This is a genomic window from Natronotalea proteinilytica, from assembly GCF_055379935.1.
On record NZ_AP043947.1, the window covers coordinates 288,357 to 346,027 of the forward strand.

43 protein-coding genes (2 of these 43 cut by a window edge) are annotated in these 57,671 nt (G+C 57.2%); 23 read left to right on the forward strand and 20 right to left on the reverse strand.

Translation table 11 applies throughout. The annotated features are described in order from the left end of the window. Both ACZ5AL_RS01430 and ACZ5AL_RS01435 read left to right on the forward strand, forming a co-directional pair. Positions 1-974: the 3' portion of a TonB-dependent receptor gene (locus ACZ5AL_RS01430; RefSeq protein ID WP_464511687.1), read on the forward strand. It extends 1,363 nt beyond the left edge of the window; only the last 974 of its 2,337 coding nucleotides appear in the window; its start codon lies off the left edge, out of view; it ends in the stop codon at positions 972-974. A 36-nt stretch (positions 975-1,010) separates the two neighbouring features. Continuing rightward, positions 1,011-1,991: a DUF4249 family protein gene (locus tag ACZ5AL_RS01435; protein ID WP_464511689.1), complete on the forward strand. Its 981-nt coding sequence runs from the start codon at positions 1,011-1,013 to the stop codon at positions 1,989-1,991. Here the strand turns inward: ACZ5AL_RS01435 and dtd are convergent. After that, positions 1,939-2,394, reverse strand: a complete 456-nt coding sequence (dtd, locus tag ACZ5AL_RS01440) for a D-aminoacyl-tRNA deacylase (protein WP_464511690.1) — start codon at positions 2,392-2,394, stop codon at positions 1,939-1,941. The two genes, ACZ5AL_RS01435 and dtd, sit on opposite strands and share 53 nt — an antisense overlap. Before the next feature lie 47 nt (positions 2,395-2,441). Beyond that, positions 2,442-3,062 (reverse strand): RdgB/HAM1 family non-canonical purine NTP pyrophosphatase, encoded by a 621-nt coding sequence (gene rdgB, locus ACZ5AL_RS01445; RefSeq protein WP_464511691.1) that lies wholly within the window; start codon positions 3,060-3,062, stop codon positions 2,442-2,444. 146 nt (positions 3,063-3,208) lie between these two features. Here rdgB and rpsU point away from each other — a divergent pair, with 146 nt between their 5' ends. Together rpsU and ACZ5AL_RS01455 are read left to right on the forward strand one after the other, a co-directional pair. Then, complete coding sequence (rpsU, locus tag ACZ5AL_RS01450; protein WP_464511693.1) at positions 3,209-3,415, forward strand: 30S ribosomal protein S21; 207 nt, start codon at positions 3,209-3,211, stop codon at positions 3,413-3,415. Positions 3,416-3,897: 482 nt separating this feature from the next. Next, positions 3,898-4,467, forward strand: coding sequence for an RNA polymerase sigma factor (locus tag ACZ5AL_RS01455; RefSeq protein WP_464511694.1), 570 nt, complete (start codon positions 3,898-3,900; stop codon positions 4,465-4,467). A gap of 4 nt (positions 4,468-4,471) precedes the next feature. Here the strand turns inward: ACZ5AL_RS01455 and ACZ5AL_RS01460 are convergent, their stop codons facing one another. After that, on the reverse strand, positions 4,472-5,893 hold the full coding sequence (locus tag ACZ5AL_RS01460) for a Na+/H+ antiporter NhaC family protein (RefSeq protein ID WP_464511695.1): 1,422 nt from the start codon (positions 5,891-5,893) through the stop codon (positions 4,472-4,474). Positions 5,894-6,220: 327 nt separating this feature from the next. Between ACZ5AL_RS01460 and ACZ5AL_RS01465 the strand changes: the two genes are divergently transcribed. From ACZ5AL_RS01465 to ACZ5AL_RS01480, 4 genes are all read left to right on the forward strand, one after another. Next, positions 6,221-8,935 (forward strand): cation-transporting P-type ATPase, encoded by a 2,715-nt coding sequence (locus ACZ5AL_RS01465; protein ID WP_464511697.1) that lies wholly within the window; start codon positions 6,221-6,223, stop codon positions 8,933-8,935. A gap of 650 nt (positions 8,936-9,585) precedes the next feature. Next, positions 9,586-10,644 carry a FecR family protein gene (locus ACZ5AL_RS01470; protein WP_464511698.1) on the forward strand — a complete coding sequence of 353 codons (1,059 nt, stop codon included), beginning with the start codon at positions 9,586-9,588 and terminating at the stop codon, positions 10,642-10,644. Positions 10,645-10,704: 60 nt separating this feature from the next. Continuing rightward, positions 10,705-13,710 (forward strand): TonB-dependent receptor, encoded by a 3,006-nt coding sequence (locus ACZ5AL_RS01475; RefSeq protein ID WP_464511699.1) that lies wholly within the window; start codon positions 10,705-10,707, stop codon positions 13,708-13,710. 253 nt (positions 13,711-13,963) lie between these two features. Beyond that, complete coding sequence (locus tag ACZ5AL_RS01480; RefSeq protein WP_464511700.1) at positions 13,964-15,544, forward strand: sodium:solute symporter; 1,581 nt, start codon at positions 13,964-13,966, stop codon at positions 15,542-15,544. A gap of 530 nt (positions 15,545-16,074) precedes the next feature. Here ACZ5AL_RS01480 and ACZ5AL_RS01485 read toward each other — a convergent pair. The 4 genes from ACZ5AL_RS01485 to ACZ5AL_RS01500 all read right to left on the reverse strand — a co-directional run bounded on the left by ACZ5AL_RS01485 (position 16,075) and on the right by ACZ5AL_RS01500 (position 19,983). Then, positions 16,075-16,368, reverse strand: coding sequence for a hypothetical protein (locus tag ACZ5AL_RS01485; protein WP_464511702.1), 294 nt, complete (start codon positions 16,366-16,368; stop codon positions 16,075-16,077). Positions 16,369-16,555: 187 nt separating this feature from the next. Continuing rightward, the gene (locus tag ACZ5AL_RS01490; RefSeq protein WP_464511703.1) at positions 16,556-17,542 is read right to left on the reverse strand and encodes a Gfo/Idh/MocA family protein; all 987 of its coding nucleotides are present in this window, start codon (positions 17,540-17,542) and stop codon (positions 16,556-16,558) included. Between the two features lie 115 nt (positions 17,543-17,657). After that, on the reverse strand, positions 17,658-18,515 hold the full coding sequence (locus tag ACZ5AL_RS01495) for a formate/nitrite transporter family protein (RefSeq protein WP_464511705.1): 858 nt from the start codon (positions 18,513-18,515) through the stop codon (positions 17,658-17,660). 88 nt (positions 18,516-18,603) lie between these two features. Continuing rightward, complete coding sequence (locus ACZ5AL_RS01500; RefSeq protein ID WP_464511706.1) at positions 18,604-19,983, reverse strand: nicotinate phosphoribosyltransferase; 1,380 nt, start codon at positions 19,981-19,983, stop codon at positions 18,604-18,606. Positions 19,984-20,258: 275 nt separating this feature from the next. Here ACZ5AL_RS01500 and der point away from each other — a divergent pair, with 275 nt between their 5' ends. Next, complete coding sequence (der, locus tag ACZ5AL_RS01505) at positions 20,259-21,557, forward strand: ribosome biogenesis GTPase Der (RefSeq protein WP_464511707.1); 1,299 nt, start codon at positions 20,259-20,261, stop codon at positions 21,555-21,557. A gap of 14 nt (positions 21,558-21,571) precedes the next feature. Beyond that, a complete protein-coding gene (locus ACZ5AL_RS01510; protein WP_464511709.1) occupies positions 21,572-22,315 on the forward strand; it encodes a CDP-alcohol phosphatidyltransferase family protein in 744 nt (247 codons plus the stop codon). 8 nt (positions 22,316-22,323) lie between these two features. Here the strand turns inward: ACZ5AL_RS01510 and ACZ5AL_RS01515 are convergent, their stop codons facing one another. Next, positions 22,324-23,433 (reverse strand): 6-bladed beta-propeller, encoded by a 1,110-nt coding sequence (locus ACZ5AL_RS01515; protein ID WP_464511710.1) that lies wholly within the window; start codon positions 23,431-23,433, stop codon positions 22,324-22,326. 109 nt (positions 23,434-23,542) lie between these two features. Next, positions 23,543-23,881, reverse strand: a complete 339-nt coding sequence (locus ACZ5AL_RS01520) for a hypothetical protein (protein ID WP_464511711.1) — start codon at positions 23,879-23,881, stop codon at positions 23,543-23,545. Between the two features lie 333 nt (positions 23,882-24,214). Here ACZ5AL_RS01520 and ACZ5AL_RS01525 point away from each other — a divergent pair, with 333 nt between their 5' ends. The 4 genes from ACZ5AL_RS01525 (at position 24,215) to ACZ5AL_RS01540 (ending at position 31,431) form a co-directional block, all read left to right on the forward strand. Continuing rightward, the gene (locus tag ACZ5AL_RS01525; protein ID WP_464511713.1) at positions 24,215-25,513 is read left to right on the forward strand and encodes a TolC family protein; all 1,299 of its coding nucleotides are present in this window, start codon (positions 24,215-24,217) and stop codon (positions 25,511-25,513) included. A 40-nt stretch (positions 25,514-25,553) separates the two neighbouring features. Beyond that, positions 25,554-26,765 carry an efflux RND transporter periplasmic adaptor subunit gene (locus ACZ5AL_RS01530; protein WP_464511714.1) on the forward strand — a complete coding sequence of 404 codons (1,212 nt, stop codon included), beginning with the start codon at positions 25,554-25,556 and terminating at the stop codon, positions 26,763-26,765. Between the two features lie 66 nt (positions 26,766-26,831). After that, positions 26,832-29,915 carry an efflux RND transporter permease subunit gene (locus ACZ5AL_RS01535; RefSeq protein ID WP_464511715.1) on the forward strand — a complete coding sequence of 1,028 codons (3,084 nt, stop codon included), beginning with the start codon at positions 26,832-26,834 and terminating at the stop codon, positions 29,913-29,915. A 196-nt stretch (positions 29,916-30,111) separates the two neighbouring features. Then, positions 30,112-31,431: a serine hydrolase domain-containing protein gene (locus tag ACZ5AL_RS01540; protein ID WP_464511716.1), complete on the forward strand. Its 1,320-nt coding sequence runs from the start codon at positions 30,112-30,114 to the stop codon at positions 31,429-31,431. 87 nt (positions 31,432-31,518) lie between these two features. Here the strand turns inward: ACZ5AL_RS01540 and ACZ5AL_RS01545 are convergent, their stop codons facing one another. Both ACZ5AL_RS01545 and ACZ5AL_RS01550 read right to left on the reverse strand, forming a co-directional pair. Next, the gene (locus tag ACZ5AL_RS01545) at positions 31,519-32,055 is read right to left on the reverse strand and encodes a hypothetical protein (protein ID WP_464511718.1); all 537 of its coding nucleotides are present in this window, start codon (positions 32,053-32,055) and stop codon (positions 31,519-31,521) included. 191 nt (positions 32,056-32,246) lie between these two features. Beyond that, entirely contained in the window at positions 32,247-33,050 is an 804-nt protein-coding gene (locus tag ACZ5AL_RS01550; protein ID WP_464511719.1) for a T9SS type A sorting domain-containing protein, read from the reverse strand. A gap of 419 nt (positions 33,051-33,469) precedes the next feature. On the opposite strand from ACZ5AL_RS01550, the gene ACZ5AL_RS01555 reads away from it, so the two are divergent. From ACZ5AL_RS01555 to ACZ5AL_RS01575, 5 genes are all read left to right on the forward strand, one after another. Then, complete coding sequence (locus ACZ5AL_RS01555; protein ID WP_464513307.1) at positions 33,470-34,087, forward strand: YeeE/YedE family protein; 618 nt, start codon at positions 33,470-33,472, stop codon at positions 34,085-34,087. Positions 34,088-34,137: 50 nt separating this feature from the next. After that, entirely contained in the window at positions 34,138-34,602 is a 465-nt protein-coding gene (locus ACZ5AL_RS01560; protein ID WP_464511720.1) for a DUF6691 family protein, read from the forward strand. Positions 34,603-34,701: 99 nt separating this feature from the next. After that, positions 34,702-36,156 (forward strand): MBL fold metallo-hydrolase, encoded by a 1,455-nt coding sequence (locus ACZ5AL_RS01565; RefSeq protein WP_464511722.1) that lies wholly within the window; start codon positions 34,702-34,704, stop codon positions 36,154-36,156. 105 nt (positions 36,157-36,261) lie between these two features. Beyond that, on the forward strand, positions 36,262-38,028 hold the full coding sequence (locus ACZ5AL_RS01570; RefSeq protein ID WP_464511723.1) for a SulP family inorganic anion transporter: 1,767 nt from the start codon (positions 36,262-36,264) through the stop codon (positions 38,026-38,028). A 100-nt stretch (positions 38,029-38,128) separates the two neighbouring features. Beyond that, complete coding sequence (locus ACZ5AL_RS01575; RefSeq protein ID WP_464511724.1) at positions 38,129-39,028, forward strand: hypothetical protein; 900 nt, start codon at positions 38,129-38,131, stop codon at positions 39,026-39,028. Positions 39,029-39,655: 627 nt separating this feature from the next. On the opposite strand, the gene ACZ5AL_RS01580 is transcribed toward ACZ5AL_RS01575, so the two are convergent. Beyond that, positions 39,656-40,846 (reverse strand): PQQ-dependent sugar dehydrogenase, encoded by a 1,191-nt coding sequence (locus ACZ5AL_RS01580; RefSeq protein ID WP_464511725.1) that lies wholly within the window; start codon positions 40,844-40,846, stop codon positions 39,656-39,658. Positions 40,847-41,013: 167 nt separating this feature from the next. On the opposite strand from ACZ5AL_RS01580, the gene ACZ5AL_RS01585 reads away from it, so the two are divergent. Then, positions 41,014-42,162: a glycosyltransferase gene (locus tag ACZ5AL_RS01585; protein ID WP_464511727.1), complete on the forward strand. Its 1,149-nt coding sequence runs from the start codon at positions 41,014-41,016 to the stop codon at positions 42,160-42,162. A gap of 181 nt (positions 42,163-42,343) precedes the next feature. After that, entirely contained in the window at positions 42,344-43,213 is an 870-nt protein-coding gene (locus ACZ5AL_RS01590) for an MBL fold metallo-hydrolase (RefSeq protein WP_464511728.1), read from the forward strand. A gap of 822 nt (positions 43,214-44,035) precedes the next feature. On the opposite strand, the gene ACZ5AL_RS01595 is transcribed toward ACZ5AL_RS01590, so the two are convergent. Next, positions 44,036-45,535 carry an L-serine ammonia-lyase gene (locus ACZ5AL_RS01595; RefSeq protein ID WP_464511729.1) on the reverse strand — a complete coding sequence of 500 codons (1,500 nt, stop codon included), beginning with the start codon at positions 45,533-45,535 and terminating at the stop codon, positions 44,036-44,038. A gap of 193 nt (positions 45,536-45,728) precedes the next feature. Further along, on the reverse strand, positions 45,729-47,492 hold the full coding sequence (locus ACZ5AL_RS01600) for a hypothetical protein (RefSeq protein ID WP_464511731.1): 1,764 nt from the start codon (positions 47,490-47,492) through the stop codon (positions 45,729-45,731). 174 nt (positions 47,493-47,666) lie between these two features. Between ACZ5AL_RS01600 and ACZ5AL_RS01605 the strand changes: the two genes are divergently transcribed. Then, positions 47,667-49,109 (forward strand): HAD-IG family 5'-nucleotidase, encoded by a 1,443-nt coding sequence (locus ACZ5AL_RS01605; RefSeq protein ID WP_464511732.1) that lies wholly within the window; start codon positions 47,667-47,669, stop codon positions 49,107-49,109. 22 nt (positions 49,110-49,131) lie between these two features. On the opposite strand, the gene ACZ5AL_RS01610 is transcribed toward ACZ5AL_RS01605, so the two are convergent. From ACZ5AL_RS01610 to ACZ5AL_RS01635, 6 genes are all read right to left on the reverse strand, one after another. After that, positions 49,132-50,475, reverse strand: a complete 1,344-nt coding sequence (locus ACZ5AL_RS01610) for an MFS transporter (RefSeq protein WP_464511733.1) — start codon at positions 50,473-50,475, stop codon at positions 49,132-49,134. A 372-nt stretch (positions 50,476-50,847) separates the two neighbouring features. Further along, positions 50,848-52,278: an NAD(P)(+) transhydrogenase (Re/Si-specific) subunit beta gene (locus tag ACZ5AL_RS01615; protein ID WP_464513308.1), complete on the reverse strand. Its 1,431-nt coding sequence runs from the start codon at positions 52,276-52,278 to the stop codon at positions 50,848-50,850. 9 nt (positions 52,279-52,287) lie between these two features. Continuing rightward, positions 52,288-52,596, reverse strand: a complete 309-nt coding sequence (locus tag ACZ5AL_RS01620) for an NAD(P) transhydrogenase subunit alpha part 2 (protein ID WP_353562705.1) — start codon at positions 52,594-52,596, stop codon at positions 52,288-52,290. 15 nt (positions 52,597-52,611) lie between these two features. Next, on the reverse strand, positions 52,612-53,763 hold the full coding sequence (locus tag ACZ5AL_RS01625; protein WP_464511735.1) for a Re/Si-specific NAD(P)(+) transhydrogenase subunit alpha: 1,152 nt from the start codon (positions 53,761-53,763) through the stop codon (positions 52,612-52,614). Positions 53,764-54,001: 238 nt separating this feature from the next. After that, positions 54,002-55,255 carry an IS256 family transposase gene (locus ACZ5AL_RS01630; protein WP_464511736.1) on the reverse strand — a complete coding sequence of 418 codons (1,254 nt, stop codon included), beginning with the start codon at positions 55,253-55,255 and terminating at the stop codon, positions 54,002-54,004. 188 nt (positions 55,256-55,443) lie between these two features. Beyond that, on the reverse strand, positions 55,444-56,667 hold the full coding sequence (locus ACZ5AL_RS01635; RefSeq protein WP_464511738.1) for a hypothetical protein: 1,224 nt from the start codon (positions 56,665-56,667) through the stop codon (positions 55,444-55,446). A gap of 159 nt (positions 56,668-56,826) precedes the next feature. On the opposite strand from ACZ5AL_RS01635, the gene aspS reads away from it, so the two are divergent. Then, on the forward strand, positions 56,827-57,671 hold the 5' end (the start) of the coding sequence (gene aspS / locus ACZ5AL_RS01640) for an aspartate--tRNA ligase (RefSeq protein ID WP_464511739.1). The gene runs 1,009 nt beyond the window's last position; only the first 845 of its 1,854 coding nucleotides appear in the window; it begins with the start codon at positions 56,827-56,829; the stop codon falls past the right edge of the window.

Genomic DNA, 57,671 nt, shown 5'->3' on the forward strand with positions numbered 1-57,671 from the left:
CAGCGTTTGTGCAAGACACCTATCGTCCGACCGATGACTGGCGCATCCGTGGCGGACTGCGAGGCACGTACTTTGAACAGGGCAACTTCTGGCGCCTCGAACCCCGCATCTCCGTCGCATACGACCTTACGCCCAGCCTTCGCCTGCAGTCGGCGTATGGGCGGTACTACCAGTTCCTCACGCTCGAATCCAGTGAGCTCTTTACCGGATTCGACTCGTGGCTCATGACCGACACGGGGGTGCCTCCTGCGTTTGGTGACCAATGGGCCGCCGGTGCACAGTTCCAGCTCGACGGCGGATGGGAAATCGAATCAGAGGTCTATGTGCGTACGATGCGCGACCTGTTCGAGCAAGATCCGTTTCTGCCTGACCTGTCGGGGCTCGATTACAGCGATACGTTTCGGTTTGGACGGGGCTATGCTTATGGAAATGAATGGATTGTGCGTCGTAACGAGGGGCGACTTAACGGATTTGCCTCCTACACCCTGAGCCGCACCGAGCGTCAGTTCCCCGACGTGAATGTGGATGCCAGCGGGCAGCCCGGCTTTTACGTGCCCAGCTTCGACCGCACCCACGACCTCGATCTGGTGCTCAATTACGAGTTGTCAAGCCGGTGGCGAGCTACGGCGGCGTTTAACTTTAGCACCGGACAGCCCTACACCAATCCGCAGTTCCGATACAGCCTGCAAGATGATCCACTGGGGGCAGAGGGCACAACGCGTGATGTGCTGGTGAGTCCGTTCAACAACGATCGGCTCCCGGCCTATCATCGACTGGATCTCGGGTTTACTCGTGCAGGTCGCTTCTTCGGCATCGCCGATCTGGAATTGCAGTTGCAAGTTATCAACGCCTATGCCCGCGAAAACGTCTGGTTTTACTTTTTCGAGTTTGAGGACGACGGCACCGTAACGCGCAACACTATTCCGCAAATTCCCGTGCCGCTCCCCAATATTTCGCTGACCTTCTCGTTCTAATTTATCTGTCTACGCACTATGTTTTGTTGTGTGCGCATGCGTTATTCTCGTTGGATATGGAGCGTAGGGGGCTGGCTGGCACTGCTACTCATTGCGGTCGGGTGCAACGTTGAAAGTACCGATTCCGAATCGGAGGTGGTGGTCGAGTCGTATCTAATTGCCAATGACACCCTGCCGCAGGTGCGGCTGATGCAGTCGGTTGCAGCCACCGATCGGTTTGATCCCGAAGACGCCGCCGTACGCAACGCGGACGTGGTGGTGCGGAAGCTGGATGGCGAGGAGAATGCCGCCATGGCGTATCCGTATGAAGAAGATACACCCGGTGTCTATCGCCCAGTTGATAACGACGTCGTGGTGCAGCCCGGCGCACGCTATGCGCTGGAGGTAGACACCGAAACCGGCGAACGAGTCGAAGCCGAAACCCTAGTACCTGACCTCATTAATGTGCAGGAAGTCGAAAACACAGAAGTCCCCTATCAGGGGCCTGACCAACCCTCGTTCGTTATCAGCGAGAGCCAAGAAACGGAGCGTCCAAGGGCATATGCATTTGCCGTTACCTCGCAGCTTGACTTCGACGCGCTTAGCGATGAGGAACTCATCGCCGAGTTGACACCCTTCTACGCCGACTCCTTCGATGAGGACGACGATCGGATTGGGGATTTGCAGCGCGTGGCTTCGCCGTTGGTCAATGAGCAATCGTTTCAGTTCCAGGATGACGGGTCTATTCTGATCGAAGTGCCATGGATCGGGTTCGCATTTTATGGCGACAACAATGTAGCTATTGTTGCCCCTGACGAAAGCTACTACGACCTGATTCGCACCCAGGATGTGCAGCAAGGCGGTCTATCGCCTGGCGAAATCCCAAATGTTATCGACCGTGTGGAAGGAGGAACCGGCATTTTTGGTAGCCTCTCGCGAGCCAGCGCTATTGTGACGATAGAGCGCCCTGAGGGTATCCCGTCGTCTACTCCGGTGAGCCAGGCTGCTCCAACCAAAACGTCACTGGACCATCGTTAACGAGGTGCACATCCATCATCGCACCAAACACTCCGGTGGGAACGGGTCGTCCGAGATGCCCAGCCAAAAGATCCACAAACTGCTCGTACAGCGCTTCGGCACGATCTGGGGGAGCGGCTTCGGTAAAAGACGGACGATGGCCTTGCGAGGTGTCGCCGCAGAGCGTGAACTGCGGCACGACAAGCGCCTCGCCGCTGGTATCCAAAAGCGAGTGGTTCATGCGTCCATCTTCATCCGAAAAGATGCGCAGGTGAGCACATTGATGCGCTAGCGCTTTGGCCTGCTCGGCTGTGTCGTCCTGATGCACGCCCAGCAAAATCAGAAGCCCCGCGTCAATGGAGCCAGTGCGCGTACCATCGACGGTGACAGCGGCTTCAGACACGCGTTGTACAAGAGCAATCATAAGCGAAAAAGTAGTGGGGAGATCATGTAGTGGACGGTCAAAGCAAGTTACGAACTGGCGTCAAAAAGCACATCAAAATCATTCTTTAACACCGTAAGGAGGGCGTCAAGAGCGCGGCGTCGGTGACTGATGCGGTTCTTGGTGGCAGCGTCCATTTCGGCAAAGGTTTGCGTATGCTCTCTGGGGATAAACACCGGGTCGTACCCAAACCCGCTGTGGCCGCGTGGCTCCATCGCAATGGTGCCCGGGCAAACGCCTTCGACGTATCTTGTTTCGGTAGGCGTTACAATCGCGATTACGGTGCGAAACTGGGCACGCCGCGTATCAGCGCCGGAGAGGGCCTCAAGTAAGTGGGCTATATTCTCTTCATCGGTTGCTTTCGGACCAGCAAAGCGGGCTGTGTGTACACCGGGTTTGCCTCCAAGGGCTTCTACCTCCAGCCCAGTATCATCTGAAAGGGTGGGGAGGTTGGTGTGGGCGTGCAAGGCGTTTGCTTTTTTTAGTGCGTTGCCTTGCAGAGAGTCGGCGTCTTCAACAACATCGGGTGCGTTAGACCAGTCAGCCAGCGATCGTAGCGTAAGCGGAAGGCCGTCGAGCAACGCCCTGAGTTCGGCAACTTTGCCCGGGTTGTGCGTGCCTAAAACCAGAGAAGGGGCCATCGAAGCCATAGTGAATGCGGTCGATAAAGGAAGAAAGCCGTTCAGTGCATAGAAACACCCGTTTCCTACGCTCGTTACGAATGGATGCATGGACCACATGGGTCCGTGCATCAACTGCATAATAGAATAGATTGTAACAAAAGGAGGGATCCGTCTTGGCTGTAGGTGTAAAAGTTCGCAACAACGAATCCATTGACCGTGCATTGAAGCGGTTTCGTCGTCAGGTAAACCGGAGCCGCGTGCTGCGCGAGTACCGGCAGAATATGTCATACCTGAAACCGTCTGAGGAGAAGCGGTTGAAGGCAAAGAAAGCCCGTCGGCGTCGCCATCGAAATCGCGGCAATCGGCGGAAACGGTTGTAAAAATAGCAGATCGGTTTGTGGACAGTCTGCCTGGCTGCTCCGCATGGCTATAGAAAGCAGCATACGTCACACGGTGGCGTGTGCTGCTTTTTTGGTGGAGGCGAACGCCGTCGAATTATTTGGCTACCGCTTATCTGCTTGAAGCAAATAAAAAGGCCCGGTCCCCCACCAGAGACCGGGCCTTTTTGAGATGTTTTACTTCCGGGGAAAAGCATGAACTGTTCTGATTGATGTGCACGTGTACGACCCGAGCCTCCGTAAATCATAACGTGACCGCTGGAATCGTTACATTGTCTTATTTCAGAGCCCATACGGGAAGTTGGTCTTGCAGCAACCACATGACACGTAAAGAGACCAGGGGTTGCAGAAAAAGAACAGGCATGTTATACTGAACACGTATGTTAAGTGCGTGTTAATGGGTTTCGGTAGGGGCAGCGTCCTCCCATGCGTGTTCTGACCTACGGTTAACCTCCCCCCGGTTTGTGGTCGATTTTTCCTCTGAACATACTCATTCTGATGACTCTGCTTCGAAGCCGGACGGTGCCTTCGAGCGGTTATTTCGAACGCACTATGTGCACTTGCGCAACTACGGACGGCGGTTTGCATCGCAGGCTGCACTGGTTGAAGATGCCATTCAGGATGTATTCCTTGCCCTGTGGCGTAGCGACACATCGGTAGAGGACCTTGACCATCCACGCAGCTACTTGCTTACGGCTCTTCGACGACGGTTATTGCAATACGTAGCTAAGGAGCGTACGCGACGGGATCATCATGCATCATTTGCAGAAGAGGCCGTCCGATTTGCGATGTCACAGGAAGATCTATTGGCGGCCTATGAGAGCACCGAAGCCCGCCGCGGTCAGCTAAAGTCAGCTGTTGAAACGTTGTCAGAGCGCCGTCGTGAGGCGCTGTATCTCCGCTTCTATCATGGGCTGGCCCACGACGAGATAGCACATGTCATGGACATTGCCAATCAGACGGCCCGCAACTACGTGTCGGAAGCGCTGCAGCACCTGCGTGCCCATATCCGTCCGGTTGATGCGTCCTCTTGAGCGCTTACGAGGCAGGGGCTTCTGTTGTGGAGGCGGTGTTGTATGGATTTACCGATGCCGTCTTTGTGGTTACACCAGGTCCCCGTCCAATTTGAAAGGCAATGCTGATAATGGCCACGACCAGGAGGGCCCAGCAGTAGTGAATGGCGCCAACGAGTGCCATCGGAGAGAGGCCCGCCAACGACGCCGCGAGCAAAATCTGTCCGCCATACGGCAGCACGCCCTGCACGATGCACGCAAAAATATCGAGCAGACTTGCGCTGCGGGGGGCGTCGATGTCGTACTGCTTGGCCAGATCGCGGGCTACGGTTCCCGAGAGCAGAATCGCCACCGTATTGTTGGCGATGAGCACATCACTAAGCGCAGCCATAGCGGCAATGCCCGTTTCGCCAGCACGGCGGCCTTTCAGGCGTAAGAACGCAGTGGAGCGGCGTATGGCTTGCGCAAGCCATGCGAGCCCGCCCTGCCGCCGAATCAGTTCGCCCAATCCGCCAATGAACATGGCGAGGAGCATGATGCCAAACATGCTTTCGAAGCCGTCATAGATATCGCCGGCAAACGGGGCCATTCCGTAATCCCCTGCTATGATGCCGGTGGCGCCAGCCAGTACAATACCAGCTCCCAAGACCACGAACACATCGAGTCCGGCCACAGCTAAGCCCAGGACAATCAGGTAGGGCAAGACCAGCCAAACGTTGACCGTTCCCTCGGCAGCATCGGAGGCTCCTGTGCTAGCCAGGAACAGTCCGATGGTGGTAACCACTGCCGCGGGAACGGCAATCCACAAGTTGGCGCGGAACTTATCCGTCATGCTGCAGCCTTGCGTGCGGGTAGCGGCAATCGTCGTATCCGAAATGATAGACAGATTGTCGCCAAACATAGCGCCGCCCACCACGGCTCCCAGCGTAATCGTCACCGACAACTCGGTGGACCCGCTCACGCCCACGGCAATGGGAGCTACGGCAGCCAGCGTGCCCATGGACGTTCCCATGGAGAGAGAAATGAACGCCGAAATCAAAAACAACCCCGGCAAGATGAACTGATCGGGCAAGAGGGCAAGGCCCAGATCCACCGTGGCCTCTACGCCGCCAATGGCCTCCATGACGCCCGCAAAGGCCCCGGCAAGCAAGAAGACAATGCACATCGTCATGATGGTTTCATCCCCAATACCCCGCAGCAGCGTGCGCAGGTTTTTCTTGACCGATGCTGCGCCGAGTACGATAGCCAGCACGAGTGCGGGCAGCGTGGCCACCGAGGGATGAATCTGGTAGAAGGGGCGTTCTATGCCCAGAACGCTGTAGTAGAGCCCTACGCCAAAAAAGAGCGCAAGGAACAGAAAAAGCGGCGTAAGAGCAATGAACGAGGGAGAGGGCGACGAACCGGAAGCATCCGATTCGCGCACTGGCGATGCGTTAGAAGTAGGCATATAACAGATAAGGCAGTCGAGTCAGGCGGATACGTACAGCATACAACTACAACGTGGTATCCGTCAACATCGACCGCTACAGGCATGCCACCACCAGTGCAGAGAACCGAGTTGCATAGCGCTTTAGCGCGGAATGAAAGAACAGACTATGGAATGCACGCTCGGATTGCGTGTTGCACAAGCGAAGGGCGACTGTGTTGAAGAGAAGCAAAAAGCCGGTCTTTTGAACGATACAGAGTAGTGAAAGGTGGATGCAGCCGTTTGATCAAAGTGCGTTGTTCTCTATACTAACGGTATACACTTTATCCATTAAGCCCGCCCTGGTATATGGAATCCCCTGTTGTTGCGTCTCAAAAAGCTGCCGATGTAGCATGGCATGGGCAGTCTGCATCTAATGTCACCGCACATCTTGAAGCGGATCTAGATGCGGGGCTCACCGCGACCGAGGCTGCTGTTCGATTGGAGCGCCACGGTCCGAATGTACTCGACGTGGAAGAGCGCGAGTCGATCCTAATGCGGTTCCTGCGTCAGTTTCACGACGTGCTTATCTATATTCTTATCCTGGCATCGGCGGTTACGGCGTTGCTGGGCGAGTGGATTGACTCGGGCGTGATCATGGCGGTGGTGCTCATTAACGCTATCATCGGGTTTGTGCAGGAGGGAAAGGCTGAGGAGGCGCTCGAATCGCTCCGCGACATGCTTTCGCCTCAGGCCACGGTGCTGCGCGATGGAGAGCGGACCACGATCAAAGCCAGCGATGTCGTGCCAGGCGATATCGTACTCGTAGAATCGGGCGATCAGATCCCTGCGGATGTGCGGTGGCTCGATGCAAACAACTTGAGTGTCGAAGAGGCGATTCTTACAGGCGAGTCGATGCCTGTTGACAAGCATACCGATGCGGTTTCTGACGAGGCATCCATCGGCGATCGGGCTAGCATGGGCTTTTCGGGGACTATTGTGCGGCGCGGACGTGGGCGCGGTGTGGTCGTGGCCACGGGCATGGATACGGAGGTCGGGCGCATTGGTACGATGATGGCCGAGGTGGAGCAGCTCACCACGCCACTCATTCAGCAAACCAATGCATTCGGACGCATCCTATCGGTGCTGATTTTAGGGCTGTGTGCCGCCACGTTTGCGTTCGGATATGTGTTTCGTCCATACGGACTCGAAGAGCTGTTCATGATCGCGGTGGGCATTGCCGTAGCTGCTATTCCCGAAGGGCTCCCCGCCATTCTTACCATTACACTGGCGCTGGGCGTGCAGCGAATGGCCCAGCGCAACGCCATTCTTCGCAAACTGCCCGCTGTAGAGACGCTCGGCTCCGTCTCCGTTATCTGCTCCGATAAGACCGGCACGCTTACGCGCAACGAAATGACGGTTCGTGGGCTGGCCGTTGCCGAAGAGCAATACAACGTCACGGGATCCGGCTACATTCCAGAAGGAACCGTTGTGCAAGACGATACCGAGGTGTCGTTGGATGCGCATGCGGGCGTTGTGCAAGCGGCCCAGGCAGGGCTCCTGTGCAGCGATGCTACCGTGCAACAAACCAACGGTCAGTGGACCATTGAAGGCGATCCGACCGAAGGGGGAATTGTCGTGCTCGCTCAAAAAGTAGGATGCGACCGCCGTGCGTTGCTCGACAGCCATCCGCGCACCGACACCGTGCCGTTTGAGTCGGAGCGCCAGTGGATGGCTACGCGGCACGACACCCCCCAGGGCGGACGTATCTATCTGAAGGGAGCGCCTGAGCGGGTGCTGAAGCTGTGCACGGCCCAGCGTATGCACGACGGATCTGACCAACCGCTTGACGCCGATTTCTGGCAGGCGGCCATGGACGATATGGCCAGCACCGGACATCGCCTGTTGGCGGTAGCCGAGCGTGCAGACGAGAATCCGTCTTTGGAAGAGGCCGATGTGCATGAGGGCGGCTTCGTGTTGTTGGGGGTGCTTGGGCTCATGGATCCGCCGCGTGATGAAGCCAAGCGTGCCGTGCGCGAATGCCAGGAGGCCGGCATCCACGTCAAAATGATTACAGGCGATCACGCGCAAACCGCGCAAAGCATTGGCGAGCAACTGGGCATCACATCGGGCCACGAAGCAGTCACTGGTGCTGAACTCGAACAGATGGATGCAGCGACCCTCGCCGAATTGGTGCCCGAGCGGTCTGTGTTTGCGCGCACAAGCCCCGAGCATAAGCTGCGCATCATGGAAGCCCTGCAGTCGCATGGACGCATTGTAGCGATGACCGGCGACGGCGTCAACGATGCTCCAGCCCTCAAACGCGCTGATGTAGGCGTAGCGATGGGTGTGAAGGGATCTGAAGCAACGAAGCAAGCCGCGGATATGGTGCTGGCCGATGACAACTTTGCCACGATTGCTGCTGCCGTGCGCGAAGGGCGCACCATCTACGACAATCTCAGGAAAGCGATTCTCTTCATTCTGCCCACGAATGGCGCCGAGTCGCTCATGCTCATTTCGACGGTGCTATTCACGTTTCAGCACCTGCCCATCACACCGTTGCAAATCCTATGGGTGAACATGGTAACGGCGGTAACGCTTGCGTTGGCATTGGCCTTTGAGCCTGGCGAATCGCAGATCATGAAGCGCCCGCCACGCGATCCCGATGCGCCCATTCTATCGGGCTATCTGTTGTGGCGCATCGGCTACGTATCGGTGCTGATTGCCGTTGCGGCATTGGGGCTGTTCTTTTATGAGATGGAGCATGGCGTGTCGCTGGAGTCGGCACAAACCATTGCTGTTAATGCACTTGTGGCCGGGCAGATTGCCTATCTCTTCAATACTCGATTCATCTGGCAGTCGGCTCTGTCTGTGCGGCGCTTGCTGGCCAATCCGGTTGCCTGGGCTGTGGTGGGTGTGCTTATTCTGCTGCAGTTGGGTTTCACGTACTTGCCGTTTATGCAGATCGCATTTGGCACTGGTCCACTGACGCTGCTTGACTGGGCCTGGGTGGCGGGCGTTGGTGTGCTCGTGTTCGTTGTGGTGGAAGCAGAAAAAGCCATCGCCCGGCGCATGCAAGCGTAGTGCTGTGTCACACCTGAATGGTATAGTTCGGAATTGTCATTGCGAGGAGAGAGCGCCCATTGAACACTCGTCGCGATGCACAACAGGCATGACCTTACGGCCTCTCTGCGTCGCGACGAGAGCGAGATCATATCTCTTGCAGTCATCCTGACGCCGCCAGGCGGAAGGATCTCAACGCCATGCCTACGGGAAAGCCACATCCGGTGCGCACAGGGGTGCACCTCGTGGACACTGAGCAGCAGGCCTTCCCGGCCACATAGCGCTGAGATGCTTCACTGCGTTCAGCATGACATGTATGGGATGGCCCGGGCCGCCCGGGATATCCGCTCCGCTCCTGATCCTAGGCTATAGAACGGCGCAATGTAAGCAAACCCATAGCCGGGGACCGCTTGCGTCCCCGGCGATCTGTGGCATGTCGCTAAACACGTACGTGCTGTGACGCCTTCACCAGGCCTGTTCGGCGCTCAGCAGTGCTGAACGACCGAGCGGGTGACCCTTCTCATCTCGATCATGGCTTTTCGAGTCGTTACATTTTCGTTTCAATTCAAAGGCGTACACCGGCCCAACGCGGTCCTCTATAAGGGTGAACACTGCATGCACAAAGGGGGGCACCCGTGTTTGTTATTGGATGGCTTGGGGTATTTTCATATATGGACGACCGTCATGAGGAGCTGGTGAACCAGCTTCTACGCGATGCTTCGTTTCAGCGCTGGGCGCTGGATGAGGCGTCATCATCGGAAACGGAAAAGTGGGCCGACTGGATCAATGCCGAGGCGGCTCATGCACAGGCCGCACGCGATGCGCGGGCAACGATTCGCCTAGCGCAGTTCAAACCGGACACGGAAAAGGCTGAGGATCTGGATGCAGCCTGGAAACGGTTTGAAGATCGACGTGCTGCACGCTCTGATCATACGCCAGAGTCCCCACCCCGCTCTGCTCCCAAACGGTCGCGTAGGGCTGCGCGTCGTTCGGGGCGGAGTGGTGTGCGGCGCGCGTGGATTGCTACGCTGGCAGTGATTCTAATCGCCGTAGGAATTGTGGTGCAGCAAGAATATGCCCCCGACCTACTGCCCCGCACCGAAACACATGTTGTAGAGACGGCTCATGGCGAGCGCACAACCGTTGCGCTCTCCGGTGCGCTAACGGCTACCCTAAGCGGAAATTCCGCCATCAGCTACGATCCCGAGGCGCCTCATACGGTCGAGCTCACCGGCGAAGCCCGCTTTGACGTTCCCGAACGAACTTCTGAACTGCCGCCCTTCGAGGTCAACACACCCGACGGATTCATCCGGGTGACAGGGACTACGTTCACCGTTTCGCACTGGGAGGACGAAACCGATGTGGTCCTTACCTCGGGGGCGGTAACTGTTGCGGCTGCAGACGAACCCTCGGATGAGCACCAGCTGGCGCCTGGCGACTGGATCACGTTCGCTCGTGCCGACGGCGTCCGCCAGCAGCGAACGACCAACCCTGAAGCCTACCAATCCTGGACGACCGACACCATCGTGTTTGATGATACCTCGGTGCGTGCCATTGCGCAGCGCATTGAGCGCATCTACGGTTACGAGGTGGTCGTCCGCAATGCTGATGTGCTCGACACAAGAATATCAGGGGCTGTCGAAAATCAAATTGATGTGCTGGTAGAAGGCCTCCGGCGCATCTTGGATCGCCCCGTGCACCACGAAGACCGGCGCATCGTCATTGAGTAGATGCGCCACTGTGAATAGGCCCACCCGTTTTTCGACTGACTATTCCAAAGAGGTTTTGCTATGAGACACCAATACAATAAGACCGTTTTAAGCTGGACAGGGGTCCTTGCGCTTCTGGTTGCGCTAAGTACCACAGTGGGCGTGCATGCCCAATCGAGTTCTATTGTGGCTGATCAGTTGGTTGAGTCATCGGCCAGCGACACGGCTGTTATAAGTTTGGAAGAGGCACTGGCTCGCGTGTCTGACCAGCACGACGTAAGCTTTTTGTATGAGCGCGACGCGTTGAGCGATTTAAACGTGCGCAGCCGAAAAGCGCTTCCGGCTCGATTGTCTGGACAGCTCAACCGATTGCTAACGTCCCACGAGCTTACGTACGAGCAAGTCGGAGAACGATCGTATGCCATTGTGCCTCAGGCCGAGTCATCGGGAGCGGCTTCGCCTGCCGCTGCGGATGATCCTGGAATCATCGAAGGAACCATTGTAAATCCACAGGGGGAAGCGCTTCCGGGGGTACAAGTTGTGCTTCAAGGCACCATGCAAGGCACGACAACAGATGCCGAAGGGCAATACACAATTCCCGATGTAGAGCCCGGCACCTACACGGTACGGGCAACCTTTGTCGGCTTTGCCCCTGCCGAGTCTGAAGTGACCGTCGAACCGGGAGCCACCATCACGCAAAACTTTGAGCTCCGCGAGGATGTGATGCAGATGGAAGGGGCCATTGTAACGGGTACCCGTCAAGAGCGTGCGCAACGAGAAGCCACCAGTTCCATCTCCGTCATTCAGGGCGGAGACATCCAGCGGGCCGAACCCAGCAGTCAGGCTGACATCTTACGGTCGGTACCTGGCGTGCACTCAGAAGGAGGAGGAGGTGAGGTCGCTGCCAACGTGTTTGTACGTGGGCTTCCTGCTCCAGGACAGTTCAAATACAACCCGATTCAGGAAGACGGTATGCCCGTTATCTCTGAAACGCGTACAACCACCAGCTCGCAAGACATATACTTTCGCAACGACTTGAACGTTGAACAGATGGAGTTTGTGCGTGGTGGTAGCGCAGCGCTCTTTGGAGTCGGCTCGCCGGCGGGACTGATCAACTACATCAGTAAAACCGGCGGCAGTTCGCAAGAAACCACGCTTCGCACCCAGGCAGGCCAAAACAACCTGTACCGGTTCGATTTCAACACGAATGGGCCGCTTGGCGAAAACCTCCGCTACAATCTGGGAGGATTTTATCGCTATGACGAAGGACCGGTTGTAACAGGCTTGCCTACGCAAGGGCTTCAGTTGAAAGGAAACATGACGTACCTGCAAGATGACGGGTACATTCGGGTATACGGTAAGTATATCAATGATAGCAATCAGTTTTTCCTCCCCTTCCCACATGATCGTGAAACCGGAGAAGCAGCTAGTGGCAATGACGGTCGCGAAATAACCACGGTGAATGCGCAAGGCGCTGCAGATATCGGCTTTCGTACCCCCGATGGCGGATTTGAGTCTAACATGGACCGCGGTATCGTAACGCGCGGTGCCTCCTTAACATTTGAATTCGTTCAGGACCTGGGAAGTGGATATGATTTAGAGAGCCGGGTGCAGTGGACCGATATGCACCACGAGTTCAACATATTCATTCCCTTTCCGGCGTTTCAAGACCCGTTTGAGTACGCCAACCAGTTCATCGATGACCCCAGTACACAAGAAGCCGTTTGGCGTTTTGCCAACCGCCCCGGCGAAGCCTTCGATCCGGGAAGTCCGGGCAATCCCAACTTCATCATTGACCAAGGCGCCTGGAACTGGGATCGGCCGTACAACGATTTTGCAGCGGACGTCCAATTGTCACGAGTACTCGACACGGGCAACACCACACACAATGTAACAGTTGGTGGGTTCTTCTCGCGCACTGAGGTGAAGCAGCGTGATACGCACAGCAATGTGCTGAACGAGTTTGCCGATCAGCCGCGCCTGATCGACCTCATCATTGAGGATACCGATACGGGCGAACAGACGCGCGTTACCCAAAATGGGTTGAGCAATGCTGCCGGCGTTTACGTAAACAACGAGATGCAGAGCAATAAAGCAGCAGGATACGCCGGCAACGAAATGATTATCGGCAACGACCTGCGCATTGATGTTGGGGTTCGCTATGAACTGCGTCAATCCACTATCGTGTCAGAAGGCACGGAAGAGGTAGGTGGAGATGGCGAGTTTGGAGATGCTCTTGCCGTACAAAACTTTGTGTGGGGCAATAACGAGTTCACACGGCGCTCCATTCGTTCCACAGACTTTGCGGCGTCCGTTGGGGTAAACTACGCTCTGACGGATGTATTCAATATCTATGGGGTCGGATCTCGGGGATACTTCTTTCCCGAACTGGCCTCTCTTGCTCCGCTCGTTGGACCTGATACCGAAATCGGTGACCTCGACAACGAGGAGTTTCTGCAAGGCGAGATTGGACTGCGCGCTGGGTCCAGTGTCTTTTCGGGAACAGCCGCATTTTACTACACCGAGTTGAATAATCGTTTTGCAGCGGATCCGCGCCAAGATCCAGCTACCGGAGCTATTGAGGTCGTTCCTGAGCAGATTGGAGGCAGCCGTACGATGGGGGTAGAATTGACGGGCGTCTTCTCGCCGCCCGCTCTTGATGGGCTGCAGCTGAGTGGCATGCTCACGCTCCAAGACCACGAGTTCACCGACTTCGATGACTTTACGGGCAACTGGATTCAGCGTCAGCCACAGTTAATGGCACAAGGCGAAGTCTCATACGAAGCCGCTGGTTTTGATGCAGACCTTGGAGCGAAGTACACCGGCAAGCGATTTGCCGATGAAGCAAATTTCCAAGAGCTCGATCCCTATACCATCATTAATGCAGGCGTCGGGTACACTGCAGCCTTCGCCGACGCGCAGTCGCTACGGTTTGGTGTACGTGCATTCAACGCATTCAACAGCCGTGGTCTCACCGAAGGGGACCCGCGTTTGCCTGCAGGAGTCGATCCTGCCGATCAGCCGTTCTTTAACGCGCGTCCTATCCTGCCACGTCGGGTAACGGTTTCGCTTACCTATCAACTGTAGGTTCTAGTCACGAACCAACGCCCCCTTTTACCTCTGTCGAAGGGAAGGCGTGTGCAGCAGGTCCGGTCGATATGGTACGGCCGGACCTGTTTTTATGGATATGCGCGCCAGCTCTATGCTGAAAACCTGACTTTTGAGAGCAGGGCTTGAACCTGAATGGCGTATTGGGTAGACTGCAACGGCTTCTGAACAGATATTCATAGCGCGACACTTGGCCGCTTATTGCTCACTGTGAAACCGCTTTTTTTGACGTATGACAGAGTTTCCTATCAGCACCCTCGATCTGTTCATCATCGGGGCCTACTTCATTGTCGTTTTTGGCATTGGATACTATATCGCCAAACGCATCGACACGGGCGAGGACCTGTTCTTGGCCGGGCGCTCCCTGATGTGGGGAACGATTGGTCTCTCTCTGTTTGCGTCGAACATTTCTAGTACCACGCTCATCGGACTGGCCGGCGATGCCTACAACACGGGCATTGCGGTTTCGAACTACGAGTGGATGGCGGGCCTGGTGCTCGTGTTCATGGCGTTCTTCTTCATTCCGTTCTTTATCCGATCGCGGCTCACGACCATTCCGGAGTATCTGCAGAAGCGCTTCGACGTGCGCTCGCGTAAATACTTCTCGGGGCTCACGGTCGTCACTAGCATCATGATCGATGCCGCGGGGGGGATCTACGCTGGTACCCTCGTGCTGCAAATGTTCTTTCCCGAACTTCCGTTTCTGTGGACCGCCTTTGGACTCGCGCTCGTGGCAGGGCTGTATACAGCGGCAGGCGGACTTGCGGCGGTCGTCTACACCGATGTCATTCAGGCGGTCATTCTGTTCATTGGCTCGTGCATCATTGCATTGCTTACATTCGCACAGTTCGACTTCTCATGGGCACAGGCTACCGCCGCCCTGCCCGATGGCCACCTGTCCATGATCCACCCAGTCGATGATCCCGAAGGCCGATTGCCATGGCTGGGTACACTCATTGGCGTGCCGGTGCTCGGGTTCTACTACTGGGGGCTGAATCAGTATATCGTGCAGCGCATCTTGGGGGCGAAAGACCTTAAGCAAGCCCGCTGGGGCGCACTCTTGGGGGGGCTGCTCAAACTGGCTCCGCTGTTCATTATGGTGCTGCCCGGCGCGTGGGCCCTTACGCTCTACCCCGACCTGGCTGAGCCCGATATGGTGTTCCCCACGCTTGTCACCGAACTGCTTCCGGTTGGCGTGGTTGGGCTTGTCCTGGCCGGACTCATTGCGGCTATCATGTCGACCATTGACTCCACGCTCAACGCGGCGTCTACGCTCATCACGGTAGACTTCATCAAGCCGAACAAGCCCGATCTGACGGCTGAGCAGGTCGGTACGCTCGGGCGCTGGATCACCATTGTGCTGATGGTGGCCGCCGCACTGTGGGCGCCCATGATTCTCAACTTTGAGGGCCTGTGGAGTTACATTCAGCAGATGCTCTCCTTCTTGGTGCCGCCGGTTGTCGCCGTTTTCCTTCTGGGTGTGTTCTGGGACCGCATGGGGCGTCACAGCGCGTTCATTACGCTGGTGGGCGGACACGGACTTTCGTTGGCCATTTTCCTGGTGTGGATCACCGATATCGTCAACATCCACTTTACCATCATTGCAGGGATCCTTACAGTACTCTCTTTGCTGCTGGCTATAGTGGTAGCTCTCGTGTTTGATGAAGTCCCGGCCGACAAAAAAGTCGATGACCTTACCTGGGCGAACCGAGGCATTGAGCCTGAAGAGGACATGCCCTGGTACAAAGACTACCGCTGGCAGTCGGCAGCCATCGTTGCAGTTACGCTGGTCATGGTTGTGATCTTTTGGTAGTGATCTGCCACACCTGAATGGTATGGTCCAACATTGTCATCGCGAGGAGGGAGCCCTGCGACTGACGTGGCGCTGGGCGCAGCCCGGGTACTCCTGGGGTGCGATCTCATGCCGTTGCTTGGGCGCCTGCATCCAGTATGACAGCAATGAGATTGCGTCGCTGCGCTCGCAATGACAAGAGGGCGGAGATCGTGCCAAATCATGTGTTCCAACCCCCTCCAAAAAACCTGTCATGGTGAGCACGCGACGGGTCCAGCCCGGAGCACGCCGAACCATCTCCCCGACGCTCAGCAGGCTCTGATCGACCGAGCGGCCCTGCTCATTTCGGGGGAGATCTTTACTCACTACGTTCGGCAGTCGCTGCGCTCGTGTCAGACTCCGCACCTGCTAGACGCAGTTGCTCCGCTCAAGATGACAACATTAAAACGGGGGTGTTGCAACCCGAAGATTGACCTGTGACAGAGCAGTAGCAGGTTGATGTATACACATGCTACAGTGTCTCTGGTATGTGGGGCGACTCGTGTTGCCGCTTAGGCCGGGTGCTTGATCGGAGCAGACGAAGGTGCCGATCCGCGACGGGGCGCGCGCTCCTGGGCGGGTGATTCGGAAGCATCCGTGTCTGCATGATCGGCGCACGAGGCGGCGGGTTCATTCAGCGGGTTCTTGCCGCACTCCAGGCACTGATAGTGGCCAATGGCCGTACGCGTCATCCACGGAGTGTGGGTGGCGCAGTGTGCGCAATACGCCCAGGTCTTCATGTAATGGGCCGTTGCACGTACCGACGCGTTCAGGTAGCGATCACGAAGGCGGGTCAAGAACGTCATAGTTATCCACCGAATTAGGATCGAAGACAGCAAAATGAGCACGCGATGTGCTCGTCGTCGCCCTACCCTAGGCCCCCCACTTCCGTTCGGTCGATTTGTGGTGCAAGCGCTTTCCATTGCACAATGTTAACACGCAAAGCCCTTCCGGTAAACGTGGCATAATATGTGTGTAGGTGTGGAAGCGCTCTCATACCGTGGACCAGGCCGGCAATCCTGCGGCGTTTCTGAGGGCCTCGAGTGTGCGCATGACCCCGACACTTTGGTCGAGGGGGAGTTGATCGCTTTCGGAACGCCCCGATCGTATGCATTGGCCCACATGGGCAATCTCGTAGTGATAACCGTGTCCGGTGTATGGGTACGATTCGGTGGCTTCGGTTCCATCAGGGCGTGGGTAGGTGATGCCTTCGGGATGCCACCACGGGGCGTGAATACGCAGCCGATGCGAGGGCCCTTCGACATGGGTAATCTGAGTGCCCGTTTCGCGAAATGACATGGTGAGGTCAGCCCGCCGATTCTTAGAATAGCGGAGGGTGGCACTTACGTCGTCTTCCACGCCCGAAGGCGCCCGCTGTACTTTGGCCTCGACCGTCTGCGGCTCCCCCAGGATCTGATGGCTCCACCATACTGCATATACCCCTAGGTCGAGGAGAGCACCTCCGCCTAATTCGGGATCAAAGAGTCGATGGTCGGCATCGAATGCTCGTTGGGCACTGATGTCAGTGCGAATGGTTTGTATGGGACCCACAACATCCATGCGGAGCAGGTCAAGCGCTCGCTTCACTGCGGGCAGAAAGCGCGTCCACATAGCTTCCATGACAAATACATCAGCGGTACGAGCGGCCTCGGCGACGCGTTTGGCTTCAGCGGCGGTTAGCGTGAACGGCTTTTCAACGAGAACGGGCACGCCGGCGTCAATGCACTGAAGCGTCTGTTCAGCATGCAGCGTGTGGGGCGTGGCCACATATATCACATCCACCGTATCGGCGTTAATGACGGCCTCATACGATCCATGTGCCTCGGGAATCGAGTGTGTTTCGGCAAAGGCGTGGGCCCGAGCGTCGGTGCGCGAGCCTACAGCTTGCAACGTGGCATGTGCAGCACGAGGGAGGTCTTCAGCAAAGAGGGTGGCGATGGTGCCGGTGCCCAGAATTCCCCAGCGAAGCGGTGTCGTCATGAGCAAAGCAGGGTGTCGAGAGAATCAGCGAGTGAGGCGTGTGCAATGTACGAACACGCCATGCACATTCGCGAATCTGAGAAGGAGCATCCATGCCGAGTAATGAGAGGCGAAGCTATTTCTTGATGGTTCGAAGGAACACGAAGTAATAGATAGAGGCAATGAACACCCCGCCGCCAATGATATTGCCGATGGATACCAGTACAAGATTAGAGGTTACGGCCCACAGCGTGATCTCGGAAGGCAGCTCCAGATCGACCGATCCCGATTCGGTTGTAAGTGACAAAAAGAACTGAAACATATTGCCGGTGCTGTGCTGCAGGCTCATAGCCGGTACGGCAGCCACTGGAAACAGCAACGCGACGAACTTATCGGTCACGGTGCGCCCGGCCATCGCCAGCCAGAGCCCCGAGCAGATAAGCATATTGGCGAAGATGCCAATGATTACCATTTGGAGCGGGCCGTACGACAGTTTATCCGCTGCAATCACCTTAGCCGACTCGATAATTGCCCCATCAAATATCGTGGCCAGTCCTGACAGATAGAACAGCAGTGTCATGCCTGCAGCGCCAAGAAGGTTCGCGGCTAAGACCAGCGCCCAGTTACGTGAAACCTCCCCCAACGAAACGCGCCCTGACGCAAGGGCCATGACCGACAGGTTATTAGTGGTAAACACTTCGGCCCCCGAGATAAACGCAATGATGTATCCGACGGCATACAAGAGAGGAGCTACGAGGGCTGCCGCGCCATCATCAATGTCGGGGTGCGAAAGTGTAAAGAGTTCATACATGGCACCCAGCGTAATGAACGCTCCACCCATTATACCCAGAATTAGCGTTTTGTGGAATGCAAACCGCGTCTTCTTAACGCCGATGGTGGCGACGCGCTCGGCAATCTGATCGGGCTCGTACGCATCCATTCCAAATGAACTGGAAGACGATGATGCCGAGGATGCATCGGGAGAGGCAGCCATGTAGACAAAAAAGCGGAGAGAAATATTTCAGAGAGTCAACGTCTCCGCAGAACCGGGGATTCTTTCGGGTGCGGCCGTTGTTCATCTGTTACGTCGTAGGCTGATGCCGAGCGCGCAGTTCGTCTTGCGTGGCTTCGGTGCGCTTGTCGAGGACGTCGGAGATTGAAACAGGATAAGGCGTGTCGGTGGGGGCGAGTGCGTGCAGGTGCCGAGGAAGGGCGTTCAGATGATGCCGCGTACGGGTGCGTAGCGTCTCTAGTAAAGGCGCGTCGTCGATTCGAGAGCCGTTACGCATCACACACTGCAGCAGCGGGGTGCCGTTGTGCGTTTCGTCGGCGGCGGCAATGACGTCGCCCTGTATTGTGTCGGTGGCATCGGTCTGCCGAAAGACCTGCTTGCGTCCCACCAGATTCTTTTTGTTGGGAGCCAATTTCATGCGCGGCGTGCCGTCATAGGCGCATAGTTTGTAGGCGGTGTCGAGATACGGCTGGTCGGCGATGGTGCCAAGTTTGGTGCCCACCCCAAAGCCATCGAGGGGGGCGCCGCTCTGCACCAGATCGGCAACGGCGTGTTCGTCGAGGCCGCCGCTTGCGAGAATCTGCACCTCCTTCAGGCCCGCTTCATCGAGCAGGGCACGTGCATCATGCGCAAGGGCCTCCAGGTCGCCCGAATCCAGACGGATGCCACGCACTTGGAACTCCGCGCCGCGTTGCTCGGCCAATTCGATCACACGGCGCACGCCATCGAGGGTATCGTAGGTATCGACCAGCAGAATGGTATCCGGATACAGCTCCGAAAACGCTTCAAACGCATCCATTTCATGCGGATGGGCCTCCACGTAGCTATGTGCCATCGTGCCGGTAACCGGAATGCCGTAGGTCTGTCCGGCTGCCACGTTCGAGGTCGCATCAAGCCCGGCGATGTACCCGGCCCGCGCTGCTTTGAGCGGGGCATCCACTCCATGCATGCGGCGCATCCCGAAATCGGCCACCAGGCGTTCGGTGCCGTCGGCAGTGGCGGCCTGCTTTACGCGAGCGGCTTTGGTTGCGTAGGCCGTCTGGTACGAAATCTGGTTCAGCAGAAACGTCTCAACCAGTTGTGCCTCGCCGATGGGAGCCACCACCTCCAAGATGGGTTCGTTTGCAAAGACAGGTGTGCCCTCGGGGACCGCGTACACATCGCCTGTGAACTCAAAGTTGGCGAGGCTATCAACAAAGTCGTCGTCAAAGGCGTCGAGCGTGCGCAGATACGCGCGGTCCGATTCTGAAAACGATAGCTGTTCAAGATACGAAAGCACGGTATCCAACCCACAGGCAAGCAGATAATTGCGATCGCGGAGGCGACGGGCAAAGAGCGTAAACACCGCCTCAGCATGCATGTCCTCCCGCTGATAGGCCTGCAGCATCGTGAGTTGATACAGGTCGGTGTGCAGGGCCGGCGAGGCGTCCGAGTCGAATGAAAGAGACATAGACCGTTGCTAAGTAACTCAGAAAAATACATTTACGTTATCGCGAGGAAGGAGCCTGCGACCGACGCGGCGCTCCTTGCAATGACATCCTCAAAGGTTCTTTTGTGAACCCACTTAGGATCCAGAAAAAAAGGAAATCAACCTGTTGTATCTACAGCACGCCCATGGGTTTGGTGCGGCAACGCCATTAGCGAATCAAAGAAAGACGGGAACGCAATCGCATGCATCCGTTGAACACCGTCTGTTCATGCGCTTCGGTTTAGTCTTGTGTTGGTATGCTTGTAGCCATTGTCGGACGCCCCAACGTGGGCAAATCCACCCTTTTTAATCGTCTTACCGGACGCAAACGGGCCATCGTAGACGATCAGCCGGGCGTTACGCGCGACCGGGTGTATGGCGAGGTGGAGTGGAACGGGCGCACCATTCCCATAGTGGATACGGGCGGTTACGTGCCTCACTCGGCAGAGCGTTTCGAAACCGCCATTCGTGAGCAGGTAGACATTGCACTCGATGATGCCGATGTGGTGCTCTTTGTGACCGACGCCACCACCGGCATCACGGATATCGACCAGGAGATGGCGCAGCGCCTGCGCCGGTCGGATACGCCAGTGCTGCTGGTTGTGAACAAGGCCGACAACGATGAGCGGCGCTGGGCGGCCAACGAAATGTACGGGCTTGGATTTGAAGAGCTGTATCCGGTAAGCGCATCCAACGGCATTGGCACCGGCGACCTGCTGGACGCACTCGTAAAGGCGCTGCCCGACGCCATCGAAGAGGAGTCCGACGACCGCACGCACATCGCCATCATTGGACGCCCTAACGTGGGCAAGTCCTCGTTCGTTAATGCCTTGCTCGGGTTTGACCGCTCCATTGTGACCGAGGTAAGCGGCACCACGCGTGATGCGGTGCACTCGCAGGTCAAGTACGAGGGCCGCGAGTTGGTTCTGATCGACACGGCGGGCCTCCGCAAAAAGGCGAAGGTAAAAGAAAACATTGAGTTCTACAGCAGTCTGCGCAGCGAGCGTGCCATACGCGAGGCCGATGTATCGGTGCTCATGGTAGATGCGACCGTGGGGCTAGAGAACCAAGACGTGCGTGTGTTTCGGGAGGCCGAGAAGCACAAGAAGGGCATGGTGCTGGCCGTGAATAAGTGGGATCTAGTCGAGAAAGACACCAAGACCGCCGGGCGATACGAAGAGTACTTCCACCGCATTCTGGATCGGCAGTCGCACGTGCCTATTGTCTTCACCTCGGCCGTTACGCGGCAGCGCGTGTACAAGGTGCTCGACACCGCGCTACAGGTGGCCGACGAACGCGCGAAGCGGATTCAGACAAGCACGCTGAATGATGCCATGCAAGCCGCTATTGAGGCGCATCATCCACCCACCTATCGCGGCAACTATGTCAAAATCAAGTTTGTAACGCAGGTACGCACCAATCCGCCGGTGTTTGCGTTCTTCTGTAACCACCCTCAAGGCATTGCCGAATCTTACAAGCGTTATCTCGAACGCAAGCTGCGCGAGGCGTTTGGATTTGATGGCGTGCCGCTCACGCTTGTGTTTAAGCAGAAGTAGCCCGCTGGTACGCCATGTCGTCCACCGAATCTCCCACTTACATTGCACGGCGCGTACGTGCATACGCGGTGCATGTGTTTACGGCCAGCGGGGTGGTGTTGGCGCTACTTAGCATGGGCGAACTGCTAAGCGCAGAGCCCGACTTGCGCTGGGTGTTTGGGTATCTTGGAGCCGCCATTGTTATTGATGCGATCGACGGGTCTATGGCCCGCCACTGGGATGTGCTTACGTACGCATCCAGCACCGAAGGGCATACGCTCGACGACCTGGTCGACTACCTCACGTTTGTCTTCATCCCGCTCGTGGTGGTGTGGCAGATGGACTGGCTGGTGGGACCGGCTACGCTCTGGATTGCTGCGGCGCTGATCGCTAGTCTGTTCGGCTTCTCGCATGCCGAGGCCAAGCAATCGGACACCGGCTTCTTTCGCGGCTTTCCGTCGTACTGGAACCTGGTAGCCTACTACATCGGGTTGATTGTGGTGGCCTACCCGGCCTCCGGCCCCTGGCTGATGACGGGACTGGTCATTGTGCTTACCATCCTGACGCTGGTGCCCGTGCAGATGATTTACCCCACGCGTGCGCCCCAGCCGTGGCGCCTGCCCGTGCTCATTGGCGCCGTGATATGGGCGGGTCTGCTTCTCGCCATGCTCCCCACCTATCCCACCCTGCCCACCTGGGGGGATCCGTGGCTGTTCTACCTCTCGCTGGCTTACCCGCTCTTCTACACCGTGCTGTCGTATGTGGTGGCGTATCGGTGAATAGACAACTACGGAGATAACACTTCAGGCTTCTCATATTTGAACAGCACGGGCTCTTCATCCATCGTAAGCAGGTACACATGCGAGTCGGTCACCACCAGGTCTCGTGCCGGATACGGAAGATCAACTGAGTGTTTGTACGCGCCGGTAGTTTTGTCGTACACATCGACTTGCTCGGCTTCTTCGATGCGTTTTAAATCATCGGCAGTTTCTACCACGACACCTGAGTGCAAAGCATACACATGGTGCGCATCTGTCGTAAGCCCAATCGCCATCGTTGGGTACTGGTTAACGGGAGGCGCCATCATATCTATTTCATCCTGAGCACCGATGAAATCAGGAGGATCGACGTTATGGGGTTCTTGCGTTACAAAAAGGACCTCACCTGTTTCCGCTGATAAGCCAACAAGGTGTCCTGCATTGAGAAAAGCAATGTACGCAATGCCTTCTTCGACAATGATGGGGCCTTGCTTCTGAAGGGGATTGGCATGCAGCGGGGCAAAAGTCTCTCCTACGTCGTCAAGCGCGATCTCCCACTGTACGTTCCCCAGAGCAGTACGTCCCTCTTCTGTGGTCGTTATGTCATAGGCACGAGCAAAAATGTCGCGATCAGCCATGCTGAAAGGCGTTTGCACCATAACATTGCTGTCAAACCCGACGGTGAAAGTGAATTGCTTATCTAATTGATAATTGAATGAACCCGTCTCAATGTCAAACAAGGAAATTGCCTGGCGTTCTATATCCTGAACAGCAAGATATTTGTCTTCTACGATATCGATTGCTCCAACGGCTTCGACTTCACCAGGTCCTTGCCCCAGTGCGCCCAGGTAAGTTTGAACCGAGCCATCGTTTGTGTCGAACACCCACACGGGACGCTCTCCTTCGAAGTCGGTTACAAAGAGCCAGTCGTTATGTAAAACCATGCGCTTCGGATTTGTGAACAGATATTCGGCATCGGTTGGCGAAGATCGCCAGACTTCAGTCCATTCGGTGTGTGCAGTGTAGCCCGTAGAATCTACGAAAGAGAGTGTGTGCCCATGAGCGCGATTGCTGTTTGCAAGCAGCCAGGTTGAGACTATCAGGATTAACAGCAACGAAAATCGAGATGCAGTATTCATATACGAAAATCCTCATTTTGGACAAGAAAACAAAGGGCAAAAAAATAGCAGAATGCATTGATTCACCCAATACATCCTGCTAACTGAAAAGGAAGGATAAATTAATCGATCAGGGGTCGATGATGGGTTCAGGTCCTACGACAGGTGTCCCCATTAAAGTGATGCCCATTACAGTCATACAATGTCTATCCGTACCGAGACAGCTGATATAAACGTCATCAGTGGAAGAGTTCGCCTCAAGTATCCCACTTTCAAGCAGTGTTGAGCAGGTGAGCGTATTTGAAGCTACAGCCTGCACAGCAGCACGCGAATCAAATGTGAGCAGGATTTTTTCGTCTTCCGAGGTCGCCTCATCAATGTCGGAGGAAACCGAAAACCCCATCAATGCCACAGACAGAAATAATGCCGTAAATAATGCACTAGTCCGACAAAGTGATAATCGAAGCATATTACTTTAGTTTTTAAGGAATTTATAATTTACTACGAACGTATTATATCCCCCCCCCCCCCCCATAAAAAGCAAGCCACACTGAATCCCGTCACGTTTTTGTTACGCTGCTATCGCAAGGATCGTGGCTGTTCTACCTCTCGCTGGCCTACCCGCTCTTCTACACCGTGCTATCGTATGTGGTGGCGTATCGGTAAGAAACGCACTCTATCTCAATATGCACACCACATCTTCACATAATACATATTCCCGTGTGGCAACGATGCACATCATTGGCAATTTATCCGAGTGATCCCCCAATATTTATATGCAGTAATATACACTTTAGTACACATGATCGTGTACACGCACTGGCGCGTAGTGCTGATGGTGCTCGGAGCGGTCGTTGTCACCAGTACAGTCCTACCGCCGCTGAGCGCGTCAGCGACCCTGCCGGCAAGCCCATCTGCAAGTACAACGAAAATTCCCGATGACCCCGAGCGCATCACGCTCGACGAAGCGTTGCTTCGGTTTCAAGAGCACAGCCTGGAGCTGCAGCGGAGCCGCGCCCAGGCAACGGAGCAGTCGGCTCGGGGGACGCAAGACCTTGCCTTTCCGAATCCAGAGTTGGAGGTGTCGCATGAGCCGCTCTTCCGCGGTAGCGACCGTGCGTGGGAGGCCTACGCGGTGATCCATCAGCCGATTGAGTGGCCCGGGCATCGAAGCACCGCGCGCGAGGTGGCCACCCAAACGCATGCGGCTGCACAGGCGGGCGCGCAGGTCGATAGCCTGCGGCTTGTGCAGGAGGCGGCGCAGGCCTACATCGCAGCAGCCGCTGCGGAGGCGCACCTTGCATCGATCGAAGCAACGCTCCACCTGTTCGAACGGGCGGACTCCACCTATCAGCGGCAATATGCCGAAGGCGAAGTGTCGGGCTATGCTATCGAGCGGTTTCGGGTGGCGTACGCACGCATCATCAACCAACATGCGGAGGCCGAACTTGAGGTAGACGACACTCGCCGCACGCTGAACCGCCTCATCCAGGCCGACACCAACGGGGCCGCGTTGGCTCCCGCCGAGCTGCCTGATCTCGACGCTGAGCTCCCCGCCGTCCAGGAAGCCCAAACGCGGGCGGCGCAGCAACGTCCAGCGCTCATGCGCATCGAAGCAGAGCGCGCCACGGCAGAGGCCGCACAACGCGTCGCACAACAAGATCGCATCCCCAGTCCCACTCTCATGGGCGGATACAAACGACAATCCGATGGATTTGAGGGGATGTTTTTTGGAGCGGAGATTCCTATCCCGGCTTTCGACCGGAATAGACCACAGATACGCGCCGAGCAAGCACGGTTGGAGGCTGCGGAAACCACGCACCTCCTCTTGCAACGCGAGATTGAGGATGAGGTCCGCACGGCCCATGCGGCCTACACCTCTGTGACCGAACGCCGCACGCGCCTCGCCACCACAGGCGCCTCGCCCGATGCGCTGCTGTCTCAGGCCCAGTCGCAGTATGACGAAGGCGAGATGGAACTGTCGGATCTGCTTGATGCAGCGGAAACGTACGCCGAATCCCGGTCAATGGCTATCGACTTGAAGGCCGACCAGTGGATGCGCTATCTCGATCTCCTTCGCGCCATGGGGGAGACCCCGTAATCCCTCTCATTGACCACTCTGCTGCTACCCCCAGCTTGCCATGTTTTCCATACGTACGCTTTTCGCCTGTTTTATCGGCCTGGCTCTCGTTATAGGCTGTGGATCTGATCATGACCACGACCACAACGACCACGAAGAAACGCATGCACACAATGGCCACGAGCATTCCGACAACGATCATTCAGGCGAGGAGCATACGCACGATCATGACGAGCATGACCACGATCACGAGTCCGACATCCACCTTTCAGTAGCCGATCAGGAAGCCGTTGGGCTGGTCGTCGATACGGCGCGCACGGGTGAGGTGTCGGCTACGGTCGCTGCGAGCGGCACCATTGAGCCGGTGGCCGGGCAGTACGCAGTGGTCGCAGCGCCCGCGACGGGGCTGATTCGGGCTGATCGCAATATGGAAGCACCGGTGCCGGGCGACCGGGTGCAAGCGGGCGATATACTCGCGGTGGTCGCCCCTACTGATGATGGATCGTATGCCGCACTCAAGGCGCGGGTGGAGCGGTTGCAGCGGGAGGTCGAACGGGCCGAACGACTGTACGCCGATGATGCCATTCCCGAGCGCCGACTCATTGAAGCGCGTCATGATCTGGACGTGGCCGAGGCGTCGCTCGAATCCATGGGTGGCGATCCGGAAGACGAAGGCTATGATTTGACGCTGCGCGCGCCGGTCGACGGATGGGTGCAGCAGCGTACGCTTACGCCGGGCACCCACGTGGCCACCGGCGACCAGCTCTTCACGGTCGCCAATACTGAACGCGTGTGGCTCCGCGTGCACGCCCCGGCGTCCGCTGCCGCGCAGATTCGTAATGAGGGCCAGCAAGCGACCTTTACCGTCGAGGGGTACGAGGAGTCTTTCGTGACGGACCAAATCGTTTCTGTGGGCTCGGCTATCGACCCGGACGAGCGGACGTTGCCGGTGGTATTCCGGGTAGAGAACAGCGATGAACGCTTCAAGATCGGTATGCTGGCTGAAGCACGCCTACCCGTCGCTGGGGCCACGCGTGGCGTGACGATTCCATCTACCGCGATTCGTACGGAAGATGGGATCCCCGTCGCCTACGTCCAGACCCACACGGACACGTTCGAGCGTCGCATCCTTCAGACCGGCCCGAGCGACGGGGTGCATACGATCGTTGAGGCCGGTATCGAGTCCGGAGAGGTGGTGGTGACGCAGGGGGCGTACCAAGTCTACCTTGCCTCAGTGGATACCGAGGCTGGCGGTCATCATCACCATCATTGATCGAGACCTGCCCCGCCCGCCTAATCTCGACCGACGACATCGCCTTTTTCACGATCCTGCCTTCCTATGCTACGCGCTATCGTTGGCTGGTGCCTGAACAACCGCGTGGTTTCGCTGATTGCGGCGGGCCTCCTGGTCATTGCGGGCATCTACGCTGCTGTAACCATGCCCGTGGATGTGTTTCCAGATCTGTCAGCGCCCACCGTTACGGTGCTTACGGAGACGCGCGACATCGCCACCGAAGAGGTCGAAACGCTCGTCACCCGCCCGATTGAAACAAGCGTGCACGGCGCCACTGATGTCCGGCGTATTCGCTCCAACTCAATGCAGGGCATATCGGTCGTGTACATCGAGTTTGATTGGGGGACCGACGTGTTTCGCGCTCGGCAGATCGTAAACGAGCGCCTGCAGCAGGTCCAGGGCGATCTGCCGGACGGTATTGACGCGCCCGCACTTGCCCCGGTGGCCTCCATCATGGGTGAGATTCTGATCGTGGGGCTTACGAGCACGGAGCACGACGAGACCGATCTGCGTTCTGTAGCCGACTGGGACATCCGTCCGCGCTTGCTTGCACTGGAGGGTATCGCTCAGGTCGTGACGCATGGCGGGGAAGTCAAAGAGTATCAGGTGCAGCCCGATCTCAATGCTATGCAGGCGGCTGGGGTCACGCTCAGCGATGTGCTTGAGGCTGCCGCTGGAGCCAACCGCAACACCTCGGGGGGCATCTATCAGGAAGATGGTGAGGAGGTGCAGATTCGCGGGCTCGGGCGTGCTTACGACCTGGAATCCATCGGCGAGACCGTGGTTAACAGCCAAAGCGTAGCCGCCCCCACCCGCCTGCGCGATGTGGCCTCGGTCGAGATTGGAGCCAAACCGCGGCTCGGCACCGGATCGGTCAACGCCGAGTCGGCCGTTATCTTCTCCATCCAAAAACAGCCCGGCGTAAACACACTCACGCTCACCGAAGCCGTCGATGACGAACTCGACCGCATCCAGGCAGATCTGCCAGATGGCATGACGATCGAGCGTGACCTGTTTCAGCAGGCGAATTTTATTACGCTCGCTGTGAACAACGTCATCACGGCGCTTCAGTACGGGGCGCTGCTGGTGGTCCTCATCCTGTTTCTGTTCTTGTGGAACGTACGCACCACCGGTATCTCGCTTGCGGCGCTTCCCCTTGCGCTGGCGTTCACCTTCCTGGCGATGTATAGCTTCGGCATCACCATCAACACGATGACACTGGGCGGCCTGGCTATCGCTATTGGGGCGCTGGTGGATGATGCGATTATCGATGTCGAGAATGCCTTCCAGCGGCTGAAGGAGAACGCCGCGCTGCCACCGGACGAACAGGACTCGATCTGGAATGTCGTCTTCGAGTCGTCCATGGAGGTGCGGCGTCCGATCGTGATTACCACCGTGGCTATCGTCGTCATCTTCGTGCCGCTGTTCTTCCTTACCGGCATCGAAGGACGGCTGCTGCGCCCGCTTGGGTTTGCCTACATCGTCGCCATCATTGCGTCGCTGCTCGTGGCAATTACGGTTACGCCCGTGCTCTGCTACTACCTGCTGCCCAACGCCCCCACCGTACAGCAAGCTGAAGATCCATGGCTGATCCGACGGTTGAAAGCCGGATACGAGCCCTTGCTGGACGCATCGCTCCGGCATCGTCGTGCCGTAGCGATTGGGGCCGGCGTGCTGGTGGTGGCTACGCTGGTCGCGATGCCCTTTCTGGGGCGCGGCTTCCTGCCCGAGTTTCAGGAGGAAACAATGGTGGTGAACGTAGCAGCGCCTCCGGAAACGGGGCTGGACGCGTCGGATGAGATCGGGCGGCGCGTGGAATCCGAAATCCTCGCACATCCCGCCGTTACCTCCACCTCGCGGCGCACCGGACGCGCAGCGATGGATGAGCACATCCAGGGCGCACATTCCAGCGAGATTGATGTGCAGGTTGACCTGTCCAACCACACCGTCGACGACGTCATGGCGGATGTCCGCGCCACCCTTGAGGAGCTGCCGGTCGGCGCAAATGTATCGCTCAGCCAGCCCATTGGGCACCGCATCGACCACATGCTGGCAGGCACAGAGTCTGCCATTGCAATCAAGGTCTTTGGCCCCGACCTACTCCAGCTTCGCACGCTGGGCGAATCGATAGAGGCAGCGATCACCGATGTTGAAGGCGCGGTGGATGTGAACGTGGCCCAGCAAACACATGTCCCGCAGTTGCACATCGACGCCAACCGACCGGCGATGGCGCGCTACGGCGTTACACCCGGCCACCTGGCCGACTACATCGATGTGGGGCTGCGAGGGGCCGCGGTGTCGGAGGTGCTGGAGGGCGAGGCGCGCTACGACCTCACGGTGCGCCTCAATGAGGACCAGCGCGGCAGTGAGGCAGCTATTCGATCACTGCGGGTGGATACGCCCAACGGTCCCCGCGTGCCCCTGAACGACCTGGCCGACGTACGCCGCGAAGCCGGTCCGAACGCCGTAAGCCGCGAAAATGCACGCCGCGTGCTCACGGTATCCGCCAATGCGGCGGGTCGCGATGTGGGGAGCGTGGTGCAGGACATGCAGGAGCGGATCGATGCGGAGATCGACCTGCCAGACGGCTATTTCGTGCAGATCGGCGGACAGTATGCCCAGGCCCAGCAGGCCGCGCAAACGATCACCCTCCTCACGATTCTCGCCCTGCTCGTGGTGCTGATGGTGCTGATTCAGACGCTGGGGAGTACGCGCGGTGCGGTCCTCATTCTCGTCAACTTACCGCTGGCCCTCACCGGCGGCGTGGCCATCCTGTGGCTGCTTGGAGAGCCCCTCACCATCGCCGCACTTGTCGGATTCATCACGCTCTTTGGCATCGCCATCCGCAATGGCATCCTGCTGGTTGATCGCTACCTCGACAACCTGCAAGCTGGGCAGTCTTTGCGCGCCGCCATTGTAGAAGGCTCCATGCGCCGGCTGAGCCCCATTCTGATGACCGCCCTGACGGCGGGACTCGCTCTCATCCCCCTGGCGCTTAGCGGCGGACAGCCTGGCAATGAGATCCAGGCGCCCCTGGCCATGGTCGTGCTGGGTGGCCTCCTTACCGCTACAGCCTTGAACATGGTGGTGCTTCCTGCCCTGTTTCTTCTCTTTGGGCGGCGTGCCTAATGCCCGTTACGCTCAACGCTTCAGCCGCCCCGGTTACCTACTCTTCGATCTACGCGGCTTTACATGCAGATGCTCAAATCAAAATCTACTCGACGAAGCTGTCACGATATTGCAGACTGCGATGAACATCCGCGCGCTGTCCCTTGCTGTCCTCGTTTTGGCATTGCTTACGGCATGCAATGCGCCCGGATCAGCTATGGAGGATGATCCACCCTCCGATGACCCTGCGCCTGAAGACGACCGCTACGAATTGGCCGCCTCGTACTCTGCCGAGAAAGCGGGCGATGCGATTGTGATCTACGAGGCGGGCGACGTCAAGCGTGCTGAGGGACAGAATGGCTTTGACCTCGATGACGCTCACTTTCTCGCCAGCGGTACCAAATCATTTTCCGGCGTGATGGCATGGGCCGCTGCCGAAGATGGTTTGCTGGACATCGACGCGCCCGTATCTAATGTCATTTCTGAGTGGGACGACGATGAGGCGAAGGCTTCCATCACGCTGTATCAACTGCTCACCTTGACATCCGGGCTGAACCCCGGCTCTCCAGGCCAGGCTTCGATTTTTGAAGAAGCACTGGTCCGCGATCTCGTCCATGAGCCCGGCGAGAGTTTTCGATACGGTCCGGGGGCCTTTCAGGCGTTTGGCGGCGTTTTGACGGAAGTGCTCGACGGTGAAGACCCCTCCGACTATTTGCAGCGTCGTATTCTCGATCCGATTGGCGCATCTTTCGATAGCTGGAACCGCGTAGACAGCGATCCGCAGTTGGCCGGGGGCGCCTTCCTGACAGCCGACGATTGGCTCCGCTTTGGGCAACTAATTCTACAGGATGGATCCTGGAATGGCACGCAGGTGCTCCAACCCGGCTTGCTGGATGCATTGCTGCAGACGCCTGACGCGGCGCCAGGCTACGGACTCACGTTCTGGGTGAACGCGCCGCTTTCGTCCGATGATGCGTTTCTTGATGATGCGCCCGGCTCCCCAGACGTTGACGGTTCGGAGGGCTTTCTCTACGCCGATGGCCCCAGCGATATTCTGATGGCTGCGGGGCTCTTCAATCAGCGTCTGTACGTCATTCCCTCTCGCGATATGGTGGTCGTCCGATTTGGTCGGGCCGATCCTTCCTGGAGCGATGCCGAGTTTTTGGCACGGGCATTAGACGGTGAGGACATTGAGCGTCCATCGGCCCGCAGAGACGACCAACAAGCCGAGAATCCAGATCTGATAGCCAATCTGCGGGTAACACAACTGACAAACGAACTCGATCTAACTCCCGATCAGCGGGCTACTCTGCAGCCCATCATTAAGGAGCACACCGAGGCGATGAGCGAACTCCTCGGCCCCTTTCGCTCAGATGATCGTCTACGCCCCCTACAGCGACTTCGGCTGCTGCGTCAGGTCCGCAACCAGCAGGAAGCCACCGATGAGGCCATCGAAGCCGTCCTGACCGAGGGGCAGGTGGAGCGGTATCGCGAACTCCGTGACGAGGAGCGCGAAATGTGGCGGGAGGAGCGGTAACCGTCCCAATCAACGGCATGAGATCGCCGCGTCGCTAGCGTTCCTCGCAATGACATAATCAAAGATGCTTTTGTGGGTCTACTTAGCTCAGTCCCGGTAATCCTCGTAGTAGAACTTGAAGGAGCCCTCGGTGACATGCACCGTGTCGGGCAGGCGGTATAGGTGTTCAAACTCATCGCGTTCGTAGTCGCGCCGGGCAAAACTTCCCTGCCAGGTGCCCTCAACGACTTCACGCGCTTCGTCATACTGGGTGATGGTAACTTTATTGGTGGAGTCGGGAATAGGATCATGGTAGGAGATCGTCACATCATAGTCCGATCCCACAATTATACCTCCATAGTAAAGGAGGCTACCACTTGGGTCTTCACCTTCGTACGTGTCAAGAGAGTAGGTGCCCTCGCCCTCGAAGGGAACCCTGAGACTAAAGTTTTGAATATAGTAGATTTCTGCAAGCTCTTCCTGGCTAAACGTGATTCCGAAATAATTTTCAAAGGGAAAAACGGCCCGTGTCATTTTCTCTGCCTCGGCAGACACCGCAGGCCACTCCTCGCCGTTGACTTTGAAAGAGTACTCGTTTTCAGGTTCGTCCTCTTCGGATTCATCGTCATCGGTTAATCCAAGCACGTTGCATCCGCCTAACAATACGAGGCATAAGGACAAAATTAGTGCAACGATTCGTTTGCTTGATCGCTCGTTACGTCGCATCATGATCATTGGTCACTTTAGAGGGGGAGACTGAATATCAAAAATAAAGGGAAGGCGGTTACTGCAGCGGTTATTGCATGAGTAGTCCGCCTTCCCTCTTGGCGTTGCGATTATTTGACCACGGTTATCGTTGTGGTCTCTTGTTGCCCTTCAGCATCAAGATGGACGATATAGGTTCCGCTTGATAAAGACGTAGCATCCAGCATCACGCTATGCTGCCCGGGTTGATACCGACCCTCAGCAATTGTCGTGATACGACGACCCGTTATATCAAACAGGGTTAGTGTAGCATCTGTCTGTTGAGGCACAGAAAAACCAATGGTGGTTGAAGTCCCAAACGGGTTTGGATAATTACCATCCAGCGAGATCTCCTCGGGCTTAACGTCGTCTGGTTTCAAGTGGCTTGCAGCTTCTGTCGAAGCAATTTCACTGCTTTCGTAGTTGTTGTCAGCAACACTACGTTGAAACTCACAGATAAACTGATCGTCGCAGTCGGAAGGCGGGACGTACACCGAACGCGTAGCCGAAGCGGTTTGCCCACCGCTACTGACTTCTAAAGTGGCATAATGCGTTTGGTTTTCTTGCAGCGTAACAGAGAAGCTTTCATCTGTACTCACGACCGAGCCAGGATTAGTTGGGTCTGTGCTTAGACGCCATTCATAATCGTAATCGCCTGTTCCGCCACAGGCACTGGCACTAAAGGTGTACTCATTGGTGCTGGCACCAGGAGTCGGAAACGCGCTTATAGTAGTTCCCAGTGATTCAGGACTGTTGAAGTTTGCAATTGTAGGCGCCGAGTTTCTAAAGGCACGAGCATTATCGCGACTGCTTGTTCCTAATGATGCTCCCTTGTATGAACGGTCGGGGTTAGAAAAATCTTGAAATCTTGAGTATGGTCCAGGAGTGTATGCCATGATAGTTGAACCATAGCTTCTGAAGGGCAACCACCAAGTTGGGCGATACGAAAACCGATGGCCATACGCGTAGTCGTAAACTGGATTAGCTAATGTGGGATCATTCGGGTGATGTTGCCCTGCCTGTAGGTGGCCTACCTCGTGAGCAAATGTATTGGAATGAAAATACACAGGTAACCAAATGAAGAAATGGGCCACATGCAAAAAACAAATGTGAGGCCTGGGTTTAGTCAGTCAGATAGGTTCATGCTAGTATCCACTTGGGTGCCCTTAACAAGCAGCAGATCACACCTCCAGTCCCTCATTATATTCTTTTTTAGTTGTATAGAGAATATATTGATACTACCTTAAGTAGCATTAGGGCGCCCTTAAGCGTCAATAGGGGGTTTGTACGTCTCGGAACAAGATACTTGTGTAGTATATATACTCTCTCGCAAACTTGTTATAACAACACGCAGACATCGCCATCCGCTATGATTGAATTGCTTTCTCAAACCTGGCCCTGGTACGTGGCGGGTCCTATTATTGGACTCATTGTGCCGGCCTTGCTCATTGCCGGGGGGAAAATGTTCGGCATCTCCGCCAACCTGCGCCACGCCTGTGCTGCCACAATCCCGGGACGGGTTGAGTTCTTTCAGTACGATTGGAAGAAGTATGGATCGTGGAATCTGGTGTTTGCGCTGGGCATTGTGCTGGGGGGCTTTATTGCTACCACCGTGCTGGCGCACCCCAACCCTGAGATTGGCATTTCGGAAGGGGCGCGGGCGCAACTTACTGCACTGGGCATTTCCGACTTCACGGGGCTCTTGCCGAATGACATCTTTACGTGGGAGGGGCTGGCTTCGCTTCCCGGAGTCATTATGATTGCGGTTGGTGGCTTTCTGGTCGGATTCGGGGCGCGCTACGCCGGCGGGTGTACCTCCGGCCACGCTATTAGCGGACTCGCCGACCTGCAGGTGCCTTCGCTCATCGCTGTGATTGGATTCTTTATCGGCGGGCTGTTTGTCACCTACGTCGTGCTGCCTCTGATATTGTAGCACCCTGCTGCCTCACGCGCTCCCCTGTTAACACACTTTGCTGATTTGTTATGGCTACGACAACCCAACAACCCGAACAAAAGGAAGCGAATCTGACGGTAGGTGGCTTCTTTGGCTACCTGCTGCTCGGTACCATCTTCGGCATCATCTTCGTCCAGAGTGAGGTGGTGTCCTGGTTTCGCATCCAAGAGATGTTTCGCTTTGAAGCGTTCCACATGTACGGCATCATCGGAAGCGCCGTGGTGGTGGCGATGATTGGCGTACAGGCGATCAAGTACTTCGACATTCGCACACTCGATGGCGAGAAAATCACCATTAACCCGAAGCAGTGGTCGAACTACCGCTATTGGGTCGGCGGCATCATGTTTGGTCTCGGATGGGCCCTCTTGGGTGCCTGCCCCGGCCCCATCTTCGCGCTGATCGGTGGCGGATACTCCGTGATGATTGTGGCGCTGCTTAGCGCGATAGCCGGTACCTGGGTGTACGGCGCGCTGCGTCCGCATCTACCGCACTAATTCCTTCTACCCCCAAGATGTCATCCATTCGGCATCTTTCATGGGATGCAATATTGTGTCCCGCCTCTGTTTCTTTCCAACTAACCCGGACAGACTACTATGCTATTCCGTCAGATTTTCGACCCCAAACTCGCTCAGTACGCGTACCTCATTGGCTGCCAGCAAACCGGTGAAGCGCTTATCATCGACCCCGAGCGCGACATCGACCAGTACCTGGAGCTCGCCGAAGAAGAGGGCGTTGAAATTGTGGCCGTTGCGGAGACGCACATCCACGCCGACTTCCTGTCGGGCGCCCGTGAGTTTGCCGAGCGCTTCGATACAAAGCTGTACCTCTCCGACGAGGGCACCGACGACTGGAAGTACGAGTGGATCAAAGAGCCGAAAGAGAGCGGCGGCTCGTACGATGCCCAACTGCTTTACGACGGCGACACCTTCACGATCGGCAACATCGAGGTTGAGGCCGTTCATACGCCGGGCCACACGCCCGAGCACCTCGCCTTTACGATCACCGACAAGGGCGGAGGCGCTACGGAGCCGATGGGCGTTGTAACCGGCGACTTCGCATTTGTGAACGACCTGGGTCGTCCCGATCTGCTCGAATCGGCGGCCAAAGTCGAAGGCGTGATGGAGCCGTCGGCGCGTGAGCTCTACAGCTCGGTGCAACGTTTCCTCGACATGCCCGACTACATGCAGATCTGGCCCGCCCACGGCGCCGGATCCACCTGCGGCAAAGCCCTGGGTGCCGTGCCGCAGACGACGATCGGATACGAGCGCAAGTATAACCCGATGGTCGGCGCTGCGCTTGAAGGGGAAGACCGCTTCGTGGAGGCCATCCTCGACGGACAGCCCGAGCCGCAGCTCTACTTTGCGCGTATGAAGCGCGACAACAAGCTGGGGGCGCCCGTACTTGGCCAACTTCCGCAGCCCAAGAAGCTGACTGTGCGCGAGCTGAAGACCCACGCCGAAAACGATGAATCGCTCATCGTGGATACGCGCATCGACCGCTCCGCCTTCATGGAGACGCACGTTCCGGGGGCGCTCTATGCGCCGATGAACAAGTCGTTCAACACGGTGGTTGGCTCGCTCGTCGAAGACGAAACGACCCCAATTGTGTTGCTCATCGACGAGGGCGACGTTGAAGAAGCCGTGCGCGACCTGGTTCGCATCGGATACGACAACGTGGTAGCCTTTGCCACGCTCGAAACCCTGCAGCGCTACTTTGCGGATGCGGAGACGGCCTCCATCGAAGAGATCGACTTCGCCGAACTGGAGCAGCGCCGCCACGCCGACGATACCGCCGTGGTTGACGTCCGCTTCCGCTCGGAGTACGACGCCGGACACGTAGCAGGCGCGCACAACGCCTCCTACACCCGCCTGCCAGAGTACGAGGCCGACCTGCCTGATGCTGACACGCTGCTGGTGCACTGCGGAAGCGGAGCCCGCGCCGCTGCCTCCGCGGCCTATCTGGCCCGCGCCGGACGTAGCGTGGCATTCGTAAACGGCAACTTCTCGGACTACGAGGCGCCTGTTTCGGAAGAAGCCGTTGCCGCGTAACATGGGCAGATGCCCTCAATATACAGCAGGAGCGGCCTGGCTACCAGGTCGCTCCTGTCTTGTTTTTGCACCGAACGTCTTTGATGCACCTGGCCTGAGCCTCCCATGCTTGCTAAACTGCGCTCTGCGCTCCCACTTCTCGATCAACTGGCCGAGTACAATGCCAAGGCCCTGAAAGGCGACCTCTCGGCGGGCCTCACCGTAGGCGTGATGCTCATTCCACAGGGCATGGCGTACGCGCTCATTGCAGGCCTGCCGCCGATCTACGGGCTCTACGCTTCGCTTATCCCTCTTGTGGGATACGCCATCTTCGGCACCTCCCGACAGCTGGCGGTCGGACCCGTGGCGCTGATTTCGCTTCTTGTGGCCGCAAGCGTCGCGCCACTGGCTGAGGGAGATCCCGAGCGATACATCATGCTCACACTGGTACTTACGCTCATGGTGGGCGTACTGCAACTGCTGATGGGACTCCTGCGATTTGGCTTCCTGGTCAACTTTTTGTCGCACCCCGTACTTAGCGGGTTTACCTCCGCAGCCGCCCTTATCATTGGATTCAGTCAGCTAAACCACCTGCTCGGCATCGAGATTGAGCGCTCTAACTACATCCACGAGATTGCCTGGGCGGCTATTCAACAGGCAGATGTCATCCACTGGCCTACCGTGGCGCTGGGAGTGATCGGCATTGCGCTGCTGGTCATGCTCAAGCGGTGGTCCAATGCGATCCCAGGCGCGCTGGTGGCCGTGGTGCTGGCTACGGGTGCGGTGTGGGTCCTGGGCGGCTCCCAAACCGGTATATCGATGGTACAAGATGTGCCAAGTGGACTCCCTGACCTGGTCGTGCCCACCTTTACAATGGCTGATTTGCAAGCGCTGCTGCCGGGGGCGCTTACCATTGCATTCATCGGATTCATGGAGTCGATTGCTGTAGCAAAGGTGTACGCCCGGCGCAATCGGTATAGTCTCGATGCAAACAAGGAACTGGTTGGCCTGGGGATGGCCAATGTTGCGGGTGCGTTCTTCCAGGCATATCCCACTACGGGTGGCTTCTCTCGTACCGCCGTGAACGCCGATGCCGGATCCAAAACCAACCTTGCAGCCGTAATTAGTGCCGCGGTGATTGGGCTTACGCTGCTGTTTCTCACACCACTCTTTTATTACATGCCGCATGCGGTACTGGCAGCCATTGTGATGGTGGCGGTGTCGGGCCTCATCGACTGGAAGGAGGCCATGTATCTGTGGCGCGTTGATCGGCGCGACCTGGCACTCATGGGGCTCACGTTTGTGGCGACGCTTGCACTGGGGATTGAAGAGGGCATCATCGCTGGGGTGATTGTGTCGCTGATTGCAGTCATCCATCAGAGCGCGACCCCGCATACGGCCATCATGGGGCGCCTGCCCGATTCGACCACCTATCGGAACCTCAAGCGCAGTCCCGATGCGATTACACGGAGTGATGTGGTGGTCGTACGCATGGATGCGGCGCTCTACTTTGCGAATGTGTCGGCGTTTAAAGATCTGGTTAGCGAGGTAGATATCGAGGGCGAGGCGTTGCAAGCAATTGTGATTGATATGTACCCGGTGAATCGCATGGATTCGACCGCCGCGCACGCACTGCACGAAGTTATTGAGATGTGTGCTGAGAACGATGTGGCGTTGTACCTTGCGGGTGTTAAGGGCCCAGTGCACGATGTGTTAAGTCGAGCCGGTGTTATCCATGAGTTGGGACCGGGTCACTTGTTTTATGAGGTGCACAGCGCCGTTCAGGCCGCTGAAGAGGCGCATCGCAATGGAGAGCAACGCAGCCGAGATGGGCTGTCATCGGCTCCGCAGCCAACGGCGCCTGATTCAGAACCCTCTGAAACAACGGCATAGCGGCAGAATCACGCGTTGTTGAACGAAAGCGCGGGAACGTTGATATGGGGCGTTGGAGTTGCTATCGTGATTTGTTGCCATACATCAACTTCCATTTGCTATGCCGTTTTCACGCGAGGCTTTGCAAGAGCACTTGAAAGGACATCCGCCCGAGTTTCAGCCTGTGCACACGCTGCTGGGAGAACGCCCACTTGCTTGTGTCGATGGGCGCGCGGCTCATGCGGTGGCTGGTGTGCCCGGAGGTAATGCTGGGCTCTTCGTGCTTCTTCTTACAGCGTTGGAGCGGCATCAAAAGGTGCATCTGCCAGATGCGCGTATGAGGGCGTTGTTTGATGCGTATCTGGATCGGTTCGGGCAGTTTTATCTGCATTCGGACCAAGATGCTGTCGCGTCGTTGCTCGATGTGGTCGAGAAGCGCGGCCTGGCCAGTTCTTTAGCAGGGTCTGATTTGCTACAGCATCCTAACGAGGGCATTCGCGAGGCCCTGCGCGCATTGGTCACGTATCCGCCCCACATTGGATGCGGCCACCTGCGGCTGTTGATGCAACATCCTGCCGCCTATGGAACGCGGCGTGGAATCACGACGCTGGTGATCAAGCAGTTCTTTGATCGGCTGTGGGAAGGCGACGATCGCCTCGTCTTTGAAGTGCTCGAAGGTCACCATGCCGAGGAAGCTGTGGTATGCCTGCATCCAGAAGCCCATTCCGAGGAAAACGCTGCCGACCATGATGATTGGACGGTGCCCTTGCAGCTTCCCATGGCGAACAAGCAACAAGTCTTTGTGCATCATCCGGAGGCGCAGGCCTATATGTATGCGCAGCACGCGCGCTTTTTGAACGAGGAGGGATTGATTGAAGAAGATGATCGCATTGCGTTTATCCGTGCACAAAACCAGGTCGGCGCGCGTCACCTGCAGCTTACCCTGTCGCACCTGGCCCCTCACCTTCCGATATTCGACGCCTATCCTTCCGATGAGGGCATGGAGGTGACAGCACGGTAGTGCTGTGTCACAGCTCAATCTTCGGGTTGCAACACCCCCACTTTAATGATGTCATCTTGAGCGGAGCGGCTCCGCCTAGGAGACGCGTAGTCGAAAGATCTCCCTCGAAATGAGCAGGGCCGCTCGATCGATCAGAGCCTGCTGAGCGCTGAGGAGATGTTTCGACGCGCTTCGGGCCCTGGGGGCCCTTCGCTTGCTCAACATGACAGAACATTTGGTTTAAGATGCTTCAACGCGAGGCCACTCCATACCATAACATTCAGGTGTGACACACCAGTAGTGCCCCGGCAGATCGGCGGGAACACCAGCTATCTCCTGCTATGGGCTTTACTCACATTGCACCGTTCATTATCCCGACGCGTTCATTATGCAACGAACTGCGATGATGGAGCCTACATGACAAGCACGTATCATTGAACCGCTAACGGACGCAGAGCGTCCACGGCAGCGTCGCGACGCGGAGCATCGCGACGAGTGTCCACAACTCTCACGTGTCACAGAACAGCAGTAGCCTACTAACAATCGCGTACCTTTCAACCGCCTCTCAACGCAAAAAAGGGCGCGCCCGCTACAAACGGACGCGCCCAAGCTGTGTACACCTAAACACGGAAAGCCGCGTTTAGGCTATTACGAAGATGGTTCGAGACGGAAAAGCGAGCCGTCCGACTCATCGTTCAGGATGTAGAGAAAGCCATCGGGGCCGGTTCGCAGATCGCGAATGCGTCCGATCTCTTCGTTCAGCAGCTCTTCTTGGTGAACGACCTCATCGCCATCCAGCACGACGCGGTGAATGTGTTCTTTAGCGAGGGCGCCGACGAAAATGTCGTTCTGCCAGTTTTCAAAGGCATCGCCCGTGTAGAACGTCATGCCCGAAGGAGCAATGGAGAGCGGCGACCAATGCAACACCGGATACACAAAGTCGCCTTCATCGGGGTCAATGCCGATAGGCGAGTCGTCGCGGTACTCGGTGCCGTACGTGGCCTCGGGCCAACCGTAGTTCGCACCGGCCTGAATGATATTCAATTCGTCGCCGCCTCGGGGACCGTGCTCATGAGCCCACACGTCGCCCGACTCGGGGTTGATGTCAATGCCTTGCTGATTCCGGTGCCCGTACGAGAAGATGGTATCTTTTGCATCGTCATCCCCCACAAACGGATTGTCTTCGGGGACGCTGCCATCATCGTTGAGGCGCAGCGTGGTGCCCGACTCATCTTGTAGGTCTTGGGCCGGATCGCGAAGGCCGCGGTCGCCAATGGTTACGAGGAAGGTGCCGTCATCGAGGAAAAGGAGACGAGAGCCGTAGTGGCGGCCCGGCTCGTGCGCTGGATCTTGGACATGCAATGTCTCGAACTCAGCCAGTGTCGTGCCGTCCAATTGGGCGCGGGCTACCGTCGTAGAGGTTAGGCCCTCCCCTTGTGCGGCGGAGTAGGTGAGGTAGAACCAGCCGTTGTCTTCATATTCAGGATGAAGCACCACATCAAGCAGGCCTCCCTGGTTTTGCGCTTCAATATCGGGCAGCCCACTCACTTCTTGCACAGTGCCATCGGCATCGACAAGGTTGAGGCGTCCGGGGCGTTCGGTAATGAGCATGCGGTCATCGGGCAAGAACGCAACGGCCCAGGGGTGCTCCAGGCCACTAACGACTTCGACCACGTCGAACGTAGCATCGTCGCTCTCTACGTTTTCAAGGACGACGGTGCGATTGGCATCCTCATTGGCTGAATTATCGTTGAGGGCATCATCGGATGGAGCGTCACCGCATCCGATAAGAGCTAGGCTCAAGACCAGAGCCACACTGTATGATAAAAGAGCGCGCATAAAGCATGAGTAGGTTGTGAAGCAAGAGTACGGACACTCCACGGCACGCGTACGGCGTCGATCCGTTTCCCTATCATCAAACAATGTTACGGGTTTCGAGCCGTACGCTATACGATGCGGTAGCAAGCCGCCGTTTTATCCAAATTACGTCTTTGTGAAGTTAAGCTATGAGGCAGCATACACCTCCTCTCGTACACGTGGGGCCTGCGTATCCGTACCGGGGGGGCATTGCGCAGTTTACAGCGCTTACCGCCCGCGCCATGCACGAGGTCGGACATCCGCCTATGCTGTGCACGTTTCAGCGGCAGTATCCGCGTTGGCTGTTTCCGGGACGTACGCAAACGGTAGAGCACGATGCCCCACCCGCAGATTTGCCACGCCCCGAGCGGCGCATCGACACGCTGAATCCGTGGACCTGGCACCGCACGGCGCAGTGGATGCGTAGCGGAGCCTACAGCGGGGCTATCTTTCAGTACTGGATGCCCTTCATGGCGCCTCCGTTTGGGTGGATGGCCCGCCGGATGCGTGCTGCCGGGTATCCCGCTGTGGCTGTCGTTCACAACGCACTGCCCCACGAGCGCCACTGGGGCGACGCTTGGCTGACCCGGTGGTTTCTGAACAGTGTAGACGGAGCCGTTGCACTCTCCGAAGCGGTGGAAGCCGACATCCGCCAACTGGCCCCGCATCTTCCGGTACGCCATGTGCCCCATCCCACCTACACGCAGTTTGGCACCGGGCCAACGCGTGCCGAAGCACGAGCGCATCTTAACCTCCCTGAAAACACGCCTGTAGCGCTCTTCTTTGGGTTCGTGCGTCGGTATAAAGGGCTGGATGTGTTGCTGAATGCCTGGCCCGCAGTGCAGCAAACTCACCCCGATGCCCATCTGATGATCGCCGGAGAAGCCTACGACGATCCCGCCCCCTACCGGGCCCAGATGCGCGCCTGTCCGCGGCCCACCCAGGTGCACTGGAGCAACCAGTACATTCCAGATGACGAGGTAGCTACTTATTTTGCTGCGGCCGATGTGGTTGTGCAGCCATATCGCCACGCCACACAAAGTGGTGTCGTGCGCATTGCTGCCCATGCGAACCGTCCGGTTATCGTAACCAACGTAGGCGGACTGGCCGAGAGCGTGGACCCCGGGCGCACTGGCTTTGTGGTGCCCCCCGATGATGCCGAAGCGCTTGCACAGGCCCTACAGACAGCGTTCGAGCGTCGGGCCGAACTGCAGGGGCCATACGACAACAGCGCAACCCAGGAGACGCTAGCTCGTGCACTGTGCGAGTTGATAAATAACTCAGGATCAACTGGTTAGGTCGTTCCACACACACAGGCACGCAGCAAGCAACCCTACGAATCCTGCAAAAAAAAACCTGAAGATACCCAGTTGCTTCCGAACTCCCGGTCTGCTCCATCCGTACGTGGGCTCGTGATAAACGAAACGGCCTGTTGAGGGGGCCGCTTGTAGAATCGTTTCTGTCTTTTCGTCTCCGTTTATGAGTGCTACCCGTCTTTCGTACGAATCAGTGGTTGGCTGCCGGGTCGGGCGCTGGCCGTTTGGAATGCCAAGCCAGGCCATCTGCTACCGGGTTGAACACACTCTCATTGATACCGGCCCGCCCAATCAGTGGCGAGCGGTGCGACGGTTCGTTGAGGAGGAGCATCAGGCGCATGGGATTGAGCGGGTGGTCTGTACACATCACCATGAAGACCATTCGGGCAACGCAGCACGTATTCAGAAACTGTTGGATGTGCCGGTGTATGCCCCCGAAAAAAGTCTGGAGCGGCTTGAAGAGGGATTCCCAATCGAAATATATCGTCGCATCGTGTGGGGCACTCCGCCGTTCGTAACCGCGCAGCCCCTACCCGAGACGCTCCCACTTGCCTCTGGCGCGACGCTCCGTGCACATCCGGCCCCCGGTCATGCCGATGACATGGTGTGCCTGCACATCCCCGAACGCCGGTGGCTCTTTACTGCCGATCTGTTCCTCTCGCCTCGTGTTGAGTATCTCCGCTACGATGAGGATGTATACGCGCTCGCCGACTCGCTGCACCGCATGGCGCAGCTTAATGCCGATACGCTGTTCTGCGGGCATCGGGGCGTGGTGGAGCATGGCGCACAGGCGTTGCAAACAAAAGCTCGGTATCTCGAAGCACTCTGTGGACAAGTGAACCGGCGGTATTATCGTGAGCAGCAGCCCCTGCCGCGGATTCAGCGTGAGTTGTTGGGGCGTGAAGGGCTGTTGCGCTGGGTCACCGGTGGCGACTTCTCCAAAAGCAACCTCATTGATTCGTGCATTCGCCATGACGATAGTGCACCAGGGGGGACCTACGACATGATCACCACCCCAACTCCGATGCAGTAGTGGTGTGGTCACACCTGAATGTTATGGTATGGAGTGGACTCGCGTTGAAGCATCTCAAACCAAATGTTCTGTCATGTTGAGCAAGCGAAGGGCCCTCAGGGCCCGAAGCGCGTCGAAACATCTCCTCGGCGCTCAGCAGCTACTGGCAAACCAACAGCCCTGCCCATTTCGAGGGAGATCTTTACTCACTACGTTCGTCAGTCGCTTCGCTCGTGTCAGGACTCCGCACCTGCTAGACGCAGTTGCTCCGCTCAAGATGACATCATTAAGACGGGGGTGTTGCAACCCAAACATTGATCTCTGACAGAGAAGTAGGGCTGTGTCACACCTGAATGTTATAGTCCAAAATTGTCATCGCGAGGAGGGAGTCCTGCGACTGACGCGGCGATCTCATGCCGTTGATTGGGCGGCTACATCCGATCTGGTAGCAATGAGATTGCTTCGCTCCGCTCGCAATGACAAGGTTGTGGATTTTTCTCGGTATGATAGGGTGCACATGCGTTACCCAAACTTTGACCTGTGACAGAGCAGTAGTACTTTGGCACACCTGAATCCTGGGGTGGATCATGAGCTATCAACACTTATAGTCATCCCAGACAAGGCGCCCCAGCGCCGCAGAGCCGGGATCTACCCTGACAACAAGCCGGATCATAGAGACCTTGCACGCTGGGTAGCGGCTCAATAGCCGCCCGGGATATCCGCTCCGCTCCTGATCCCGGGCTACGGAACGGCACGATGTGAGTACAATCCATAGCCGGGGAGCGCTTGCATTCCCGGCAGTCAGAGCATTCCGATTGTGCTTTTGTTTGGTGCAGGTATCCATCAGCATTCGGTGACATTCACCGGGATCTGGGCAGCCAGGCCGCCCTCGGAGGTTTCCTTGTACTTGCTGCTCATATCGCGTGCGGTTTCCCACATCGACTGGATCGCGGTGTCGAGCGGAACCTTCGCCTGCGCGGGGTCGCTTTCGAGCGCAATGTTGCTGGCCGTAATTGCTTTGATGGCGCCCATCGAGTTGCGTTCGATGCACGGCACCTGCACAAGTCCGCCTACCGGATCGCAGGTGAGGCCCAGGTGGTGTTCCATCGCGATTTCGGCAGCCATCAGTGTTTGTTCGACCCCACCGCCAGAGCATTCAGTGAGTGCGGCACTGGCCATGGCCGAGGAGACGCCGATCTCGGCCTGGCAGCCGCCCATCGCTGCGGAGATGGTAGCGCCTTGCTTGAAGAGGCTGCCGATTTGGGCCGCTGTAAGCAAAAAGCGGGGGACATCGTCTCGGGTTCCTCCACTAAAACACAGATAGTACATGAGCACCGCCGGGATGACCCCCGCGGCGCCGTTGGTGGGAGCCGTAACCACGCGGCCAAACGAGGCGTTTTCTTCGTTCACGGCAATGGCAAACGCACTGACCCACTTCAAGATGGTTTGGAATCGGTCGTCGTTGGTGCGAATCGCCTCAATCCACGATGAAGCCCCGTCGTAGCTGGGCATATCCTCATGGGCATCGATCAGTGCGTCGTGCATGCGGGCCGCACGGCGCGATACGTCGAGTCCGCCGGGAAGTGTGCCGGTGGTGTGGCAGCCCCGGTACATGCAGCGCTTCATCACATCCCATATCTCCAACAAGCGGGCATCGATTTCAGCGTCGGAGCGCCAGACGCGTTCGTTACGCCGCACCAGTTCTGAGACTGAGTACCCGTTATGTTCGCAATGGTCTTTTAGGTCATTGCCCGTGCCACAAGGGTAGGGCAGCGTCACATCGTAAGTCTGCTCATCCTCGTTTTCAGTGTCCGACTCATGCACTACGAAGCCACCACCTACCGAGTAGTAGGTATCATCGGTGGTGGTGTCATCGTCGAATGTGGTGTGGATGGTGAGCGCATTGGCATGGTAGGGCCGCGTCTCATTACGCTTGAAAACCAGGTCGTCGTCAGGGTCGAATGCAACGGTGTGTGTGTCATTGAGCGCGATCTGCTTCAGGTCGCGAATCGTTTCGACGCGCGTTTCGACGGCCTTCACCGGAATGGTTTCAGGATCTTCGCCCCGCAGTCCGAGCAACAACGCTTTGTCGGTGCCGTGGCCCTTGCCCGTTTTCGCTAACGAGCCGTATAGTGTGATGGCGACATGCGTCACCTCCGTCAGCCGATTCATGTCGGCCAAACGCTGCACATGTTGGCGGCAAGCTACCCAGGGCCCCATGGTGTGCGAACTGGATGGCCCAATGCCAATCTTGAAAATGTCGAACGCGCTAATGGGCTCAGGCGCACGCTTCGCAGGCGTGGCCGATGCCGGAGCGCCCGATGGGTCTGCAGTGCTTTTCATGATGCACAAAGGGGTGTCTCAACAGAACGTGAGGGAAAGCGCTCCGTGAATGTATCAGGAAGCGCTTCCAGGTGCGTTATGGATAGGAACGCGCTGCGGGGGGTGGGTTCCAAAGAGTACGTAACCTTAACGCACGCGGCGGGCTGTTTGTTGGCCTCCTGAGAATTCCTACTACGGCGTGTTCGGGATTGCTCTAATACCGGCGGCTATCAAAGGGGAGGCCCCAGCGTAGCCCAATCGACGGATTCAGGTACCGATCGCGGTCGCGTTCGGCATCCAGCAGCACTTCCGCTCGCACGGCGCCTTCAAGAAGCAGTTGCGGGAGCAGTTCAACGCCAACATATCCTTCTGCGGTCCACTGCGTCTGACGTACGCCATGGAGCATAGGCACGTTGTTACTGCTTACGCGTGTTTGGTTGGAACGTGTGGCATCGCCCCCAAAATTTTCATCGGCGGTGTTTCGTCCGCGTACGGTGTAGGCGGCATGCACAGCTGCTTGCCAGGCACTTGGCGGGTCGTACTCGGCGATAAGCGCCACATCAATGCTATTGGGGCCGGTGGGATACCCCAGTCCGTCATCCCAATGAGCGTAAGCGTTCGGCACATACGTGTGAGCATAGATGTACGGACGCAGTCGTGCAAATTCGCCACGCACCGCCCAGCTTGAATAGCTGGGCGGCACCCAATGTGCACCAACCATCCAGGCCCACTTGTTGCCCCACCACTGCTGTCCGATCTGGTTGACATCCAGTTCGTCGAGGATAAACTGGCCGTACAGCCGCAGTCCGGGCGTTGCCACCCAGCCGGCATCGATGCCTACGATGGCGCGGTCGGGGCTGCCCAACTCGCGCTCCACGGCTCGCAGAAAGATCAGCGGATTTAGAAATGCAATGTCGTATCCAGTGCGCGTAACCGTGGAATCGCGCTCGGGTGCCATGACGATGGTCTCAAACAGGCCAACTTCAAACCGGTCGGACAGGTTAATGGCCAGCCGGTGCGAAGCCCCGTAGCTTTTGGGGCGGCGATCGAGATCTACCTCTTCATCTGGAGCCGAAGGGCCGGCTGGGGCCGCGTAGCGTGTAAACAGATTGGTGTACTGCACACGCCAGAACGAGGTGCGAATCTGAAGCTGGTTGTACGGCGCACTGAAGTTAGAGAGCATCACCGAGCCCGGTCCATGGCCCCATCGGTTCTGGTCGCGTCCGAAGCGCACCTCAAAGAAGCGACTTCGGAAACCTACCACGCCTCGAAAGTCGGCATAGTCGTAGGTCCGGTCGTCGCGCACCGAAATGGCACCGCGGCGAGGTACGGTGGTACGGCCTTCCGTCTGCATCTGAGCGCGTGGCGGACGGACGCGGTTGGCGGTGAACTGTCCGTCGTAGAAGAAGTGACGCCACACACGCCCACGTACACGCAGTCCAGCGGTGCCGCGCCAGGTTTCCATTGTCCGGTCGCGATTGGGAAAGCCGGTTTGCTCCAGCCCTCCGATTGTGCTATACAGCAGCGGATTGACATTCAGCGTCCCCCAGTCGCCGACGGTGCTATACATGTCGAATCCATTTGCGTAGAGGCGTCTTGTTGAGCGGTCGGGGCCCTCGCGATACCGATCCAGGTGTCGCTGTTCATTTGGTGAGAGATCGGTACGCTGCTCGTGCAGGCTATCAAGATAGGCTCCCACCTCGTACCACGAGAGCGGTTGATGCGACAGTACGGCGCGAGGCAGCCGGTCGAGCGTTTGCTGGCGCTCCAAAAACCGATGCGCCTGGTCGTTCACGCGCAGCACGCCGTCTTGCGCTATCGGCACCTGTGGAAGAGCGTATTGCGTTGTATCCGCCGGGGGATTGGTTGAGTCAGATGGCGGCGTGTGGGCCCAAACCAGTGTAGGCTCTGCTCCTAATCCAACAAGCAACACAAGACAGAACGAGCATGTCCACACCAAGAAGCGGTCGATACGCATGAGCAAGCAATTCGTGGGAAGCGACACCGTCTACTCAACAAACGAGTTTTGGGTCGGAGATACAAGCGGCGACGTTAAGGTTGCATAATGTACACGTCGGAAGCAAAACCTTGTGCTATCCGTATGGGGGGATCCGTGTATCGCTTTTTGCTCGTCCGACACTGCGCTTTGCCTATGCCAAACGGAACCCGAGGTTTATTCTGCAACCGTACGCTTAACTTGCGCGGTATCAGCGCAATTGGGTACGATATGGATTACACCCTGGTGCATTACCACATGCGTGAGTGGGAAGAGCGGGCCTACTCCTATTTAAAGCAGGGACTTAGCGAGCGCGGCTGGCCCGTTGATGATCTCACGTTTCAGCCTGAAATGGTGATCCGTGGTCTCATTCTAGACACCAAACGAGGCAACGTGGTCAAGGCCAACCGGTTTGGCTACATCAAGCGGGCGTTTCATGGGACCCGCCCCCTCGACCGCGATACAAAGAAAAACACCTATGAGCGGATTTTAGTCGATCTGAGCGACGACCGCTGGCAATTCTTGAACACGTTGTTCTCCATTTCAGCGGCATGTATGTACATGCAACTGGTGGATCTGATGGACGACGGCAAGCTATCGAGCTCGATGAGTTACCACACGCTGTACGAGGAAGTGCAGTCCACCCTCGATACCGCCCACATGGAAGGGCGTCTGAAGAAAGAGATTGTGGCTTCGCCCGAGCAGTTTGTTGATGTAGATGAGGAGATGCCGCTAGCGCTGCTTGACCAGAAAGCCGCCGGGCGCAAGCTACTGCTGATTACGAACTCGGAATGGGCGTATGCACAGCCGATGCTCGACTACGTGTTTAACCCGTATCTGCCAGGAGAGATGACGTGGAGCGATCTGTTCGACATCTCGATTGTCGGCGCGCGCAAACCAGACTTCTTTTCGGTGCGGATGCCCGCGTTCCGGGTTGTATCCGAAGATGGCATGCTGCGTGAGCACACCGGCGGCCCACTCGCTGAAGATGCGGTCTATGTGGGGGCCAACGCGTCGCTTGTAGAAGAGACGCTTGGTCTCTCAGGCGAGGAAATTCTGTACGTGGGCGACCACCTGTTTGTGGATGTGAACATCACCAAGAAGGTGCTGCGCTGGCGCACCGCACTGGTTGTGCGCGAACTGGAAGAGGAGATCCTGGCCTTCCAGATGTTTCATGAGAAGCAGCGTGAGCTTACCGAGCTCATGAAAAAAAAGAACGAGATGGAGAAGGAGTACTCAAGGATGCGCCTCAACGTGCAGCGCCTCCGCAAAGGGTACGGCCCAACCAACAACGAATCGCCAAAGCGCTTGGAGCGCGAGATGGCCGACTTGCGCGAAAAGTTGGTGGCCCTTGATGAAGAGATTGCTCCGTTGGCACAGCAAGCCGGGCAGCTCGGAAACGAGAACTGGGGGCCGATCATGCGCACGGGTAAAGACAAGAGCCTTTTTGCTCGGCAGGTCGAACGGTATGCCGATGTGTACACCGGACGGGTGTCTAACTTCCTGCACCACACGCCGTTTGTGTATCTGCGATCGTACCGCGGCAACCTGCCCCACGATGCGGTTTCACTTCCCGATTCCGAGCTGGCCGCTCCCTGATCGGCAGCAGGCAGGCGACCGCTCACGACGCATCGTGAGACTCGTTCGCATCAGCAGCATCCACATCCGGGGGTAACGCCTCGGCCATGCGGATCCCTTCGTCCTCGTCTACGCGCAGCAGCAACAGGCCGCCGATGATAAAAAACAGCAGCACCGTTGTGATGCCTACACGCTGACTGGCAAACAGGCTGGTGATCCAGCCCAACAGGAGCGGTCCCAGGAACGCCGTGAGTTTACCGGAGAAAGCAAAGAAGCCAAAGAACTCGTTTTCTTTGGTGGGAGGCGTAAAGCGTCCCAAGAGCGAGCGGCTGGAGGCCTGGTTGGGCCCGACGAGCAGACCAAGCAGAACGCCTGCGGCCCAAAACCACGGTTCGCTTGGGGCCACCGCTGCCATGATAACGGCAATAGAAATGCCTACAATGCTAATCAGAATGGTGGGCTTAGCCCCAATCCAGTCGTCGATCCACCCGAACGCAAACGCGCCAATTCCAGCAGCCACGTTCAGTACAATGCCAAATATGATGATGCCTTCAGTATCAAATCCAAACGTACCCGCGGCATAAATCCCACCGAACGCAAAGATGGTCACGATCCCGTCGTTGTAAAAAAAGCGCGCCGCCAGCAGCCAGAACGCATGCTTGTACCGCTGAATGGATTGGAAGGTGGTCTTTAGCTGTTCATTGGTGGCCGCAATGAGCCCTTTTTCAGAAGGTTCAAATAGGCGATGTTTAGGCTCGGGTACCATGAAAAACAGCGGCAGAGCAAACACCGCGTACCAGCCCGCTACAAGCAGGTTGGTCGCACGGATATTGGCATGGGTATCGGGATCCAGTCCAAAAAGCGGGGGTTCGGGCCAGACGAAGACCACCAGTGCCAGGATCAGGCTGGCGAGTCCGCCCAAGTATCCCACGAACCACCCGATGCCAGACACCCGTCCCATCGTTTTGGTGCTGGATATTTCGGGTAGAAAGGCGTTGTAAAAGACGTAGGACAGTTCAAACGCCACGTTGGCAATAACGAACACCGTAAGGGCAAAGAGCACTTCGCCTTCATTCGGGAAGAAGAGCGCCACCGAAGCGACAATGCATACTACGGTAGCAATCCCCAGGAAGCGTTTACGATACCCGCCACGGTCGGCCATAGCGCCCAGGTAGGGTGATGCCCCGGCGACAATAATTGCGGCAATCGCCACGGCCCACGACCATTGGGTAGTGCCTGTTACTGAGTCGGTGGCGATCACCTCGGTAAAAAAGGTGGCGTAGACAAAGGTGACCACCAAGGTGGTAAATGCCTGGTTTGCAAAGTCGTAGAGCGACCAGGCACCAATCACGCGGCGGTTTAGCGGAGCATCGGCAGAGGTAGGCACAGGCACACGGTAAGTAACTCAAAACCATCGGCGCTGCAACATACGACGAAAGCTGCCGGAGAGGCAACTTGTGATGGGATGAAGCTACACTATCATAACGCAAGCCTGCGTGTGAACCGGCTTACGTGTCACACCTGAATGGTATGGTATGGAGACCGTGCCAAACTCCGTGTCTCAACCCCCTCCAAAAAACCTGTCATGGTGAGCGCAGCCGAACCATCTCCCCGACGCTCAGCAGGCTCTGATCGAGCGGCCCTGCTCATTTCGGGGGAGATCTTTCGACTCCGCGTCTCCTAGGCGGAGCCGCTACGCTCAAGATGACATCATTTAAAGGAGTGCGGTGCAACCCGAAGATTGATCTGTGACACAGCACTACAGCCCCTTCACCGCTTCCGTCGTTTCATTAACGGCTTCCTTAGCATCGGCGAAGAGCATGCGAGTGTTCTCTTGATAGAAGAGTTCGTTTGGCACCCCTGAGTAGCCCGGGCTCAGGCTGCGTTTGATGACGACGACCGTCTCGGCTTCGTCCACATTTAGAATTGGCATACCAGCGATGGGGCTGCCCGAGGCGCGGCGCGCTGCCGGATTAACCACATCGTTGGCTCCAATCACCAGCGCCACATCCGTTGATGAAAACAAACTGTTGATCTGGTCCATCTCGTAGAGTTGCTCGTACGGCACATCGGCTTCTGCCAGCAGCACATTCATGTGGCCCGGCATACGCCCAGCCACTGGGTGAATGGCATAGCTGACCTCCACGCCCTTGTTCTGCAGCCGATCGGCCAGTTCGCGTACGGCGTGCTGGGCCTGCGCCACAGCGAGTCCGTAGCCCGGCACAATGATGATGCGCTCGGCATAGGAGGCAAGAATGGCAAGATCCTGCGGACTCGTTTCTTTCACGCTCTTGCCTTCGGGGATGTCAAGGGCCTCGCTTGTAGACGAGTCGCCTCCGAATCCGCCAAGCATAACATTGAGGAGCGAGCGGTTCATCGCATCGCACATCTGCATGGTAAGCATGAATCCGGCAGCGCCCACCAACGTGCCACTCACAATAAGCGCCGTGTTATCAAGCACGAACCCGGTGGCAGCGGCTGCGAGTCCGGAGTACGAGTTAAGCAGCGCCACCACCACAGGCATATCGGCACCTCCAATGGGGAAGACGAGGAAGAGGCCCATCAGTGCCGCTGCTACAGCGATTCCGATACCTGCATACAGCGTGATATCGGGGTCGGTGGCAAGCTCGGGCGCCCCAATGAGCAGCCCGGCAATCCCCGCGATGCCACCAAGCAGGAGCAATCCGGTTACGAACTGTACGCCCGGAAAGGTGATGGGATTACCCGACAGAATGCCTTGCAGCTTCCCAAACGCAACCAGGCTACCCGTAAAGGTAATCATGCCAATGAGCAGGCTAAGCCCAATGACTAGCGCCAGGGTAGGCGAGTACGCGCTTGCATCCACCAGACGGCTGCCCTGCAGGTACTGGGCGAGTTCGGCGCCCGCCACGAAGGCAGACGCCGCGCCTCCGAATCCGTTAAACACCGCTACCAGTTCGGGCATTGAGGTCATGGGCGTGCGAAACGCAAGGAGCATCCCGATAGCGCCCCCGATCACGACGCCGGCCAACAAGAGCGGCCACGACAATATTTCGTGTACGAAGAGTGTAGCCACCACCGCGGTGAACATGCCCAGAGCAGCCAGGGCGTTTCCGCTGCGGGCCGTGGGCGGCGTTTGCATGCGCTTCAGTCCGAGCACAAACAGCACAGCCGAAAGCAAATACGCAAGTTCAAGAATAGGCATGTTCAGGCAGGAGCGTTATGAGGACGCGGAGGCATCGGCAGAGGAGGGGGGCGTTTTTTTGCGGCCAAACATGCGTAGCATACGATCGGTGACGAGAAAACCACCCACGACGTTAATCGTAGCCACGACCAGAGCACCGAAGCCGAGAGCGGTAGCCCACCACGCATCGCTCATTCCAGCAGCAATGATAGCTCCCACGATGGTAATTCCGCTGATGGCATTCGCGCCAGACATTAGCGGTGTGTGCAGGGTCTGCGGTACTTTAGTCAGCACCTCGGTACCAAGAAGGGCCGCCAGCACAAAGATGATCAGGTTTTCAATCATAGCGGATGTGGAGGGTTAGGCGTCTTTCGAATCGGAAAGCAGGCTGCGCACGCGTTCATTACGGATCGTTCCTTCGTGTACCGCGCACATCGCGTCGATAATGTCGTCGTCGAAGTCGAGCGTAAGGGTGCCCTCTTCGTCGAGCAGGTAGTCGAGCAGGGCGCGCACGGTGTTCGCAAACAGCTCGCTGGCATGCACAGGCATGGAGGCAGGCAGGTTGGTTGGCCCCATGATGTGCACGTTATGTTTGGTGACCGTGCTGCCGGGCTCGGTGAGCGCGCAGTTGCCGCCATTGGGAGCGGCGAGGTCCACGATGACGGACCCGGGCGCCATATCCTCAACCGCTGCTTCGTTAATGACTAGCGGAGCGGGGCGCCCGGGGATGAGCGCCGTTGTAATCACCACATCCGAGGCAGCGATGTGCGGACGCAGCAGTTCGGGCTGCCGCTCTTGCTTGGCCTGTTCGAGTTCCCTTGCGTAGCCGTCGTCGCCCTCCGAGAGCGAGGTATCCAGTTCCAGCTCCACAAACGAAGCGCCGAGGCTTTCGATTTCCTCACGCGTGGCATCGCGGATGTCGTAGCCCCGCACCTTCGCGCCAAGTCGCTTGGCGGTAGCGATAGCCTGCAGCCCGGCGACCCCAGCCCCCACCACCAGCACGCGGGCCGGACGGATGGTGCCGGCGGCGGTGCTCATGAGCGGAAAAAACTTGGGGAGGCGTAGTGCAGCCTCCAGGGTTGCGCGGTAGCCAGCCAATGAACTCATCGCCGAGAGCACATCCATCGACTGAGCGCGCGAGATGCGTGGTACCAACTCCATCGGCAGCGCCGTAGCGCCCTGCTCCGCCAAATCGCCGAGCGCCTCAGGGTCATCAAGCGGCGAAAGCAGTCCGAGCACGGTTTGCGATTCGGTGAAGGCGGCGCGGCGCTTGGGGGGAGGCGCAGCCAGCGTCAAGACCAGATCAGCTGCATACGCTTCATCGTCATCAACGATGGTTGCACCCGCCGATTCGTAGGCTGAGTCGGTATGATGGGCTGCAGATCCTGCCCCGGATGCTATGTGAATGGCTAAACCATGCGTATTTATCAAGTGCTGCACCACCGTAGGAGTCAGCGCAGCACGGGTTTCATCATCCGCAAAGGCACGGGGCAAACCGAGCGTGTAGGCCATGGGGACAGCAGAAGAACAATACAAATAGGATAGCTAACCTACAGACGGGTTGCGCTCTGTATCGTTTAACGTGCGCCTACATCGTTACAGGACGGCGAAGCAAGCCAAGCGCCATCCATTGCGTTCGATGCAATGCCAGCAACATCCGACGCATAGAAGCAAATGGGTTAACCGTCTAACAGAAAAGCCGATCAAGTCCCGATCGTTGTGTAAAGAGGTCTTCTGTCAGGCTTCAAAGTTAAGCGGCTTTGGGTACGGGATTGTTGGGCACGGGATTGTTGGGCTGCCTATCAGCGTATTCGAGCTGCGCCCTCCATTGGACGTACGCGTCCATGGTGAGGTATCTCCGGCCATGGCCCCACTCTTCGTGCTGTTCAGCACAGAGCGCTCCGATCAACCGCCAGGCCGATTGCATATTTGGAAAGATACGCACGACCTTCTCGCGCCTACGGATCTCCTCAATGAACCGTTCGATCATGTTGCTCGTCCGGAGGCGGCGCCGGTACTTCGCGGGAAGGGCCAGGACAGCGGTGGCGTCTTCGAAGCCCGCTTCCAGTACTTTGAGAGCAGTCGGGGCCTTCTCCTGAAGCTCGGGCGTGACTCGCTCCAGCGCTTTGCGCGCATCCTCTGGGCTTGGGGCCTCCAGGATCTTGTCAAGCATCTCATGTACGCGCTCTTTGCGGGAGGCCGGCACGCGGTCGACTACGTTGCGCCGAAAGTGGGCCTGGCAGCGTTGCCATATCGAACCCGGGAAGCAACGCTGTATCGCTCCGCGTAGCCCTTCATGAGCATCTGAGGTGATCACCTCCACGCCCGAGAGCCCACGCGCCTTCAGGTTCGAGAGGAAGGTTCTCCAGCCTTCGCCCGTCTCACGAAAGCCGACGTTGATCCCGAGAATCTCCCGGTAGCCCTCTTCACTGATTCCTATGGCAATCATCATGTAACCCCTAATCACCGTAGTGGATCGCACGGCCTGCTGACGCCGCACCTTCACCTGCATCGCATCGACAATGAGGAAGGGGTATTCATGCTCTAACTCACGTTCGGCCCAGGCTGCTACCTGCTCATCAAGGGTCTGCGCCAGGCGCGAGACGGTCTGTCGGCTAAAGCGTCGCCCGCACAGCTCATTGGTAATCTTCTTCACCTTGCGGGTCGAGACGCCCTGGACCACCATCTCCATCAAGGCCAGCACGAGGGCTTTCTCGTTGCGTTGATAGCGCTCAAAGAGTTCCGTTTTGAAGGTGCCTTTGCGATCACGGGGCACCTCCAGTTCGAGCGTTCCAACACGCGTAGTGAGCTTGCGTGTGTAGGACCCATTGCGGTACCCCCGGCGCTGCTCGGTTTGTTCACTGGGTCCGGCACCGAGGTGCGCAGTCATCTCTGCCTGAAGCAACTGATTGAACAGCGCCTCGGTCAACACCTCCATGCCGCGCTCGCCAAAAAGCATCGCTTGGATTTTCTCTTCTGATATCGTAAACTGTAAGTCGGCCATCGTTGGTATGTTAGGTTTGTGATTGGTGGATCTTTCTATAACCTAACAGAAGACGGTGGCTTTTTTCTATCGGCTCGACTGCTTTACACAAGAATAAGGACTCAACCGAAAAGCCCCTGCGACGAAAGGTTTGCGTTAAACCAGACGACGCAGAGGCTTTAGATAGGATTAAGTATCCCTTCGTTAAACTATGGAATCTCTATTCCTTGACTGGTGACCTCATACTCAGTAAACGAAACGCGTGCGTGCTGCGTGTCGTCGGGATGGTCTCTGGAATCCTCAGTACCCAACCAGATGTTGTAATCCCCTGATTCCGGCGTGTCGAACGTGATAAAAGACCCGGCAGTAACAGGATTGTCCTGGCACACCCATTCACCACCTGGGGTGTAGACAAGAAGCGTTGCATCAGAGATCTGAGACTGTGCAACAATGCTTAACGGAGAATCACCAGCCTCATATTCCAAATTAACATCCGGGGCGTCCATGCGGATGTATCCTTCGCAACCTTCGATAGGCACAGCGGTAGCGGATCCGCCGATTTCGATGTCAACAGTTTCCGGATCGGGCATAAAGCCATGCTCCAATGAGACCGTATCAAATGCAGGAGATGCTGTCCGGTTAGGTTCGCTGGTGTGCTCGGCTCCTCCCGATGTGTCCGTCTTGCCTTCAGTGTCCGCCTTATCTGAAGCATCGAACCCATCGCGTACCATTGAGCCGTCTCCTCTAAGGACATACCCGCCGTCAGTTGGGGGTTTTTCAGTGATGCTAAGCGTTGCTGGTGGATGGTTTTCCTCAACGGGCGTGCGTGTGCCGATCCAAATGTTATAGGTACCCGAATCAGGCTCCAGGTAGGTAATCCAAGAATTTCCTGTTCCTCCACTATCTGTTTCGCAGTTCCATTGCTGCTCGGGTGTGAAAATGAGAAGCGTCACATCGCTATCAGACTCTGCGGCAAAAGTCAGTGGATAGTCCCCCGCTTCATAGGTCAAGTTCACATCGGGAGCATCTTCCCAGACGTATCCTTCGCATAGTTTGGAGTACTCTAACGTTCCGCCCGCCTGGACCTCTACGGTGTAAGGGTCAGGAGTAAAGTTACTTTGCAGCTCTACGGTGCCTTCCAGTGGGTCAGCCTCCCAGTTTGGGTTGCCTGTTTGTGCTGTCGCGTCATCAGCGGTCCCTATTATAAATAAGGTGAATATAAATGCGACTGCTACGGGCATACACAGGCGGCATACGCGTGGTGGTAAATTTGTCATAAATGTACGGTGGGTATTAAAAAGGCAATACTTTAAGGTAAGCAAATAAACAATAGGAGTCAATAAATTGTGCACAATGATAAAACATAAGTCATTGAATATGAAGAACGCAGAAGAGGTGTTACTTCGTATAAATGCCTGGTTGGTCCGTGCCATGCCAAAGTCGGTTGCAGCCCTATATTCGGAAGGGCTTTTCTCGTTTACATCGGCCCGAAACACGAAGTACCTTCACACACAACACGTACCGATTCCGGCAGCGCATCCGTATGTTATCATGCTGTGCATGTTCGTTTCACTCGTACTTCCTGCCGTACCATGGCTGACGCCGACCGATCTGCTCTCATTACCGCCGACACGCACGGGTCTCGCACCCACACCTGCGGGGCTCTCCGCCCCAATCACGAAGGCCATACCGTGGTCTTGAAGGGATGGGTTGATACACGCCGCGACCTTGGTGGGCTTGTCTTTATCGATTTGCGTGACCGCTATGGTCTTACACAGATCGTCTTCAATCCGCAGACCAACGAAGCGGCCTACGAAGCCGCCCAGCAGTTGCGTAGCGAGGATGTCATTTCGGTGCGCGGCACAGTGCGGGTGCGTGACGATCAATCTGTGAACCCCAACATGCCTACCGGACAGATTGAGGTGCAAGGCGATGAACTGGCTGTGCTCAACGTGAGCGATACACCGCCCTTTGTCGTATCCACCCAGGACGAGACCCGCGTCGATGCCAACGAAGATTTGCGGCTGAAGTACCGCTATCTCGACCTGCGACGCCCCGCGCTGCAGCGCAACCTGGAGCTGCGCCATCGCTTCTACCAAACCACGCGCCGCTTCTTCGACCAGCACGACTTTCTGGAGGTCGAAACGCCGGTGCTCATGAAGTCCACCCCCGAGGGAGCGCGTGACTTTCTCGTCCCCAGCCGCCTACACCCCGGCCACTTCTACGCGCTCCCCCAGAGTCCGCAGACGTACAAGCAGATCCTGATGGTGTCGGGTCTCGACCGCTACGTGCAGATCGTGAAGTGCTTCCGCGATGAGGACTTGCGCGCCGACCGCCAGCCCGAGTTTACACAGGTGGATGTGGAGATGACCTTTGCCACCGAGGAGGAGGTGTACGACCTGATGGAGGGCCTCATGACCGACCTCTGGGCCGATCT

Coding starts and splice junctions, on each gene's coding strand:
- ACZ5AL_RS01470 (WP_464511698.1), top strand. CDS start 9,586: ATGGACGACCGTCATGAGGAGCTGGTGAACCAGCTTCTACGCGATGCT.
- ACZ5AL_RS01475 (WP_464511699.1), top strand. CDS start 10,705: ATGAGACACCAATACAATAAGACCGTTTTAAGCTGGACAGGGGTCCTT.
- ACZ5AL_RS01495 (WP_464511705.1), bottom strand. CDS start 18,515: ATGGCTGCCTCTCCCGATGCATCCTCGGCATCATCGTCTTCCAGTTCA.
- ACZ5AL_RS01565 (WP_464511722.1), top strand. CDS start 34,702: ATGCTATTCCGTCAGATTTTCGACCCCAAACTCGCTCAGTACGCGTAC.
- ACZ5AL_RS01460 (WP_464511695.1), bottom strand. CDS start 5,893: ATGCCTACTTCTAACGCATCGCCAGTGCGCGAATCGGATGCTTCCGGT.
- ACZ5AL_RS01570 (WP_464511723.1), top strand. CDS start 36,262: ATGCTTGCTAAACTGCGCTCTGCGCTCCCACTTCTCGATCAACTGGCC.
- ACZ5AL_RS01585 (WP_464511727.1), top strand. CDS start 41,014: ATGAGGCAGCATACACCTCCTCTCGTACACGTGGGGCCTGCGTATCCG.
- ACZ5AL_RS01510 (WP_464511709.1), top strand. CDS start 21,572: ATGTCGTCCACCGAATCTCCCACTTACATTGCACGGCGCGTACGTGCA.
- rdgB (WP_464511691.1), bottom strand. CDS start 3,062: ATGGCTTCGATGGCCCCTTCTCTGGTTTTAGGCACGCACAACCCGGGC.
- ACZ5AL_RS01575 (WP_464511724.1), top strand. CDS start 38,129: ATGCCGTTTTCACGCGAGGCTTTGCAAGAGCACTTGAAAGGACATCCG.
- ACZ5AL_RS01525 (WP_464511713.1), top strand. CDS start 24,215: ATGATCGTGTACACGCACTGGCGCGTAGTGCTGATGGTGCTCGGAGCG.
- ACZ5AL_RS01540 (WP_464511716.1), top strand. CDS start 30,112: ATGGAGGATGATCCACCCTCCGATGACCCTGCGCCTGAAGACGACCGC.
- ACZ5AL_RS01580 (WP_464511725.1), bottom strand. CDS start 40,846: ATGCGCGCTCTTTTATCATACAGTGTGGCTCTGGTCTTGAGCCTAGCT.
- ACZ5AL_RS01600 (WP_464511731.1), bottom strand. CDS start 47,492: ATGCGTATCGACCGCTTCTTGGTGTGGACATGCTCGTTCTGTCTTGTG.
- ACZ5AL_RS01535 (WP_464511715.1), top strand. CDS start 26,832: ATGCTACGCGCTATCGTTGGCTGGTGCCTGAACAACCGCGTGGTTTCG.
- ACZ5AL_RS01560 (WP_464511720.1), top strand. CDS start 34,138: ATGGCTACGACAACCCAACAACCCGAACAAAAGGAAGCGAATCTGACG.
- ACZ5AL_RS01490 (WP_464511703.1), bottom strand. CDS start 17,542: ATGACGACACCGCTTCGCTGGGGAATTCTGGGCACCGGCACCATCGCC.
- ACZ5AL_RS01620 (WP_353562705.1), bottom strand. CDS start 52,596: ATGATTGAAAACCTGATCATCTTTGTGCTGGCGGCCCTTCTTGGTACC.
- ACZ5AL_RS01630 (WP_464511736.1), bottom strand. CDS start 55,255: ATGGCCGACTTACAGTTTACGATATCAGAAGAGAAAATCCAAGCGATG.
- ACZ5AL_RS01625 (WP_464511735.1), bottom strand. CDS start 53,763: ATGGCCTACACGCTCGGTTTGCCCCGTGCCTTTGCGGATGATGAAACC.
- ACZ5AL_RS01480 (WP_464511700.1), top strand. CDS start 13,964: ATGACAGAGTTTCCTATCAGCACCCTCGATCTGTTCATCATCGGGGCC.
- ACZ5AL_RS01435 (WP_464511689.1), top strand. CDS start 1,011: ATGCGTTATTCTCGTTGGATATGGAGCGTAGGGGGCTGGCTGGCACTG.
- ACZ5AL_RS01590 (WP_464511728.1), top strand. CDS start 42,344: ATGAGTGCTACCCGTCTTTCGTACGAATCAGTGGTTGGCTGCCGGGTC.
- ACZ5AL_RS01530 (WP_464511714.1), top strand. CDS start 25,554: ATGTTTTCCATACGTACGCTTTTCGCCTGTTTTATCGGCCTGGCTCTC.
- ACZ5AL_RS01485 (WP_464511702.1), bottom strand. CDS start 16,368: ATGACGTTCTTGACCCGCCTTCGTGATCGCTACCTGAACGCGTCGGTA.
- ACZ5AL_RS01515 (WP_464511710.1), bottom strand. CDS start 23,433: ATGAATACTGCATCTCGATTTTCGTTGCTGTTAATCCTGATAGTCTCA.
- dtd (WP_464511690.1), bottom strand. CDS start 2,394: ATGATTGCTCTTGTACAACGCGTGTCTGAAGCCGCTGTCACCGTCGAT.
- ACZ5AL_RS01595 (WP_464511729.1), bottom strand. CDS start 45,535: ATGAAAAGCACTGCAGACCCATCGGGCGCTCCGGCATCGGCCACGCCT.
- ACZ5AL_RS01605 (WP_464511732.1), top strand. CDS start 47,667: ATGCCAAACGGAACCCGAGGTTTATTCTGCAACCGTACGCTTAACTTG.
- der (WP_464511707.1), top strand. CDS start 20,259: ATGCTTGTAGCCATTGTCGGACGCCCCAACGTGGGCAAATCCACCCTT.
- ACZ5AL_RS01520 (WP_464511711.1), bottom strand. CDS start 23,881: ATGCTTCGATTATCACTTTGTCGGACTAGTGCATTATTTACGGCATTA.
- ACZ5AL_RS01500 (WP_464511706.1), bottom strand. CDS start 19,983: ATGTCTCTTTCATTCGACTCGGACGCCTCGCCGGCCCTGCACACCGAC.
- ACZ5AL_RS01550 (WP_464511719.1), bottom strand. CDS start 33,050: ATGGCATACACTCCTGGACCATACTCAAGATTTCAAGATTTTTCTAAC.
- ACZ5AL_RS01465 (WP_464511697.1), top strand. CDS start 6,221: ATGGAATCCCCTGTTGTTGCGTCTCAAAAAGCTGCCGATGTAGCATGG.
- ACZ5AL_RS01635 (WP_464511738.1), bottom strand. CDS start 56,667: ATGGCACGGACCAACCAGGCATTTATACGAAGTAACACCTCTTCTGCG.